This window comes from Streptomyces sp. NBC_00503, from assembly GCF_036346895.1.
Taxonomy (GTDB): domain Bacteria; phylum Actinomycetota; class Actinomycetes; order Streptomycetales; family Streptomycetaceae; genus Streptomyces.
The window spans coordinates 1,706,388-1,761,878 of sequence record NZ_CP107855.1 but is presented as its reverse complement, the minus strand read 5'-3'; the positions used below and the strand labels follow the sequence as shown (position 1 = coordinate 1,761,878).

Sequence of the window (55,491 nt, the reverse complement as noted above, 5' to 3'; positions counted from 1 at the left end):
GCCACGCGCGGGACTCGTAGCAGAGGAAGGGCCGGCCGTCGTGGCTGAAGGTGATCTCCTGCTCGTACCGGAAGCCGTGCTCCAGGGTGGGGTACTCGCCGCTTCCCTGGCCGTGCCAGCGTCCGATGAGGCCCAGTACCGGCTGGAGCTGCGGGTGCGGCTCCGGGCCCTCGCCGAGGACGTGGCTGTCGGGGTAGGGGTTGTCCTGCGCCGGTTCGAGCACGGTGCGTTCTCCTGTTCGTGGGTCCCCCGGAAAGGGTGGCTCTCGGTCGACGGGGGCCTTCGTCCGCGGCCCCATTGTCGTCGCCGTGCGCCCCGGACCGGCGCGCGCCCCGCGCCGGAGGTCCGAGGGGACCGTCCCCGCGGTCCGGGCTACAGGTACAGCCCGGCCTCGGAGTCGTGGCCCTGGGCCGGCAGCAGGGCCGAGGGCCCCGTCGTGCCGCGGCGCAGCGCGTAGAGCTCCGCCAGCGTCGCGCCCTCGCGGGAGATGCCCTCGTCGGTGCCGAGCCAGTCCACCGCCTCGCGGTGCGTCAGGCGCCCGACCTCGATCCGGGCCAGGCAGCGGCCCGGGCGGACCACCGCCGGGTGGAGGCGCTCCAGGTCCTCGTTGGTGGTCACGCCCACCAGTACGTTGCGGCCCTGGCCGAGCAGACCGTCCGTCAGGTTGAGCAGCCGCGACAGCGCCTGCCCGGCGGTGTGCCGGGCCTCGCCGCGGATCAGCTCGTCGCAGTCCTCCAGGAGCAGCAGCCGCCAGCGGCCCTTCGCCGTGCCCTCGTCCTCGCCGATCGCGATGTCCATCAGGTAGCCGACGTCGTTGAACAGCCGTTCCGGGTCCAGTACGCAGTCCACTTGGCACCAGTCGCGCCAGGACCGCGCGAGCGTGCGCAGGGCCGAGGTCTTGCCCGTGCCGGGCGGGCCGTGCAGCAGGAGCAGCCGGCCCGCGATGTCGTCGGGGGTGACCTTCATCAGCCGGTCCATCGCGGAGGCCACCGGGGCGGTGTAGTTGGGCCGCACCTCGGGCCAGGTGCCGGCCGCGATCTGCCGGGTCGTGCGGTAGGGGCCGCGGCGCGGGGAGACGTACCAGAATCCCATCGTGACGTTCTCGGGCTGCGGTTCGGGCTCGTCCTGCGCACCCGCCGTGGCCTCTTCGAGCACCCCGGCGGCGAGTTCGTCGCTGACCGCGGTCACCGTGACGTCCGCGCCCCGGCTCCAGCGGGAGACGAGCATGGTCCATCCCTCGCCCTCGGCGAGCGTGGCGCTGCGGTCGGTGTCGCGCGCCGAGCGCAACACGGTTGCCTTGGGCGGCAGCAGGGTCGCGCCCACCTTCACCCGCTCGATCGACACGCTGTGCGAGAAGGGCTGCTCGCCGGACGCGAAGCGGCCGAGGAACAGCGCGTCGACGACGTCCGACGGGGAGTCGCTGTCGTCGACGTTGAGCCGGATCGGCAGCGCGTCTTGCGGGTTGGCTGGCATGGCGCCCATGATCCGGCACGAACTGCCCCCGTGCACCCGTGTTTCGCCGGATCGAGTGGCGGAGTTCCCTCTTCAAACGCCATGCGGGTGAAGATTCGGACCGTATGTCTGCCCCGAATATTCTTGGCATGAACACTTCCAGAAGTACCTCGGTTCCTTGTACCACGGACTCAGGAGTAACCCCCCCCACAAGGAGCCGCATACATGAGCATGAAAATGCCGCGCTTCGCTGCTTTGACTTCCGCCCTCTTACTTGCCGCGGGCGCCGCCCTGTTCGGGGCGGGCCAGGCCTCCGCCGCCGCCGACTTCGGCTACGTCGCCCTCGGCGACTCGTACTCCTCCGGCGTCGGCGCCGGCAACTACGACAGTTCCAGCGGCGACTGCAAGCGCACCACCCGCGCCTACCCCGCGCTCTGGGCCGCCGCCCACTCCCCGCAGACCTTCTCCTTCGCCGCCTGCTCGGGTGCCCGTACCGGGGACGTGCTGAACAACCAGCTCGGACCGCTGAACTCCGGCACCGACCTGGTCAGCATCACCATCGGCGGCAACGACGCCGGATTCTCCGACGTCATGACGACCTGTGTGCTCCAGTCCGAGTCCACCTGCGTCAGCCGGGTCAACCAGGCCAAGGCCTACGTCGACTCCACCCTCCCCGGCCAGCTCGACCAGGTCTACAACGCCATCCACAGCCGGTCCCCGGGCGCCCACGTGGTCGTCCTCGGCTATCCCCGGTTCTACAAGCTGAACGGCACCTGCGTGGCCGGACTGACCGAGGGCGAGCGTTCGGCCATCAACGGCGCGTCCGACTACCTCAACGCCGCCATCGCCAAACGCGCCGCGAACCACGGCTTCACCTTCGCCTCGGTCTCCGGAGCCTTCACCGGCCACGAGATCTGCTCCGGCAGCGAGTGGCTGCACAGCCTCAACTGGCTGAACATCGGTGAGTCGTACCACCCCACGGCCGCCGGACAGTCCAGCGGCTACCTGCCCGTCTTCACCAGCGCGGCCTGACGGGCCGGCCGTGCATCCCCGAAGAGGGGACGCACGGTCACGGGCTGACGGTCGGACCCGGATTCGGTGACGGGGAGCCGCTCGGTCCGGAGGTTCCAGGGGAGGAGGTCCCGGCGCTCGGGGTCTCCTCCTCGCACGTCACCGAGAACTCCAGCCAGGCGGAAGCCGCCTCCGGAGCGGCCGCCCCCGGGGTCCGGATCTCCAGCCGCACGGCATCCCGGTAGGCCGTGTCCTCCTGGTACGTGAGCTCCGTGTGGTCCAGGCGCAGGCTCGCCGGGCCGCCCGCCGGGTAGTTGACGGACTGCCAGCCGGGACCGGTGGTCTCCCCGCTCCGGGTGGCCCAGCGGTACTCCAGCACGGCCGGGGTGCGGTCCACCGCGACGGTGGCGCTGAAGGCGGGCGCACCGGTGGCGGGCGGCGGGCAGGCGCCGCGGTAGCTGTCCCGGACCGCCTGGACGGCCGACACGGTGAAATTCGGCGCGGCGGAGGCCGAGGGGGACCCGGAGGGGGAGGGGCTCGGCGTCGGGCTCGGGGAAGGAGTCGCAGAGGGGCTCGGGGAGGGCGAACCGCTCTGCGAGGCGGTCGGCGCACCCGTCGGGCCGCCCCCGTCGCCGCCGGTGCCCCCGCGGTCCCTCAGCAGCAGCCAGCCCAGCATGGCCAGCGCCACCAGCATCAGCACGATCCCGCCGGTCAGGACCGCCCCGGCCCGCCCCTGCCGGGCCGGCGGCGGGACCGTGCTCCCGGGCACCGGCGCGGGAGCCGGCCCGGGCATCGGCATCGGAGCGGGCATCGGCGGGGTGTGGCGGCCGTACCGGTGCGCTGCGACGGAGGTCGGGGAGTCCGGTCCCGTCCACCCGGGCCCCGGTCCCGCGGCCGGCCCCGACACCGGCCCGCCGGAGGCCCGTACGGTCCCTCCGGCGCCGATGATCCGCAGCATCCGGGCAGCCTCCGCAGCGGGCAGCCGCCCGGCGGGATCCTTGACCAGGAGTCCCTCCAGTACGGGCGTCAGCGCCCCGGCCGCCCGCGGCGGCGGGAACTCCTCGTCCACCACGGCCCGCAGCGTGGCCAGCGGGGTGTCCCTGCGGAACGGCGAGACGCCCTCGACGGCGGTGTACAGCATCACCCCGAGCGCCCACAGATCCGACTCGGGACCTGGCTCCTGCCCCAACGCCCGCTCCGGCGCCAGGAATTCGGGGGACCCGACCACCTCGCCCGTCATGGTGATGGCGCTGGATCCCTCCAGGCTCGCGATCCCGAAGTCCCCGAGCACCACCCGGCCGTCGTTGGCGATCAGCACGTTGCCCGGCTTCACGTCCCGGTGCAGCACCCCGGCCTCGTGCGCCGAGCGCAGCGCGGCCAGCACCTGTTCGCCGATGTGCGCGGTCCGCTGCGGGGGGAGCGGCCCGTCCGCCTCCAGCACCTCCGCGAGCGAGAGGCCCCGTACGATCTCCATCACGATCCAGGGCCGGCCGTCCTCGGTGGCCACGTCGTAGACGGTGACGACCCCGCGGTGCGAGACGCGGGCCGCGGCCCAGGCCTCCCGTTCCAGGCGCCGGTACATCCGGCCCACCTCGGCGGGGTCCATTCCGGCGGGCGCGCGCACCTCCTTGACGGCGACCTCGCGGCCCAGCACCTCGTCCCGGGCCCGCCACACCATCCCCATTCCACCGCGCCCGAGCGGGCCCAGCAGGCGGTACCGCCCGGCGATGACGCGCTCGACGCTCCCGCCCTCGTTCGACGCGGACTCAGTCACCGCAATCCTCATCATTCACGCGCGTCCACAGATGCGTTACCGGACGATCACTCCAAGTTAGCGCAGTGGGCGCGGCGTGACCCCTGCCGTGACAGGAGTCGGGCGCTCTATGCGGAGAGTGACTGTCGACTCCGCTGAGTAGTCGTCAACTCCCGGTCACCGCACGGGCAATTCACACCACCGGGATACCCGCGCGCGACGTGGGGGCGGTAGGGTTACCCTGCCCGGTGGGCCGGGTGCCCTCGTACGGGTGGGGAGAGACATGGAACAGATAGCAATGCGCAGCAGGCCGCCTCGCGTGCCTGCCATCACGTGCGGAAGCGGTGCGACCAGCTCGCGCCTCGACCGCCACCTTGCCGTGCTGGGCGGTCCCGCCGTCCCGCACCGGGAGACCGCCGAGGCGACGCTGCTCATGCGGGAGCTCACCTCGCGCGACCACACGCACCGGCTGCGGAGCCGCAGCGCGCGCGTTTCGCTCTTCGCGCCGCTGAGGCGGCTGCGTCGCACGCTCTTCGGCAGCCGCCGTTCGTAACCGTCCGCACCGTCAGCAGTCCCGTCCCGGCAGCGAAACCGCTCCGTCCCCGGCCTGATCGGCAGTCCGATCGACCCTGCCCAGTCAGCGAACCACACCGTCCCGGCGCAATGCCGTGATCTGTTCGCCCGTCATCCCCAGGGCGTGCAGCAGGGATTCGGTGTGTTCGCCGAGCGCGGGCACCGCACCCATGTGCGGTGCCGCGCCGCCGGGCAGCCCGATCGGCGGCAGCAGGGCCCGCAGCGGACCCGCAGGCGAGCCCACCTCCCGCCAGCGGTCCCGGGCCGCCAGCTGGGGGTGCGCGGCCAGCTGTGCCACCGAGTTCAGCCGCGCGCAGGCGATGCCCGCCGCCTCCAGCCGGCCGATCGCCTCGTCCGCGCCGAGCCGGGCCAGCGCCTCGGCCACCACCGCGTCGGTCTTCTCCCGGTTCGCGGTCCGCGCCGCGTTCGTCGCGTATCCCGGATCCTCGCCCAACTCCGGCTGCTCCAGCACCTGTTCCGCGAGCCGCCGCCACTCCCGGTCGTTCTGCACCGACAGCAGCACCCGGTCCCCGTCCGCCGTCGGGTAGGCGTCGTAGGGCGCGATCACGGCGTGCGCGAGGCCCGTCCGCACCGGCTGCTGCCCGCCGTGCATCGTGTGGTGCAGCGGATGCCCCATCCACTCGGCGAGCGCGTCCAGCATCGACACCTCCACCCGGCCCCCGCGCCCGGTCACCCCGCGCCGCAACAGGGCCGCGAGCACCCCTGAGAAGGCGTACATGGCGGCCGCGATGTCCGCCGCCGGGATGCCGGCCTTGACGGGCCGCTCCGGGGTGCCGGTCACCGAGACCAGCCCCGCCTCGCACTGGACGAGCATGTCGTAGGCGCGCTTGTGGGCGTACGGGCCCTCGGGTCCGTATCCCGAGACGTCCACGGCGACCAGCCGCGGGTAACGCCCGCACAGCGCCGCCGAGTCGAGCCCGAGCCGGGCGGCTGCGCCCTGGGCGAGGTTCTGCACGAACACGTCGGCGCCGTCCAGCAGTCCGTGCAGCACCTCGCGGCCGCGCGGATCCTTCAGGTCGAGCGCGATCGACTCCTTGCCCCGGTTGGCCCACACGAAGTGCGAGGCGAGGCCGTGTGCGGCGGTGTCGTAGCCGCGCGCGAAATCACCGCCGTCGGGCCGCTCCACCTTGATGACCCGGGCGCCCAGGTCGGCGAGCTGGCGGGTGGCGAAGGGGGCCGAGATCGCCTGCTCGACGGAGACGACGGTGATGCCGTCGAGGGGGAGCGGGTCGGTGGCGAGGGTGCCGTCGCCGGTGTCGTCGCGGGTGTCGGGAGTCATGGACCCCTCCCTACCGGTTCGGACCGGGACCTGTCACCACACGGCGGGTAGATATCCCACACTGCGGGGGATTTGTCTGCGTATGGTATGGCGCGTCTTCGTCCCTCGCCTCGTCCCTCGCCCCGTCCATCGCTTTGTTCGAAGGGTTGCCCATGAGACGTTCGACCGCACCGAATCCGCGTTCCGCCGTCCGGCGGGTGGCGGTCGTGGTGATGGCGCTGCTGGCCGGTCTGGTGCTGGGGGCGGCCCCGGCGACGGCTGCGGGCCTCGCCCCGCAGCCGCTGGGCATCTCCGTCTCCAACACCGACGCCAACGTGACGAGCACCGGCTCCGACTGCACGAGCGGCCCCCTCACGGAGACCCGCCGCGTCACCGGCAGCCAGTCGGTCCCGGCGGGAGCCTTCTCCTCGCTCCCGAGCCAACTGGCCTTCGACCTGCCGGTCCTGCTCGGCTCCACCCAGGCGGCGCTGCGCGGCTCCGACGGCCGGGTCACCCTCACCAACGCCCGCGGCAGCCTGACGCTGGCCCTGAGCAGCGGAAGCTGCGCCTCGCCGAGCATGACCAGCAACGGGACGAACGTCAGCGGGACCGGCACCTGGACCGTCGTCGCCGACACCGCGGCGGGCAACTCCTACCGCCAGGCCACCGGCTCGGGCACCTTCAGCATCACCGCGGGAATCACCGTAGGCGGCGGCAGGGCGTGGACCCTGCAGCTCCTCGGCACCGCCGACGTCCTGCAGCCCACGCTCGCCGTGACCCACCGGGCCTTCTGGGGCGGCCCGTTCAACTACCTCTCGCGGACGCTGAGCGTCGAGTACCGGATCCGCAACACGGGACCGGGTGACGCCTTCGGCGTGGTCCTGACCGACGCGCCGCCGACCGCCCCCGGGATCACCCGGATCGGCACCGTGCCCCAGACGGTGGGCGCCGTGCCCGCCGGTACCGAGAAGGCCGTCGTGGTCCGCTACCGGGTGTGCGGCATCGCCGCCATCGGCTGCCGCTTCACCGCCGACGTCCAGCTCCACGTGGCCGACGCACTCGACGCGGGCGGCACCGTATCCGTCCAGCGGACCGTCCAGGTGCCGGTGTCCCCGGTCCCGTAGTCCTTTCAGCCTCGCCGGCGTTTGAGGCGCGGGGTCCGGGGCGGAGCCCCGGGGAACGGTGGAAGGGCGGGTAGGGGACTTGCCCCGCAGGGCAGCCACCAAGGGCCCGCCGACTCCGGGCTCCGGGCTCCGGCCTCCGGGCTCAGCGCTCAGAGCAGCGCGAACTGGCCGCCGGGCCCCTCCTCCTGGTGGTCCAGGACCGAAGCCGGGCGCCGGGCCCAGCGCGGCGGCGGCAGGATCCCGGCCGCGCGCAGCCCGGCGGCCTCCAGCGGCGGCCCGGCCTCGAACGCGGCCCGCTCCGGTGCCAGATCGGCCAGCAGCGCCAGGGTGGTCACCAGGGCCAGCAGCTCCGAGGTCCAGCCCTGCGGCCACTGGGCCGGACCCAGCGCCTCCAGCCCGTCGGCCTCCGGGTCCCGGTGGGCGAGCCGGGCCGCGAACCAGGACTCCAGGACCCGGACGCCCTGGACCTCGTACTCCCAGGCCCCGGCCGGGACGGGCGAGAGGGTCCCGCCGCCGATGTCCAGGGTCTCGGTCTCCGGGTCGTACGAGAGCTCGCGCGGCCACGCGGGCAGCGCGGAGCGGACGTAGGGCCGGCGTCCGCCGGGCAGTCGGGGCGGCTCGCCCCCGCGGGCCCCGCGCAGCTGGACGGAGAGCAGCCGGTGGCCCAGCTCCAGCCCGGCCCGCCAGCACGCGGGATCGGCGGTGAGCGGGACCTCGTACCCCCCGGGTCCCGGGCGGCCCGCGGCGAGGATCCAGCAGAGCACGTCCTCGGGGGTGACCCAGGTGCCGTAGTGCTCGCCCAGCAGCGGCAGCAGGCCGGGGGCGAGATTGGGCTCGGCGCCGCCCGGCCTGCGGTGCAGCGGCCGGATCCGGCCGAGCCGCCCGGCCGGTAGGTGCGCGCTGACCAGGGGCGGCCCGGCGGTCTGCGGGGGCTCCATGACGAACAGCTGGTGCTCGTCCAGGACCCGCCACAGCTCCGGGCGGGCCAGGTCGATGAACCGCTGGTCGGGCAGCAGCCACTGCTCGTCGAAGGGCTCGCGCAGGACCCGTACGGGCTCCGGGCAGGGGCCGGGCACGTCCGTGAAGCGGGCGGTCGAGCCCGCGCGCTGGCCCGGCAGCGCGGCGGCCCCGGCACCCGGGGTCCGGGCCCGCGTCGGGCGGAACAGCCGCTCCCGCTCGGCCCCGGCGGCGCCCGCCAGGGCGGCCCAGCGGGCCCGCAGGGTCGCCGGGTCGGGTGCCGCCACCCAGGCCCGGCCCAGGCGCAGGGAACCCACGGCCCAGGGCATCAGATCGTCCAGCAGCGGGACCTGTGGAAGTGGTGCGTCAGCGCTCACCCGGCCGATGGTAGCGACGCCGCTCCGTGGCCGGGCCGCGCCCAGGCCGGAGAGTTAGGCTCCTTGTGTAGGGAATCCGAGGCACTCCGGGAGACCCGGGAGGCGGTCATGAGCCAGTACGACGAGTACTCGACCCCGTCGCAGGCGGAGGGGGAGCGGCTCGACGAGGACATGGACGAACAGCAGAAGAAGCAGCGCCACGCCCAGACGATGCGGACCACGCCTTCGCAGGCGGAGGGCGAGCGGGGCACGGAGGGCGAGGAGAAGTAGCCCGTATCCCGGCCGACCGGCCGTACGGTCCTACGGCGGCCGGTCGGTCAGCGGCCGGTCGGTGCGCGTCGACCGTCGGTCGGTGCGCGTCGACCGTCGGTCAGTGTGCGTCGACCGTCACGGTGAAGGAGAAGCGGTCGCCGCGGTAGCGGATGCGCGCCACGTCGACCACCCGGCCGCCCTTGTCGTACGTCACGCCCGTGTAGTGCAGGATCGGGCTCAGCAGGGGCACCTGGAGCAGCTCGGCGGTGACCGGGTCCGCGAGCCGCGCCTCGACGGTGTCCGTGATCCGGCTGATCTCGACCTTGGCGATGTCGCGCAGCACCTTCGTCATCGGCCAGCGCTCCAGGTCCGCGAGGTCGATCGCCTCCGCCAGCTCCGGACGGACCGCGTTCTCCGCCCAGTTGGTGGGCTCGCCGCTCTCGCTGTCGTGGCGCAGCCTGCGGTACGTGACCACCTCCGGCGTGTCCGGGAAGTGCTCCAGCAGTTCCCCGGACACCGCCGTCCGCGCATGGCCGAGAATCGTTGTACGGTCGCCCGACTGCTGCGCCACGATCGCGTCCACCGACCCCAGCAGCCGGACCGGGGCGCCGCGCATCGCCGCCGGCTCGATGAAGGTCCCGCGCCGCCGGTGGCGGCTGATGAGGCCCTCGGTCTCCAGCTCCTTGAGGGCCTGCCGCATGGTCAGCACGCTCACCCCGTAGTGCTCGGCGAGCCGCTCCTCGGTGGGCAGGCGCAGCGAGGCGTCCGCGGTGCGCCCGAGTATCGAGGCGCGCAGCGACTGGGAGACCTGGTACCAGAGCGGCAGCTTCCGGTTCAGTACCAGCGAGTCGGGGGCGAAGGCGGTCACGGGTGGTTCTCCGTACGACGGGGTCTGTACGACGGGGTCCGGCGGGGGTGCGGCGGGTTCTGATGTTAGGCGCGGAAGTGGCGCTGGAGACCCTCCCAGACATTGTCGTATCCGCTCTGGAGGTGATCCGCCCCGGCGGCCTGGGCGGTGGCGGTGATCGGCCAGCGGGTCTCGAACATGAAGGCCAGGCCGTCGTCGATCTTCTGCGGCTTCAGCTCGGCGGCGCTCGCCCGGTCGAAGGTCTCCCGGTCCGGGCCGTGCGCGGACATCATGTTGTGGAGCGAGCCGCCGCCGGGGACGAAACCTTCCGCCTTGGCGTCGTAGGCCCCCTCGATCAGGCCCATGTACTCGCTCATCACGTTCCGGTGGAAGTACGGCGGGCGGAAGGTGTCCTCGCCGACCAGCCAGCGCGGGGCGAAGACCACGAAGTCCACGCCCGCCAGGCCCGGGGTATCGGAGGGCGAGGTCAGCACGGTGAAGATCGACGGGTCGGGGTGGTCGTAGCTGATGGAGCCGAGGACGTTGAAACTGCGCAGGTCGTAGACGTACGGGACGTGCGTGCCGTGCCAGGCGACCACGTCGAGCGGCGAGTGGTCGTAGGTCGCCGTCCAGAGGTTGCCGCAGAACTTGTTGATCACCTCGGTCGGGCGTTCGTGGTCCTCGTACGCCGCTACGGGCGCCCGGAAATCACGCGCGGCGGCCAGCCCGTTGGCGCCGATCGGGCCCAGGTCGGGCAGCTCGAAGGGGCGGCCGTAGTTCTCGCAGACGTAGCCGCGGGCGGTCTCGTCCTGGAGCTCCACGCGGAAGCGGACCCCGCGCGGGATCAGGGCCATCTCGCCGGGACGGGCGCTCAGCAGCCCGAACTCGGTGCGCAGCAGCAGCCCGCCGCGCTCGGGGACGATCAGCAACTCGCCGTCGGAGTCGCTGAACACCCGGTCGGTCATGGGGGAGTTGGCGGAGTAGAGGTGAATGGCCATGCCGGTGCGCTGGGCGGCGTCGCCGTTGCCGCCCAGCGTCCAGAGGCCGGCCACGAAGTCCGTGCCGGGGGCCGGGTCGGGCAACGGGTTCCAGCGCAGCCGGTTGGGGTCCGCCGGAGCCTCGGTGAAGGGCCCGGTGCGCAGGGAGCCGTTCCCGGTCCGGGTGAAGGGCGGATGCGCGGCCGAGGGGCGGATCCGGTAGAGCCAGGAGCGGCGGTTGTGGGACCGGGGCTCGGTGAACGCACTGCCGCTGAGCTGCTCGGCGTACAGGCCGAGGGGGGAGCGCTGCGGCGAATTCCGGCCGATCGGAAGCGCTCCGGTCACGGCCTCCGAGCTGTGCTCGTTGCCGAAGCCGGTGAGGTAGGACAACCCCTCGGCCGTCTTCCCGGCCAGTCCCGTGCCGCCACCACTGCTACCGCCGTCGCCGCTCATTGCCCGCTCCCGATCTACCGAAGGAATCCTATGTCTGACAGTAGGATTCCCACGCCGACACGTCAACGGGATCATTCCGGCCTGCGGCCCCGGCCTGCGGCCCCGGCCTGCGGCCCCGGCCTGCGGCCCCGGCCTGCGGCCCCGGCCTGCGGCCCCGGCCTGCGGCCCCGGCCTGCGGCTGATCGCTTCCTGCTGCTGGCTGCCCTGCCTGTGGCCTGGTGGGTGCGACTCGTCAGCCGCTGCGTGAGGTTTGGTGGCAGTCGACCGTCGCCTGCGGCTTGCCGGCCGCTGCCTGAGGCGGGCCTCGCCGGCTTGGCCTCGCCGACCCTGCGCGTGGCCTGCCGGTAGCTGTCAGCGACTTTTGGCCACGGGCTGCCGGTCGGGGCCCGCGGCCCCGGCTCGCCAGTCGCCGCCTGCCAGTCGCTGCCCGAACCGCGCTGCCCGCGCCGTGCAGTCCACGGCCCCGCCGCCCGCGCCCCGCCGCCCGCGCCCCGCTGAAGTCAGGCCGCGACCCGTCGTCGTCCTGGAGTGGCGGCCCGCTCCTTGCCCGGCTCCTCATCATCCCCTCCCGGCGGAACATCCCGGTATGGGGCGACCCGTCCTCGTCCGAACGGGGGCCGTCGGATATCGAGTTGGTCAGGTCGGGGCCGATTGACGCGCGAGGGGATCCGAAAAGGTGAACATTCCTCTACTCTCACGCGCATGTCGTGGACCCGCAGGTTTCCTGCCGTGCCGGCGGCTCTCCTCGCCGCCCTCCTAGCCTTCCTGTCCCTCCTCGTCGCCGCGCCCGTCGCCCGCGCGCACGAGGAACGCCCCGTCGAGCTCCCCGACGGAACCGGCTCCGTACCCCAGTACCGGGCCGGTGAGCCCGACCTGATCGTCTGCAAGACGGACCGGCCCGCCTTCGAGCGCCGGATATCCGCCTATCCGGACGACCTCAAGCAGCGCAACCTCGCCCTCTACGAACGCTGCGAGAAGAACGGCTACCGGGACCTCCAGGCCGCCGTCGACGCCGTGGACCGGCCGGGCATGAACATCGCGATCCTCCCCGGCCTCTACGAGGAGGAGCCCTCGCTCCCCAAGCCCACCGGGGAGTGCGCCTCGCTCAAGGCCCCCAACTCCTCGCTCGGCTACCAGATCCTGAGCTACGAGCAGCAGGCGGCCTGCCGCCACAACCAGAACCTCGTCGCCATCCTCGGCAAGACCAACCTCCAGATCGAGGGCACCGGAGCCTCCCGGCAGGACGTGGTCATCGACGCCAAGTACCAGAAGCTGAACGCGATCCGCGCCGACAAGTCCAACGGCATCTACTTCCGCAACTTCACCGCGCAGCGCACCACCTTCAACTCGCTGTACGTGCTGGCGGGCGACGGCTTCGTCATCGACGACGTCCTGACCCGCTGGAACGACGAGTACGGCTTCCTGACCTTCGCCAGCGACCACGGCCTGTACAAGAACTGCGAGTCCTACGGGAACGGCGACTCCGGCATCTACCCGGGCAGCGCCTCCAACATCAACGACGGCCGCGGCTACGACGTCCCCCGCTACTCCATCGAGATCACCGGCTGCCACAGCCACCACAACATGGTCGGCTACTCCGGCACCGCGGGCGACTCGGTGTGGGTGCACGACAACGAGTTCGACCAGAACATGGGCGGCGCCTCGATGGACAGCGCCTTCCCCGGTCACCCCGGACTCCCGCAGAACCACGCCCACTTCGAGCGCAACCTGATCCACGACAACAACGCCGACTACTACCACTACGTCGCCGACGGCACCTGCGCCAAACCGCCGATCGAGCGCGGCTACGAGCAGGGCGTGGTCTGCCCGCAGATCTCCATGCCCCCCGGCACCGGCATCATCACCGCCGGCGGCAACTGGAACCTCTACGAGAACAACTGGGTCTACGGGCACCAGCGCGCGGGCTTCTTCCTCACGGCCGTGCCCGCCTTCATCCGGGGCGAGGAGAAGCTGTCCAAGCAGGCGGACACCTCCCACCACAACCGCTACGCCGGCAACATCCTCGGCAAGGACAAGTCCGGAGCCTCCCGCCCCAACGGCATGGACGTGTGGTGGGACGGCCAGGGGCGCGGCAACTGCTGGCAGCAGGGCCCGGACGGCTCCACCCCGGGCACGCTCCCGGAGTGCGGCGGGACCCGGGGCGCGGTCTCCGGCGGCTCGGCCCGGCTGGCCGGCGAACCGGTGAAGCTGGCCCAGCTCCTCGTCTGCGCGGACTACAACGTGCAGGCGCGCAAACTCCCCGCCGGCTGCGACTGGTACGGAGCCCGGGGCCTCCAGCGGGTGGAGACCCAGATCGCCCTCGCCGTGGCGGTGGTCCTGCTCCTGGTCGGCGGCCTCCTGTGGTGGCGCCGTCTGCGCGCCTCCCGGCTGGCCACCACGGCCACCCTGCTCGGCCTCGCCGGCCTGGTCCTGGACGTGGCGGGCTCCACCATGGGGCTGGTCGCCGGCCCGGTGCCCGCCCTGGCGCTGCTCTGCCTCGGCCTGTGGTGGACCGGCGTCGGCCTCGCCCTGCGCCCCGCCCGGCCCTGGCTGGCGCGCCTGACCCTGCTCCTGGGCGCGCTCACCCTCCTCGACGCCTTCGACAAGGCCGTCCTGATGATCCCCTGGATCCCCCTCAGCCCCGCCTGGATACGAGGCCTCGTCGCGGTGGTGTGGGTTCTCTGGGCCGTCATCGCCTCCGCCCGGCCGGGCGGCACCCCGGTTCGCCCCGAGGGCCCGGGCGGCGACCCGGCGGGCGACCGTGTCCCGGTCCCGGCCGGACCGGCCCCGGCGCTGAGTGCGCAGGCCGAGGCTGCGGCCCCGGCCGACCCGGAGCCCGGCGCGGCCGCGGGGGAGCAGCGGTGACCGGCACCCCGGACGACCACCCCGACATCCGGTTCCGGTGCGACGGCTGCGCCACGCCGCCGCGCCGGAACCGGCGGGCGGGCCGCACCGCCGCACTGCTGGCGCTGGCCGTGCTCCTGGCCGGCGGCGCGGTGGCGGGCTGTGGTGGGCGGGCCACCACCCACCACAAGCCCGGCACCAGCCACGAGCAGGCCTCCGGCAGCGTGGGCACGCTGCTCACCACCGATGACGGCGCCGGCCACCGGCTTCGCGAGGTCCCGGCCGAGGGCGCGCCGGAGGTCCAGCTCACCGCCCGGCCGGACTCCGAGGACGGCTGGAACCTCCAGCTGACGGTGAAGAACTTCCGCTTCACCCCCGACAGCGTCGGCGGCGCCGCCCTCCCGGGTGCCGGGCATGCGCACCTGGAGCTGGACGGCCACAAACTGGCCCGCCTGTACGGCCCTTGGTTCCACCTGCCCGCGGCGCAGGTCCCCGAGGGCGCGCACACCCTGACCGTCCGCCTCTACGCGGACGACCACACCGCCTGGGCCGTCGCCGGCAAGCCGGTCGAGGGCACCCTCCAGCTCACCGCGGCCCCGGGTCAGACCGGGCACAGCCACCCCCCGGCCTCGCCTTCGGCCCCGCCCTCACCCTCACCCGCACCCGTGTCTCCGTCCCCGGAGGCGCAGGCACAGGCCGACCGCCCGGTCGTGATCACCATCCGGGACGGCAAGGTCACCCCCGCCCCGGGCCGCGTCGAGGTGAAGCGCGGCGAACGCGTTGCCCTGCGCGTCACCAGCGACCGCGCGGACACCCTGCACGTCCACGGCTTCGACAAGGAGCTCGCCCTGCCGGCAGGCCAGGAGGCCACCCTGATCCTGACGGCCGACCGCACGGGCCTCTTCGAGGTCGAGACCCACGCGTCCGACCTCGTCCTGACCCAACTCCTCGTGCGATGACCGCCCTCCGCCCCGCACCACGACACACATCCACCCCGGATGTGTTCCCCGGAACTCCCGCCCGCCTCCCGGCGTGCGGCCCGGCGCGTGGCCCAGCGGTCAGCCCGGCGTGCGGCCCAGCGGTCGGCCCGGCGGGCGCCCCGGTCCCGGTCCCGGTGGCCCGGTGGTGACCCCGCTCGTGGCAGCGGTGGCCGAGGTGGCCGCCGCGGCCCCGGTCCGGTCCGCAGGGCTCCCGCTCGCGTCCCGGCCCGTGCCGGGGAACCTTCCGCACATGCCGTCCGGCGGCGGCTACGGCCAGGGCGTGGTCCTTCACCCGGCCGACCCGCTCACCGTGCTCGCGCACGGCATCGGCTCCCAGCACGATCTGCCCATCTCTCCCTTCTACGCGTTCGCCGGCGCCTTCACCGCGCTCTTCGTCTCCTTCCTCGCACTCGCTCTCCTCTGGTCGGCCTCCCGCTTCCGAGGCGACCGCTCCGGCATGGCCCTGCCCGCCCGGCTCCAGCGGGTGGCCGACGCGCCAGCCACCCGTGGCGCCTTGCGAGGCCTCGGCCTCGCGGGTGCGCTCGCTGTCCTCCTCCACCTCCTCCTCGGTCCCGACGACCCCGCCCGCAACCCCGCTCCCGGCGCCGTCTACGTCCTCCTCTGGGTCGGTCTCGTCCCCGCATCCCTCCTCTTCGGTCCCGTCTGGCGCCTCCTCAGCCCGCTCCGCGCCCTGCACCGGCTGCTCTCCCGGCTGTGGCAGCCGGCGCCCCGCCCCCTTCCCGCCCGGCTGGGGCAATGGCCCGCCGCCGCCGGGCTGTTCGCCTTCACCTGGCTCGAGCTGGTCTCTCCCGATCCCGCCTCCACCACCACCCTCCTGATAGCCCTGACCGGCTACGCCGCCGTCCAGCTCCTGCTCGCCGCCCGCTTCGGCGAGCGCTGGTTCGCCGACGGGGACGCCTTCGAGGTGTACTCGGCCCTCCTGGCCGGGCTCTCCCCCCTCGGCCGTCGCAGCGACGGCCGCCTGGTTCTCCGTAACCCCTTCCATGGACTCGACGCGACGCCCGAGCGGCCCGGACTCGTCGCCACCGTCTGCGTCCTGCTCGGATCCACCGCCTACGACGGCTTCTCCGACAGCCCCTCGTGGATCAACGCGATCCAGACCTCCCCCCTCGGCCGCACCCCCGCGGCCTCGCTCGGACTCCTCGGGTCCGTCACCCTCGTCGCCGCCCTCTACTGCCTCTGCGCGGCGGTCACCCGCCTCGTCTGCGGTCCGCACCCCGGCCCGCTGACCGCCTTCGCCCACTCACTCGTACCGATCGCGCTCGGCTATCTCGTCGCCCACTACTTCTCCCTCCTGGTAACCGAAGGACCACGCACAGTCATCGTTGCACTCGGCACTGACAGCGCCCCGGAACCCTTGCCACCACTGGGTCCGGGCGCTCTCGCCGCCCTCCAGGTCATCGCCGTCGTCACCGGCCACGTGCTCGGTGTGATCGCCGCGCACGACCGTTCTGTACGCCTCTTCCCACCCGCGAAAGCCGTGGCCGGACAGCTGCCGCTGCTCGCGCTGATGATCACGTACACGGTCGGCGGCCTCAGCCTGCTCCTGAACTGAAGGCTCCCGACCGACACCGCCGCCGAGCCGGACATCCAGGAGCGGCATGATGGACCCCGTGCCCCCAGCCCACTCCCTGCGCCGGACGCCGATCCAGCAGCGCAGCGCCGACCGGCTCGCCCGGATCCTCGACGCCTGCGCCGAACTCCTCGACGAGACCGGTTACGAGAACCTCAGCACCCGGGCCGTCGCCCTGCGCGCCGGCGTGCCCATCGGCTCGGTCTACCGGTTCTTCGGCAACAAGCGGGCCATGGCCATCGCGCTCGCCCACCGCAACCTCGACCGCTACGCCGACGGCATCGAGGAACGGCTCGCCCAGCTCCCCGCCACGGCCTGGCGGCCGGTCGTGGACGCGGTGCTGGACGAGTACCTCGTCATGAAGCGCAGCGTTCCCGGCTTCGCCCTCGTGGACTTCGGGATCCCGGCGCCGCCGTCCGAGGGTCCGGCCTCCGACCCCAACCACCAGGTCGCCGTCCGCCTCACCGAACTCCTCGGCGCCCACCTGGGCCTCACCCCGGACCCCGTCCTGCAGCGGGCCGTCCTGGTCGCGGTCGAAGCCACCGACGCCCTGATCCAACTGGCCTTCCGCAACGATCCGGACGGAGACCCCGACATCGTCGCCGAAACCCGCGCGATGATGCACGCATACCTGGCCCGGGTCCTGGACTGACGGCGCCTTCGCCGACCGCCCCCCCGGCTGCCCGTCCGTCGGCCCGGCCGCCCCCGCCCTCCCGCGCCGTTCCGATGGTGTGGACCCCTCCCCACCGTCCCTACCGGTCGGTATGCTCGGTGCCCGCCCGCGTGCCGAACGGCCCGCGCACCCGTGCCGCAGCCTGCCGCCCCTGGGAGGGCCCATGCCCCGCACCGCCCTGCGCATCTGCCCCCTCTGCGAAGCCACTTGCGGCCTCACCCTCACCATCGAGGGCGCCACCGTCACCGGCGCCCGCGGTGACCGGGAGGACGTGTTCAGCCGCGGTTTCATCTGCCCCAAGGGCGCCGCGTTCGGGGCCCTCGACGCTGACCCCGACCGGCTGAGGGGCCCCCTGGTCCGGCGCGACGGCCAACTCCGGGAGGCCACCTGGGAGGAGGCCTACGAGACGATCGCGGCGGCCGTCCCCGCGCTGGTCCGGGAGTACGGGGCCCAGTCCGTCGGGGTCGTCCTCGGCAACCCGAACGTCCACACCATGGCGGGCCACCTCTACCCGCCGCTGCTCCTCAAGGCCCTCGGCACCCGGAACCTCTTCACCGCCAGCACCCTCGACCAGATGCCCAAGCACGTCTCCAGCGGGCTGCTCTTCGGCGACCCCTTCGCCATCCCGGTCCCCGACCTCGACCGCACCGACTTCCTGCTGCTCCTCGGGGCCAACCCGGTCGAGTCCAACGGCTCCCTGTGCACCGCCCCCGACTTCCCCGGCCGGCTCAAGGCGCTGCGCGCCCGCGGCGGGACCCTGGTCGTCGTCGACCCGCGCCGCACCCGCACCGCCAAGCTCGCCGACCGCCACCTCGCGCCGCGGCCCGGCAGCGACGCGCTGCTGCTCGCCGCACTCGCCCACACCCTGCTCGCCGAGAAGACGGCCGAGCCCGGCGCGCTCGCGGAACACGTCCTGGGACTCGGGGAACTCGCCGAGGCGCTCGTTGGTTTCACTCCTGAGGCCGTCGCCCCCGCCTGCGACCTCCCGGCCGAAGAGATCCGCGACCTCGCCCGCGCTCTCGCGGCCGCGCCGACCGCCGCCGTCTACGGGCGGATCGGCAGCAGTACCGTGGAGTACGGCACGCTGGCCAGCTGGCTGGTCGACGTGCTGAACATCCTGACCGGGAACCTCGACCGGCCGGGCGGCGCCCTGTTCCCGCTCTCCGCGACCGACCGCGCACCCCGGCCGGCCGCTCCCGGCAAGGGCTTCGGCCTCGGCCGCTGGCACAGTCGGGTCAGCGGCCACCCCGAGGCCAAGGCCGAGTTCCCCATGGCCGCGCTGGCGGAGGAGATCGAGACCCTGGGGGAGGGGCGCATCCGCGCCCTCGTCTCCATCGCCGCGAACCCCGTACTGTCCGCCCCCGACGGCCGGCGCCTCGACGCGGCCCTGGCCGGGCTCGACTTCATGATCAGCATCGACCCGTACCTCAACGAGACCTCACGCCACGCGCACGTGGTCCTGCCTCCGCCGCCGCCCGCGCAGAGCGCCCACTTCGACTTCGCCTTCAACGCCTTCGCCATCCGCAACCAGGTCCGTTACTCGCCGCCCGCCATCCCGCTGGAGGAAGGGCGGATGGACGAGTGCGAGATCCACGCACGCCTGGTCCTGGCCGTCTCCGGCATGCACGGGGCCGCCCCGGCGGCCGTGGACGACCTGGCGGTCCAAAGCGCCCTCGCCCGGGAGGTCGCCGACCCGCACTCGCCGCTGCACGGTGAGGACCCCGCGCGCCTCGCCGGACTCCTGGCGGGCGACAGCGGCCCCGAGCGCCGCCTCGACCTGATGCTCCGACTCGGCCCGTACGGCGACCGCTTCGACGCCGGCCCCGGCCTCGGGCTGGAGCGGCTGCGGGCGCGGCCGCACGGGATCGATCTGGGGCCGCTGCGGCCCCGGCTTCCCGGGCTGCTCAAGACGCGCAGCGGTCGGATCGAGCTGTTGCCGGAGCCGATCGCGGCCGAGCTTCCCAGGCTGCGCGCGGCGCTCGCCGACCGCCCCGCCACCCTGGTGCTCGTGGGCCGCCGCCATCTGCGGTCCAACAACAGCTGGTTGCACAACGTCCCGGCCCTCACCGGAGGTTCCAACCGCTGCACCCTCCAGGTCCACCCGGACGACGCGCAACGCCTCGGCCTCGCCGACGGCGGCCGGGCCCGGATCGCCGCGGACGGCGGCAGCCTCGAGGTCCCCGTCGAGGTCACCGACTCGATCCGCGCCGGGGTCGTGAGCCTCCCGCACGGGTGGGGCCACGACCGTTCCGGGACCCGCCTCTCGGTGGCCTCGGCCACCCCCGGAGTCAACGTCAACCAGCTCCTCGACGGCACCCGGCTCGACCCGCTCTCCGGGACGGCCGTGCTCAACGGTTTCCCCGTCGAACTGACACCCATCCCCTGAGCTGGGGTTTTGCTCGTATTGCTCACGCGTGGACGTCTTGTTGGGCCCCGGAGGAGGCACCTAGGTTCCCCCCATGCTGACCTTCCTCGGCTTCGCCATGATCGCGACTTTCCTCGTGCTGATCATGCTGAAGAAAATGTCGCCCATCGCGGCGCTCGTCCTCATCCCCGCGCTCTTCTGCGTGTTCGCCGGACAGGGCGCGCAGCTCGGCGGCTACGTCATCGACGGAGTCGGCAAGCTCGCGCCGACCGCCGCCATGCTGATGTTCGCCATCGTCTACTTCGGCGTCATGATCGACGTCGGCCTCTTCGATCCGATCGTGCGCGGCATCCTGCGCTTCTGCAGGGCCGACCCGATGCGCGTCGTGGTCGGCACGGCGGTCCTCGCCGCGATCGTCTCGCTCGACGGGGACGGGTCGACCACCTTCATGATCACCGTCTCCGCGATGTACCCGCTCTACAAGCGGCTCGGCATGAGCCTGGTGGTGATGACCGGAGTCGCGGCCACCGCCAACGGGGTCATGAACACCCTGCCCTGGGGCGGCCCCACGGCCCGCGCCGCCACCGCCCTCAAGCTCGACGCCGCCGACATCTTCGTGCCGATGATCCCCGCGCTCGCGGCGGGCCTGGTCTTCGTCTTCGTTCTCGCCTACGTCCTCGGCATCAAGGAGCGCCGCCGCCTCGGCCTGCTGTCGCTCCCCGGCGCCGCGCCGCAGCAGGCCGAGAAGCAGGCCGAGAAGTCCGCCCCGCAGCCGGCCGAGGAGCTCCTGGTCGCCGCCGCCGGTACGGGGCAGGCCGCCGGAGGTACCCGTACGCCGGTCGAGCCGTCCACCCCGCCCACCGCCGTCGGCACCGCCGCCGGCACCGCGTCCGGCACCCCGTCCGCCTCCGCCTCCGCCTCCACCTCCGCCTCCGACACCGCCTCCGCCGCGGGATCCGTTACCGCCCCCGACGAGGGCGGTTTCCAGGGCCTCGACCCGCACCGCGCGACCCTGCGCCCCCGCCTCTACTGGTTCAACGCGGGCCTCACCGTCGCCCTGCTCACCGCCATGATCATGGAGCTGCTCCCCATCCCGGTGCTCTTCCTGCTCGGTGCGGCCCTCGCCCTCACCGTCAACTACCCCCACATGCCGGACCAGAAGGCCCGTATCGCCGCCCACGCCGACAACGTCCTGAACGTCGCGGGCATGGTCTTCGCCGCCGCCGTCTTCACCGGTGTCCTCACCGGCACCGGCATGGTCAAGCACATGGCCGACTGGCTCGTCGGTGCCATCCCCGAGGGCATGGGCCCGCACATGGCCCTGGTCACCGGCCTGCTCAGCCTCCCGCTCACCTACTTCATGTCCAACGACGGCTTCTACTTCGGCGTCCTGCCCGTCCTCGCCGAGGCCGGCGCCGCGCACGGGGTGTCCCCGCTCGAAATCGCCCGCGCCTCCCTGGTCGGCCAGGCCCTGCACATGTCGAGCCCGCTGGTTCCGGCCGTATACGTCCTCGTCGGCATGGCCAAGGTGGAGTTCGGCGACCACACCCGTTTCACCGTGAAATGGGCGGCTCTGACCTCCCTGGTGGTCCTGGGGGCAGGGATGCTTTTCGGCATCATCTGACCCCGTCCGCCCCTGGCGCCCACAAAACTACCGGCGCTAGTTTGTAGGGTGTTGGCGACGTCTACAGGTCCACGTGCTCGCGCGTGCTCGGGAGGAATGCCATGAAGGCCCACGACGGGATGTACATAGGCGGCGAGTGGCGGGCCGCCGTAGGCCGCGACCGCATCGAGGTCCTCAACCCGGCGGACGAGCAGGTCATCGCCTCGGTCCCGGCGGGCACGGCCGAGGACGTGGACGAGGCGGTACGTGCGGCACGTGCGGCCTTCCCGTCCTGGGCGGCCACGGCTCCGGCCGAGCGGGCGGCCCTGATCGGAGCCCTGCGCGACGTGCTGGTCTCCCGCAAGGGCGAGTTGGCCGAGACCATCACCGCCGAGCTCGGCTCCCCGCTGGGCTTCTCGGAGATGGTCCACGTCGGGGCGCCGGTCGCGGTGGCCTCCTCGTTCGCCGAGCTCGGGGCCTCGTACGCCTTCGAGGAGCGGCTCGGGAACTCGACCGTGCTGCTGGAGCCGGTCGGTGTGGTCGGCGCGATCACGCCCTGGAACTACCCGCTGCACCAGATCGTTGCCAAGGTGGCACCCGCTCTCGCCGCCGGCTGCACCCTCGTCCTCAAGCCGGCCGAGGACACCCCGCTGACCGCACAGCTCTTCGCCGAAGCCGTGCACGAGGCGGGGATCCCGGCCGGGGTCTTCAACCTGGTGACCGGCACCGGCCCGGTCGCCGGTCAGGCCCTGGCCGCGCACGAGGGAGTCGACCTCGTCTCCTTCACCGGATCCACCGCCGTCGGCAGGCAGATCGGTGCCACGGCCGGCGCCGCCGTCAAGCGGGTCGCCCTCGAACTGGGCGGCAAATCGGCCAACGTCATCCTGCCCGGAGCCGACCTGGCCAAGGCCGTCGCGACCGGCGTGGGCCACGTCATGAACAACTCCGGCCAGAGCTGCAACGCGCTCACCCGCATGCTCGTCCACCGGGACCAGTACGAGGAGGCCGTCTCCCTCGCGGCCGCCGCCGTCGCCAAGTACCCCTCCGGCGACCCCCGCGACCCGGGCACCCGCCTGGGCCCGGTGATCAACGCCAAGCAGCGCGACCGGGTGCGCGGGTTCATCGCCAAGGGGGTGGAGGAAGGCGCACGCCTCGTCGCGGGCGGGCCCGAGGCGCCGCACGGACAGGGGTACTTCATCGCCCCGACCGTGTTCGCCGACGTCACGCCGGAGATGACCATCGCCCAGGAGGAGATCTTCGGCCCGGTGCTGTCGATCCTCTCCTACGAGGACCAGGACGAGGCCCTGGCCATCGCGAACGGCACCGTGTACGGGCTGGGCGGAGCCGTCTGGGCGGCGGACGAGGAGACGGCGGTGGCCTTCGCCCGCCGGATGGACACCGGCCAGGTGGACATCAACGGCGGCCGCTTCAACCCGCTCGCGCCCTTCGGCGGGTACAAGCAGTCGGGCGTGGGCCGCGAGCTGGGCCCGCACGGCCTCGCCGAGTACCTCCAGACCAAGTCCCTGCAGTTCTAGTCCCTGCAGTTCTCACCGCCTCAGTCCCGGCCCCCGCAATCACGGAGACATCGATCATGGTCCGCGCCGCCATCCTGCCCGCCGTCGGAGCACCGCTGGAGATCCGGGACATCGTGCTGCCCGATCCAGGGCCCGGGCAGGTCCGGGTGCGGCTCGCTGCGGCCGGGGTCTGTCACTCAGACCTCTCGCTCACCAACGGCACCATGCGGGTACCCGTACCCGCCGTCCTCGGCCACGAGGGCGCGGGCACGGTGCTCGCCGTCGGCGAAGGGGTCACCCATGTCGTGCCCGGCGACGGGGTCGTCCTCAACTGGGCCCCGTCCTGCGGGGAGTGCCACCACTGCTCGATCGGCGAGGTCTGGCTCTGCGTCAAGGCCCTCGCCGGGGTCGGGGCGGTCTACGCCCACGACGCCCGGGGGACCGAGCTGCACCCCGGGCTGAACGTGGCCGCCTTCGCCGAGGAGACGGTGGTCGCGGCCAACTGCGTACTGCCCGCCCCGGCCGGGATCCCGCTCACCGAGGCGGCCCTGCTCGGGTGCGCCGTCCTCACCGGATACGGAGCCGTCCACCACAGTGCCCAGGTCCGCCCCGGCGAATCGGTGGCCGTCTTCGGAGTCGGCGGGGTGGGACTCGCCGCGCTCCAGGCGGCCCGGATCGCCATGGCGGGCCCGATCGTGGCCGTGGACGTCTCCCCGGCCAAGGAGGAACTGGCGCGGGCGGCCGGGGCCACGGAGTTCGTGCTCGCCTCCGACACCACCGCCAAGCAGATCCGGTCCCTGACCGGCGGGCACGGCGCGGACGTCGCCATCGAGTGCGTGGGCCGTGCCGAGACCATCCGCGGCGCCTGGGAGTCCACCCGCCGTGGCGGCCGTACGACGGTCGTCGGCATCGGCGGCAAGGAGCAGCAGGTCTCCTTCCACGCGCTGGAGATCTTCCACTTCGCCCGCACCCTCACCGGCTGCGTCTACGGCAACAGCGACCCCGCCCGCGACCTCCCGGTGATCGCCGCCCACGTCCGGGCCGGCCGGCTCGACCTCGGCGCCATGGTCACCGACCGCATCACCCTCGACGGGATCCCGGCCGCCTTCGACGCGATGCTGGCGGGCAAGGGCGGCCGGTCGCTGATCGTCTTCTGACACCGGGCGCCCGCCGCCTCCGCTGGCGGTCCGGCCCGGACCTCATCGCTCCCGGGCCGGCCCGCGCGCCGGAGCTACGGGGTCTGCGCCAAGGCCGCGTACTGGAGGGCCAGGCCGTCCAGCAGGGCGGCCAGGCCCGTTTCGAAGGCGCCCTCGTCCACTTCCTGCTGCCGTTTCGCCAGCAGGTGGGCCTGGCCCAGGTGCGGGTAGTCCGCCGGGTCGTACGCCGTGCGGTCGTCCACGAAACCCCGGGCGAACGAGGCCACCGCCGAGCCCAGGATGAAGTACCGCATCAGTGCGCCGATCCGGGTCGCCTGCGCCGGGGGCCAGCCCGCGGCGGTCATGGAGCCGAAGACGGCGTCGGCCACCCGCAGCCCGGCCGGCCGGCGCCCCGGGCCGCGCGCCAGCACCGGGACGATGTTCGGATGGTCGGACAGGGCAGCCCGGTACGAGTGCGCCCAGTCGTGCAGCGCGACCTGCCATTCCCGTCCGTCCCCGGGCTCGAACATCGACAAGTCGACCCGAGCGCTCACCGCGTCCGCGACCGCGTCCAGGATCTCGTCCTTGGTGCGGAAGTGGTTGTAGAGGGAAGGGCCGCTGACCCCCAGCGCCGCCGCCAGCCGCCGCGTGGAGACGGCCTCCAGGCCCTCCGCGTCCACCAGCGCACCCGCCGCCTCGACGATGCGGTCTCTGCTGAGGAGGGGCTTGCGCGGTCTGGCCATGCGCCACATAGTAGGGCCTGCCCGCCATAAACTACCGGTGCTAGTTAACCTCCCGGTTGACCCCGCGCCGACGCTGCGACCTCGCAGTCCGACCGGAGGTGCCCGGTGAATCTGGAACTCAGCGCGGAGCAGTCCGCCGTCCGCGATCTCGCCCGCGCGTTCACCGAGCGGGAGATCGCCCCGTACGCCGCCGCGTGGGACCGCGCGGAGAGCGTGGACCGGGCCGTCGTCAAGAAGCTCGGCTCCGTCGGCTTCCTCGGCCTGACCGTCCCCGAGGAGTACGGCGGCTCCGGCGGCGACCACCTCTCCTACGTCCTGGTCACCGAGGAACTCGGCCGCGGCGACTCCGCCGTCCGCGGCATCGTCTCCGTCTCCCTCGGCCTGGTCGCCAAGACCATCGCCTCCTGGGGGAGCGAGGAGCAGAAGCGGGCCTGGCTGCCCCGGCTGTGCGCCGGCGAGGCGCTCGGCTGCTTCGGCCTCACCGAGCCCGGCACCGGCTCCGACGCGGCCGCCCTCACCACCCGCGCCACGCGCGAAGGGGACTCGTACCTCATCAGCGGCAGCAAGATGTTCATCACCAACGGCACCTGGGCCGACGTGGTGCTGCTCTTCGCCCGGACCGACGACGAGCCCGGCCACCGCGGCATCTCCGCCTTCCTCGTCCCCGCCGACAGCCCGGGCCTGACCCGCCGCGAGATCCACGGCAAGCTCGGACTGCGCGGCCAGGCCACCGCCGAACTCGCCCTCGACGGGGTCCGGGTGCCCGCCTCCGCGATGCTGGGCCCCGAGGGCAAGGGCTTCTCCGTGGCCATGTCGGCCCTCGCCAAGGGCCGGATGTCAGTGGCCGCAGGCTGCGTAGGCATCGCCCAGGCCGCGCTGGACGCGGCCGTCTCCTACGCCGCCCAGCGCGAGCAGTTCGGCAAGCCCATCGCCCACCACCAGCTGGTCCAGGAGCTGATCGCCGACATCTCCGTCGACGTGGACGCGGCCCGGCTGCTGACCTGGAGGGTCGCCGACCTGATCGACCGGGGGCAGCCCTTCGCCACCGAGTCCTCCACGGCCAAGCTCTTCGCCTCCGAGGCCGCCGTCCGCGCCGCGAGCAACGCCCTCCAGGTGCACGGCGGTTACGGCTACATCGACGAGTACCCCGCAGGCAAACTACTGCGCGACGCCCGCGTGATGACCCTGTACGAGGGCACCAGCCAGATCCAGAAGCTGCTGATCGGCCGCGCCCGCACGGGAGTTTCGGCGTTCTGACCCCGGAGCCGTGCCGGGATGAGTACGTGCGTGAGTACGCGTGCGGATGTGACGCGGGCCGCACCGGGCCAGGCTGGAGCCATGAACGAGACACCGGTTAAGCAGCAGAGCACGGGGGCTTACTACGGTCAGGCCGTCGCCTCCTTCGGAATCGCCATCGCCGCCGTCGGCCTGGGGATCTACAACATGAACGCCGACGGCTGGGTGCGCGCCTTCCTCGGCATCGCGGTCCTGTACCTGACCACCTCCGCCTTCACCCTCGCCAAGGTCGTCCGTGACCGGCAGGAGGTCACGCAGATCGTCAGCCGCGTCGACCAGGCCCGGATGGAGAAGATGATGGCGGAGTACGACCCCTTCGCCCCGAAGTAGCACCGGCCCGGGGCCGGAGGCCGAGAGACGGCCTAAGCGCTTGCTCACCCTCCGGTAAGCTGTCCCTTCCCTCCCCATCGGGGCGAGGGCACTACAGGCAGCGCGAAGAGGGTGAGACGGCGATGGACGGCGTGCAGGAGACGGTCGACGGCTACCGGCCGTGGTCGGAGGTCACCCCCGACGCCGCGCGGCGGCTGCTCGTCGCCGCCGTCGAGGCCTTCGCGGAGCGCGGGTACCACGCCACCACCACCCGCGACATCGCGGGGCGGGCCGGCATGAGCCCGGCCGCGCTCTACATCCACTACAAGACCAAGGAAGAGCTGCTCCACCGGATCAGCCGGATCGGCCACGACAAGGCCCTGGAGATCCTGGACACCGCCGCCTCCGGGCCGGGGACCGCCGCCGAGCGACTCGACGTGGCCGTACGGGCCTTCGTGCGCTGGCACGCGGCCCATCACACCACTGCGCGCGTGGTCCAGTACGAGCTCGATGCTCTCGGTCCGGAGCACCGCTCCGAAATCGTGGCACTGCGCCGGCGGAGCGACGCCGCGATCCGCCGCATCCTCTCCGACGGGGTCGCCGCGGGGGAGTTCGACGTCCCCGACGTCCCCGGCACCACCCTCGCCGTGCTCTCGCTCTGCATCGACGTCGCCCGCTGGTTCAGCACGGAGGGCCGCCGCACGCCCGACGAGGTCGGCGCGCTCTACTCCGGCCTCGTGCTCCGCATGGTGGCGGCCCGGCCGGGGGCCCCCGGGGCCCCCGCGGCTCGGACGGCTCAGAAGTAGTAGCGGGAGACCGACTCCGCCACGCACACCGGCTTGTCGGCGCCCTCGCGCTCGACCGTGACGGTCGCCGCCACCTGTACGCCGCCGCCCGCCTCCACGACCTCCGTGATCAGCGCGGTCGCGCGCAGTCGCGAGCCGACGGGTACCGGCGCCGGGAAACGGACCTTGTTCACCCCGTAGTTGATGCCCATCTTCATGCCCTCGACCCGCATGATCTGCGGCACCAGGCTCGGCAGCAGCGACAGCGTGAGGTACCCGTGCGCGATGGTGGAGCCGAAGGGTCCGTCCGCCGCCCGCACCGGGTCCACATGGATCCACTGGTGGTCGCCGGTGGCGTCCGCGAAGAGGTCGATCCGCTTCTGGTCCACCTCCAGCCAGCCGCTGGGGCCGAGCGGCTCGCCGATCCCGGCGGTCAGCTCCTCGGCGGACGTGAAGATCCTCGGTTCGGACATACCCGTACCTCTCCCTGACGAATAAGCGCTTGCTCAGCAGCTCAGCATGCTGGGGCCGTATGTATCTGTCAACGACGGGTCCACCGATCGATGTCGGTCCGGCCGACTACCCTCGGCGGTGTGCCGCAGATTCCCGAAAAAGTCCACGAACTCACCGTCGGCCAGCTGTCCGCCCGCAGCGGCGCGGCCGTCTCCGCACTGCACTTCTACGAGACCAAGGGCCTGATCACCAGCCGCCGCACGGCCGGGAACCAGCGCCGCTACACCCGGGACGCCCTGCGCCGCGTGGCCTTCGTGCGCGCCGCCCAGCGCGTGGGCATCCCCCTCGCCAGCATCCGCGACGCGCTCGCCCGGCTCCCCGAAGGCCGCACCCCCAACCGCGAGGACTGGGCCCGCCTCTCCGAGAGCTGGCGCACCGAGCTCGACCACCGCATCAGCCAACTCAGCCGCCTGCGCGACCATTTGACCGACTGCATCGGCTGCGGCTGCCTCTCCCTGGAGAACTGCGCCCTGTCCAACCCGGACGACGTCTTCGGCGAACGCCTCACCGGCTCCCGGCTCTAGGCCGTCTCTTTCGGATCTTGCCGGGTCCGCGCCGCCGCCGCGACCAGCTCCGCATTCGACCGCGCCGCCCGGCCGTCCGGCAGGTGCAGCACATCGCCTACGCCGGTCCGCGCGCCCGTACCGCAGCGCGCGGCCAGCCGCAGCACGGGCCAGGAGGCCGCCTCCCGCCCGAACAGCAGCACCGGCACGGGCGGCAGCCGTCGCAGCAGTTCCAGGGTCGCGCCCGGGTCGGCGAAGGCCGGCTCGGCGCAGAGCCGGACCCGCGCGCGGTCCCGTACCGGCCAGGCCAGGAACCGGGCCAGCGGCTCCGGCGGCCCGCCCACCGCGACCTCCGCGTCGACCGCGACCCCGCGCTCCAGCAGGGCCTCGGCCAGCTCCCGGGCCCCCGGCTCCGCGAAACGCACCACCGCCCGGTCCGGCAGCACCGTCCACGACCGCACCCGCTCCAGCCGCCCCACCGGATCGGGCTCGGCGGCGACACTGGCGAGCACGCAGAGCGGCACACCGGCCGAAGGGCGCAGGCCGTCGGACCCGCCCCCGCTCCCGCCCCCGGACCCCGACCCGATCCCCGCGTCCCGCAGGGCCTCCAGTAGCGGTCCCACCACCCGGGGGGAGAGGCTCTCCCGGCCGCACGGGGTGCGCGGGTGCACCAGTACCTCCCCGGCCCCCGCGGCCACCGCCCCCAGCGCCGATTCCACCAGGTCACCGGGGGACACCGGCACGGCCGCCCCGTCGGCGGCCCCCCGGGAGCCGTTCAGCGACACCAGCAGCGGAGGCCGCGACCACTCGGGACCCGGCCCCTGCCCCGCGGGTCTCACGCCGCGCCCGCCAGGCCGGGGCCGGCCGGAGCCGAGGCGGCCAGGGCGGAGTCCGCCAGGGCCGGTCTGGGAACCACGATTCCGCAGCCCGCGCACACCGGGCCGTCCCATCCCCACGCCGTGGCGCCGGACGCCGCCCGCACCGGCCAGTGCAGTTCCCGGGCCCCGCACACCGGGCAGACCGTGCCCGGCTCCGACTCCAGCGCCACCACCAGCCGCCGCAGCACCTCGCCCAGCGCCCCCTGCGGCCGGACCCCCGGATCGGCGCACCGCACCACCGCGTCCCCGCTCCCGCCCCAGGCCCACTCCGGCCGCCGCTGCCCGTCGTGCTTCTCCCGACGGCGCCGCTCCGCGAACTGGCGCTCGTACTCCAGCCAGACCGCCCGCGCCTCCTCCAATTCCTCCAGCGCCGCCACCAGCCGCAGCGGGTCGGCCGCCCGGTCCTCGGGGCCGATCCCGTGCCGGTCGCACAGGTGCCACCAGGTCGCGCGGTGCCCGTAGGGGGCGAACCGCTCCAGGCAGCGGCGCAGCGAATGGCGCCGCAGGGCACGGTCGTTGCGCGCATCGCGCACCTGATGGGCCAGACTCCGGAAACCCGCCATCACACCTTCACCTCCGCCGAGCGCCCAGCATCGAGCGCCGAGCGCGGCGCCCGCCGAGCACCGCGCCGTTTTGCCCAACATGCCCGGCCCGGCGTGGGCGCATGCGGGGGCGGTCGAGGCGTGCGGGTGGCACATGGCCGGAACTCAGCGCCCCATGCGCCCCGCGACGACCACCAGCCGGGCCAGCTCCTCGTGGCAGATGTCGCTGTGCGCCCCCGAAGGGGCCCCGCCGCTGCGCACCACGGAACCGGCGTCGACGCTGACGCAGCCCGCCGCCGGGAGGCCGCCGCGCAGGGCGGCGTCGAGGGTCAGCCGGAGTGCGCCCGGCACCGCCTGGACCCCGTCGTGCCCGATGGCGCCCCACCGCTCGTCGAATCCCATGAGACCGGCCGAATCGCCCGCCATCCGGGAGGCCAGCGGGTAGAACACCTTGAGGGCCGAGTCGTACGGGGAGTGGCAGGCGGCCACCGGGCCGTCGACCCGGCCCTGGAGTCCGCGCAGGGCGCCGCCGCGGTCCCGGTCGTGGGGCAGGCTCTCGGCGAACGCGTAGTGGGAGAAGGCTCCTTGGAGGAGCGTCAGGGACTTCACGTTGCGCGCCCCGGCCGGCAGCGCGCGCAGGGCGAAGGACACCACCCGGCCGCCGAAGCTGTGGCCGATGAGGTGGATCCGCAAGGCCGGGCGGCGGCGGGCCAGTTCCGCCAGCACCGGGCCGAGGCCGTGCTCGCCGACCACCCCGGCCCGTGCCTTCATCTGGTAGTACGTGGCCTGGCGCAGCACCTCCTTGGCGCCGTTCCACAGCGTCCGCATCCCGCCTCCGACCGAGAAGGCCTCGCCCGTGCGGCCGCCGGGGAACTCCCCGGGGAGCGTGGCGCCCGCCTCGACCAGGGCCTCGGTGAAGCTGCGGCACACCTGGATCACGTCCTCGGTGAGGAAGGCGGGGACCTCGCGGGGGGTGAAGGCCGCCGCCAGGTCGTCGCCCGCGCCCACCCCGTCCACCCCGGCCAGCTCCCGGACCAGCGCCCCGAACTCGGCGAACGCGCCCTCCTCCGCCGGCCGTTCCTCCAGCAGTTCGCAGATCCGGTCCAGCTCGGCGGCCCGGCCGGGCCAGAACGCGCCGAGCGCCTGCCGGGTGGCCGGCCCCAGGGCCGCCCCGTGGCCCGGCTCCGCGAGCACGCCCGACGCACTGGGCCGTGCGTCGAAGTCGGGGATCGGCTCGTCCGCGAACCGGATCGAGGGCCACACGACCCCCACGTACCCCAGCCGCACCCCGTTCCCCACCAGATCCGCGAAGGGAGCGTAGAACCGGTCGAAGAGCCGGATCGCGGTGGACCGTTCGGAGTTCCATCCGTGGGCGAAGACCAGCAGGTCCGTGGCCTCGATCCCGAAGAGCGCCTCCCGGGCGCCCGCGGCCGCGTCGCCCTCGGAGTCGAAGGTCAGCTCCAGGTACGGGCGGACTCCGATCCCCGCCGTCTGTGCCGCCAGTCCGCCGATGTCCACCATGACGTCCCCCTCCACGCCGGGTCCCTGTGCCTGTCCGCAGCATCCTGCGAGGACGCCCACCCGGCCAGACCTCGGGAAGCACCGGCTCACGGATAGAGGAGGTACTTCTCCCGCACCGCCGCGAATCCCGCCAGGCCCGCCGCCCAGTCGCCCGCGACCTCCTCCACCCCGGCCCCCGCGTCGATCATCCGCCGGACCCGGTCGGAGCCCGTGAGCCGGTCGATCCACTGGTCCGGCCGCCACGCGAAGCCGCTCCACGTCCGCTTCGCCGTGACGAGCAGCCCGATGCCGGCCCGTACCGGGTCGAAGGCCTCCCGGTCGTGCACGATCAGCCGGACCCCGCCGCAGACCTTCCCCGCGTGCTTGGAGAAGGACGGCGTGAAATACGCCTCCCGGAACCACACGCCCGGCAGTTCCAGCGCGTTCGCCGCCTGCGCCCAGCGCCGGTCGACGCCCTCCGCGCCGACCAGCTCGAAGGGGGTGGTGGTGCCGCGCCCCTCGGACAGGTTCGTCCCCTCGAACAGACAGGTGCCTGCGTACGCGAGGGCCGTGGCCGGGGTCGGCATGTTCGGGCTGGGCGGCACCCAGGGCAGCCCGGTCGCGTCGAAGAACGACTCCCGCCGCCACCCCGTCATCCGCACCACCCGCGGCCGGACGGCTCCCGGGCCCAGGAACTCGCCCGCGAAGAGCCCGGCCAGCTCGCCCGCCGTCATCCCGTGCGCGAGCGCGATCGGCTCCCGGCCCACGAAGCTCGCGTACGGGCGCTGCAGCACGGGTCCGGCCGCCCGCCGGGCGCCGACCGGGTTGGGGCGGTCCAGCACCACCACCGCCTTGCCGGCGAGGGCGGCCGCGCGCATGCAGTCGTAGAGGGTCCAGATGTAGGTGTAGAAGCGGGCGCCGACGTCCTGGATGTCGAAGACCACCGTGTCGATCCCGGCGGCCGTGAAGACGTCCGCGAGCTGCTGGCCGCTCTTGTCGTACGTGTCGTACACGGGCAGCCCGGTCGCCGGATCGCGCCCGGCCCCCTCCGAATCGCCCGCCTGCGCCGTACCGCGGAAGCCGTGCTCGGGGCCGAACACCGCGACCAGGTGCACGCGTTCGTCGGCGTGCAGTACGTCGACCAGGTGGCGGGCGTCCGTGGTGATCCCGGTGGGGTTGGTGACCACCCCGATCCGCTGACCGGCCAGGGCGGCGTACCCGTCGGCGGCGAGAACCTCGAAGCCGGTCCGCACCCTGTCGGGGACAGGCGCCCTCCCGGCGCCCCCGGCGACCCCCACGGCCGCAGCCGTCCCGGCGGCCCCCACGGCGCCCAGGCTTCCCGCAGCCCCGGCCAGTCCCAGCAACCCGCGTCGCGACAGCGTCATCGCGCCAAACTAGGGCGCCGACCTCTTCCGCCCCGACATACCGACTGGTTAGTCTGCCGGTGTTTCGAAGTGCGCCGGCCCCGAGGTGGCTGCCGGCGGCCGGCCATGAAGGGTGATCCGCGTGAACGCGTTCCAGGACCAGCGAGTCGTCGTCACCGGAGCGGGCGGCGGCATCGGCGCCGCCCTCGCCCACCGGTTCGCCGCCGAGGGAGCCACGGTCGTGGTCAACGACCTCGACCCCGCCAAGGCCGCCGCCGTCGCGGAGGCGATCGGCGCCCGCGCCCTCGCGGTCCCCGGCGACGCCTCAGCCGTCGTCGCCGCCGCCCGCGAAGCCCTCGGCGGCACGGTGGACGTGTACTGCGCCAACGCCGGACTCGCCTCCGGCGGCGACGCCTTCGCCGAGGAAGCCGTCTGGGAGGCGGCCTGGGACACCAACGTCATGGCCCACGTCCGCGCCGCCCGGCAGCTGCTGCCCGACTGGCTGGAGCGCGGGAGCGGCCGCTTCGTGTCCACCGTCTCGGCCGCCGGGCTGCTGACCATGATCGGAGCGGCCCCGTACAGTGTCACCAAGCACGGCGCGCTCGCCTTCGCGGAATGGCTCTCGCTGACCTACCGCCACCGCGGGCTCCAGGTCCACGCCATCTGCCCGCAGGGGGTCCGGACCGACATGCTCACCGCCGCGGGATCGGCGGGCGAGCTGGTCCTCGCGCCGACCGCGATCGAGCCGGAAGCGGTCGCGGACGCCCTGTTCGACGGCATGGAGAAGGGCCGGTTCTTGATCCTCCCGCACCCCGAGGTCGCGGACTTCTACGCGGCCCGCGCCACCGATCCGGAGCGCTGGCTCGGCTCCATGAACCACCTCCAGCGCAAATGGGAGGCCCGATGACCCAGGACGCCCCGGAATCCCCGCGGACGACCCCGCCCTCCCGCTACGCCGCCAAGCCCTGGCTCGCCCGGCTCACCCCGGTCCAGCGGGCCCCCGTCGCACCCCTGCCCAGCGTGCTGCACGCCTTCCGCGCGGCCGTCGCCCGCGCCCCCGGGCGCACCGCGCTCGCCTACTTCGACGGCCGGCTCGACTACGCCGAGGCCGACGCGCTCTCCGACTCCCTCGCCGGGTACCTCGCCGCGCAGGGCATCGGCCGCGGGGACCGGGTCGCGGTCATGCTCCAGAACACCCCGCACTTCGTGCTCGCCGTCCTGGCCGCCTGGAAGGCCGGCGCGGTCGTGGTCCCGCTCAACCCGATGTACAAGTCCGGCGAGGTCGGCCACATCCTGCGCGACTCCGGGGCCGCCGCGCTGGTGTGCGACGCCCGCGCCTGGCCCGCGTACCTGCGCGAGGCCGCGTACGGCACCGGCGTCCGCCTCACCCTGACCGCGTCCGACCTGGACTTCCAGACCCGTGACGACGTACGGGTCCTCGCGCCGGGACCTCGCCCGGAGCAGGCGGCCGACGCCGCCGACCTCGCCGAGGTGGCCCGGCGCGGCCACCCCGCACCGCCGGATCCGGGTCTGACCGCCGCCGACACCGCCCTCATCAGCTACACCTCCGGCACCAGCGGCACCCCCAAGGGCGCCATGAACCCGCACGGCGCCCTCACGCACAACGCCACGCGCCAGGTCACCGGGCACCCCCTCCCCGAAGGCGCCGGCTACTTCGCCCTCGCCCCCCTCTTCCACATCACCGGCATGGTCTGCGAGCTCGCGGCCTGCTTCACCAACGCCGGCACCCTCGTCCTCGCCCACCGCTTCGACGCCGGCGTGGTCCTCGACGCCTTCCTCGAACACCGCCCCGCCTACACCGTGGGACCGGCCACCGCCTTCATGGCGCTCGCCGCCCAACCCGGAGTCACCCCCGAGCACTTCGCCTCGTTCCGGGTGATCTCCTCCGGCGGGGCCCCGCTCCCGCCCGCCCTCGTCGAACGCCTCCGCGACACCTTCGGCTTCTACCTGCGCAACGGCTACGGCCTCACCGAGTGCACCGCCCCCTGCGCCTCCGTGCCCGCGCACCTCGAAGCCCCCGTCGACCCCGTCTCCGGCACCCTCTCGGTGGGCGTGCCCGGCGCCGACACCCTCGTACGGATCCTCGACGGGAGCGGAGCCGAGGTCCCCTTCGGCGAAACCGGGGAGATCGCCGTCCGCGGTCCCCAGGTCGTCCCCGGCTACTGGGGGCTGCCCGACGACACCGCCAAGGCCTTCCCCGACGGTGAACTGCGCACCGGAGACGTCGGGTTCATGGACGCGGACGGCTGGCTCTACGTGGTCGACCGCAAGAAGGACATGATCAACGCGTCCGGTTTCAAGGTCTGGCCGCGCGAGGTGGAGGACGTGCTCTACACCCACCCCGCCGTCCGCGAGGCGGCCGTCGTCGGCATCCCCGACCCCTACCGCGGCGAGAGCGTGAAGGCCTACGTGAGCCTGCGCCCCGGGACCACGGCCGACCCGGCGGAACTGTCCGCGTACTGCGCCGCCCGCATCGCCGCGTACAAGTACCCGCGCCAAGTGGAGATCCTGCCTGTCCTTCCGAAGACGACCAGTGGCAAGATCCTGCGACGGGAACTGCGCGACCGCGGCTGAAAACAGCCGCACGCCGCACGACCGAGGGATCAGGAAAGGAAGGCGAGCGCCATGGCCGCCAAGACCACGACGGAGACCGTCGGCGCACACGAGGCCCCGGTACCGCAGCGGCTGCTGGCCGTCGCGACCAGGCTGTTCGCCGAGCGCGGCTACGACCGCACCTCGGTGCAGGAGATCGTCGAGGCGGCCGGAGTCACCAAGGGCGCGCTCTACCACTACTTCGGATCCAAGGACGATCTGCTGCACGAGGTGTACGCGCGCATGCTGCGCCTCCAGCAGCAGCGGCTCGACGCGGTGGCCGAATCCGATGCCCCCGTCGAGGAGCGGCTGCGGGCCGCCGCCGCCGACGTGGTGGTGACCACCATCGAGAACCTCGACGACGCGGCGATCTTCTTCCGGTCGATGCACCAGCTGAGCCCGGAGAAGTTCAAGCAGGTGCGGGCGGAGCGCCGGCGCTACCACGAGCGGTTCCGGGCGCTGGTCGAGGAGGGGCAGCGCTCCGGGGTCTTCTCCACCGCGACCCCGGCGGACCTGGTGGTGGACTACCACTTCGGGTCCGTCCACCACCTGTCGACCTGGTACCGCGAGGACGGCCCGCTCACCCCGCAGCAGCTGGCCGACCACCTCGCCGACCTGCTGCTGCGGGCGCTGCGCCCGTAGGGATCCCTCATATCGACGCGGTCGCCAGGGCCGGGTAGTCGTTGTACCCCTCCGCCCCCTGTACGTGCATCAGGAACTCGGGGCGGATCTCGTTGAGGGGGGCGTCCGCGCGCAGCCGCTCCACGAAGTCGGGGTTGGCGAGGAACCCCCGGCCCAGCGAGACCAGGTCGGCGCCCTCGGCCAGGAGCCGTTCGGCGACGCCCTTGCCGCCGTCGGCCGCGAACTGCTCCCGGGTGAGCATCTGGTTGGCGATCAGCGTGCCCGGCCAGGCCTTGCGGTGCTCCTGGAACCGGGCCCGCTCCCGGTCGGCGTAGAGGATGTGGAGATAGGCCGGGTCCATCTCCGCCAGGGCCGCCAGCAGCGCCGGATAGATCTCCCCGGTGTCGCCCTCCTCGATGCCGTTGACGCCGACTCCGGGCGAGATCCGTATGCCGACCCGCTCCCGGCCGATGGCCCCGGCGACGGCCCGGACCACCTCGACGGCGAACCGGATCCGGTTCTCCACCGGGCCGCCCCACTCGTCGGTCCGCAGGTTGGTGCCCTTCGCCAGGAACTGGTGGGGCAGGAACCCGTTGGCGGCGTGCACCTCCACCCCCGCGAAACCGGCCTCCACCGCATTGCGGGCCGCGGCCCGGAAGTCGGCGAGGGTGGACCGGATGTCCTCGGCCGTCATCGCGCGCGGAGCGGCGGCGTCCCGCAGCCCGCCGGGGGTGTGCAGCTGCTCGGGGAGCCGTACGGCGGACGGCGCGAGCGGTACGTGGCCACTGGTGTCGGGGTGGCCCACCCGGCCGCCGTGTTCCAGCTGGAGGAACATCGCCGCGCCGCCTCCCCGGCCGTCGGCGCCCGCCCGCACCGCGTCGGTGACCCGGCGCCAGCCGGCGATCTGGTCCGCGGTGTGGATCCCGGGGATGTTCGGGTAGGCCTGCCCCACGGCGCTGGGCGCGGTGCCCTCGGCGATGATCAGACCGGCCGAGGCGCGCTGCGCGTAGTGCACGGCCATCAGCTGCCCGGGGACTCCGTCGGCGCCCGCCCGGTTGCGGGTCAGGGGCGCCATCACCAGGCGGTTGGGGAGTTCGAGCCCGCCGAGGGTGGCGGGGGCGAAGAGGCGGGAGACGGCGGGAAGGACCTGCTGCGTGTTCGTCATGCCCGTAACCTAAAACCTGACATCAATGTCAGATTCAAGTCCGGAAACGACGGAAACGACGGAAACGACGGAGACGACGGGGGCGGCGGGGCATGCGGATCGGCGAACTGGCGGCGCGCACCGGGGTCAGCGAGCGCTCGCTGCGGTACTACGAGAAGCAGGGGCTGCTGGTCTCCGACCGGACCCCCGGCGGCCACCGCGACTACGCGGAGCGGGCGGTGGACCGGGTCATCCGGATCCAGGAGCTCTACGCGGCGGGCCTGCACAGCACGAAGATCGCGCAGATCCTGCCGTGCATGCGCGACGCGGACGGCGGGCCGAACGTACGGGCCACCCCGCTGCTCGTCGCCGAGCTGAAGACGGAACGGGACCGGATCGACCGGCTGATCGCCGATCTGATCCGGTCCCGCGAGGTACTGGACGAGGTCATCGACACGGCGGCGGGTCGCACCATCGAGCCGCTGGCCGCGGCCGTCGAAAGGCCCTAGCCGACAGCGGCCCTAGCCGAGCGGGGCCACGTCGCGCCCCCAGGTCTCCTTGGCCACCACGGCGAAGGAGATGTACCAGGCGACGCCCGCCGTGAACAGGCCGAGGAACCCGCCGGTGTGGCCGAGCGCGGTGCTCTGGGCCAGGTCGCCGAGGGCGAGGAAGAGGAAGGTCAGCGCCAGCGAGACGAACAGCACGCGGTGCGCGACGTCCAGCTTCATCGCGGCGATCGACATGTACGCGGTGAAGATGAACCAGCCCACGAGGAACCAGCCGGTCGCCACGTGCGCCTGGTCGGCGGGCAGCGTCGGGACGACGAACTTCACGTAGGCCGCGAAGGACATCCAGAACGCGCCGTACGAGACGAACGCCGTGGTCCCGAAGGTGTTGCCGCGGCGGAACTCCAGCAGGCCCGCGGCGAACTGCGCGAGGCCGCCGTAGAACAGCGCCAGCGGCAGCACGACGGCGCTGAGCGCGGCGTTCGAGATCAGGCCCGAGTTGAAGAGGCTGAGCACGAAGGTGGTGAGGGCGAACGCCGCCAGCCCGAGCGGGCCGGGGTTGGCGACCTTGACCGCCGGAGCCGCGGACGCGGGTGCGGGGGCGACGACGGCCGGGGCCGCCGGCGCCGGGGTCAGGGTGGAGCTGGGCATGACGGTGTCCACTTTCGGTTTGGGTGTATACCGAATATATCGGACCTTTCTAGTGGTCTGGACCAATCGGGGATCGGTGCAGGTCAGCGATACCGCTTGAGCTCCCGGTGCGCGAGCGAACGCTGGTGCACCTCGTCCGGGCCGTCCGCCAGGCGCAGCGTCCGCGCCGCCGCCCACAGCTCCGCCAGCGGGAAGTCCTGGCTGACCCCGCCCGCACCGTGCAGTTGCACCGCCTGGTCGAGGATGCCGACGACCGCCCGCGGAGTCGCGATCTTGATGGCCTGGATCTCGGTGTGCGCACCCCGGTTCCCGGCCGTGTCCATCAGCCAGGCCGTCTTCAGCACCAGCAGCCGCAGCTGCTCCACGGTGACCCGGGCGTCCGCGATCCAGTTCTGTACGACGCCCTGCGCGGCCAGCTCCTTGCCGAAGGCGGTACGTCCGATCGCGCGCCGGCACATCAGCTCGATGGCCCGCTCCGCCATCCCGATGAGCCGCATGCAGTGGTGGATCCGGCCCGGACCGAGCCGGGCCTGGGCGATGGCGAAGCCGCCGCCCTCCTCGCCGATCAGGTTCGCCGCCGGGACCCGGGCCCCGTCGAAGACCACCTCGGCGTGACCGCCGTGGTCGTGGTCCTCGTACCCGTACACCGTCATCGCGCGCCGGACCTCGACCCCCGGGGTGTCCCGGGGGACCAGGATCATCGACTGCTGGCGGCGCGGGTCGGACCCGTCCGGGTCGGTCTTGCCCATCACGATGAAGATCTTGCAGTCCGGGTTCATGGCGCCGGAGATGAACCACTTGCGGCCGGTGACCACGTACTCGGCGCCGTCCGCGGAGCGCTCGATCCGCGTCTCGATGTTCGTCGCGTCCGAGGAGGCCACCTCGGGCTCGGTCATCGCGAAGGCCGACCGGATCTCACCGGCCAGCAGCGGCTCCAACCACTGCTTGCGCTGCGCCTCGTTCCCGAACTGCGCCAGCAGCTCCATGTTCCCGGTGTCCGGAGCCGCGCAGTTCGTCGCCATCGGCGCCAAGTGCGGGCTGCGGCCGGTGATCTCGGCGAGCGGGGCGTACTGGAGGTTGGTCAGCCCGGCGCCGTGCTCCGAGTGGGGAAGGAACAGGTTCCACAGCCCCTGACGGCGCGCCTCGGCCTTCAGTTCACCGAACACGGCCGGGGTGTCCCAGGGCGAGGCCAGCCGTGCGCGCTGCTCGGCGGCGACGGGTTCCGCCGGGTAGACGTACTCCTCCATGAACGCGAGCAGCCGCTCGCGGAGTTCCTCGGTCCGGGCGTCGAATGCGAAATCCATCGTGGGCTCCTCAGCCTTCCTGGAGGGTGGTCAGACCGTGCTCGATGAAGACCGGGACCAGCTCGCCGATCCGGTCGAAGCCCGCGCCGACGGTCTGCCCGAGCGTGAAGCGGTAGTGGATCCCCTCGAGGATCACCGCGAGCTTGAACCAGGCGAAGGCCGTGTACCAGGCGATCTCCGAGGTGTCCCGGCCCGAACGGGCCGCGTATCGCTCGATCAGCTCGGCGGGCGCCGGATGGCCAGGGGCGCCGCTGGTCGTGCTCACCGGGGACTCGGTCAGCCCCAGGTCGGAGCTGTACATCACCAGCAGCCCGAGGTCGGTCAGCGGATCGCCGAGCGTGGACATCTCCCAGTCCAGCACCGCCCGGATCGTGTCGTCCGGACCGCCGATGAGCACGTTGTCCAGCCGGAAGTCCCCGTGCACGACGGTCGGGGCGGGGGAGTCGGGCAGGGCGCGGCCGAGCGCGCCGTGCAGTTCGTCGATCCCCGCCAGCTCACGCCCCCGGGAGGCCGCGAGCTGCTTGCCCCAGCGGCGCAGCTGGCGGTCCAGGAAGCCCTCGGGACGGCCGAAGTCGCCCAGCCCCACCGCCTCCGGGTCCACCGCGTGCAGGTCGACCAGGGTGTCCACGAGGCCCAGTACCGCCCGCCGGGTCCGCTCGGGGCCGAGCGCGGCCAGCTGGCCGGCCGTCCGGAACGGCACCCCGTCCACGAACTCCATGACGTAGAACTGCGCGCCCAGCACGGCCTCGTCCTCGCACAGCAGCAGCGGCTCCGGCACCGGCACCGCCGTGCCGTGCAGCGCCTCGATGACCCGGTGCTCGCGCCGCATGTCGTGCGCGGTGGCCAGCACGTGCCCCAGCGGCGGCCGGCGCACCACCCAGCGGGAGGTCCCGTCGCCGACCTCGTAGGTCAGGTTCGAGCGGCCGCCCTCGATCAGCCGGCCGGTCAGCGGCCCGGCCACGAGCCCCGGCCGCACCCGGTCGAGATGACCGCGCAGCTGCTCCAGATCGAGGCCTCGCGGGTGGGACGGGGAAGGTCCCGGAGCTGAGGTCATGGTGCGCACCTCCGTACGGAGTTGACGACGACGGAACGAACGCGACCCATCATGCCGACCAGTCGGTATGCCGTCCAGTGGGTGAGCCGAGGAACACCCCGCCGGTCGCCGGAAAAAGCGGGCCTGACCGGGCCCGCCGGGGAAAGCGGGCCCGCCGGCGCTCGGGCCCGCCGTGCGTCAGGCGTGGCAGAGGATCGGCGTCCCGCCGTTCATCACCGTCATGTCCCGCAGCACCGTCAGGATGTCCAGCGCCGCCCCCTCGGGTTCACCGGCCAGCTCCGCGTACGCACGGTGCAGGTTCGCCACCAGCCGCTCGCTCTCCCGCCAGGCCGCGAACTCGCCGAGATCGGCCTGCCGGGCCGCCTCCAGCGGGCTCTGCCCCTTCGCGCGGCTCTCCAGGGCCAGCTCGGCCACGTACCGCAGATAGCGCTCGGTGGCCTCGTAGGCATCGGGATCCGTCAGCGGCCCGTGCCCGGGTACGACCGTCTCCGCCCCCAGCGAGCGCAGCAGCTCCAGGGCCCGCAGGGACCCGGCCAGGGAACCCATCGCCAGGAACGGCGTGCCCTGCGCGAAGACCAGGTCCCCGGTGAACACGATCCGCTGCCGGGGCAGCCACACGACCGAGTCGCCGGTGGTGTGGGCGACGCCGGGGTGGATCACCTGGACCTCGGTCTCGCCGACGTGCAGCGTCATGCGGTCGCTGTACGTCAGGTCGGGGGCGGTGATGTCTATCGCGCCGAAGTCGGTCGCCGGCCAGATCATCTCCAGCTGGTGCCCGGCGGCGAGCTGCTCGGACCGCGCGTTGTCGTGCCCCAGGATCAGCGCCTCGGGGGCGAACACGCCGTTGCCGTAGGTGTGGTCGCCGTGGTGGTGGGTGTTGACCACCGTGCGGGGGAGGGGTGCACCGGCGGCCTCCACCGCGGCGCGCAGCGCCAGCGCCCGCCGCTCGGTGGCGGCCGTGTCGACCAGCAGGGTCCGGCCGCCTCCGGTCACGAAGCCCGCGTTGTTGAGGCACCAGCCCCCGTCGGGCTGCACGTAGGCGTACACCCCGTCCGCCGGCTGGACGAGGTACGGCTCTTCTACGGGCATCTGCGCTCTCCCCGGGTCGCTGTGACGGGCTGTCGGCATCCTGCCAGTCGCGGCGGCACGGGGGGAGGGCGGGGGTTCGGCCTGTGGACAAGGGGACCGCCGGGAGGCCGCCGGGAGTCCCCGGAGGCCGTCAGCGCCGGTCAGAGCCCGTCAGCGGCCGTCAGTGATCGTCGTAGTGTCCGTCGTGCGCGGCGTGCCGGTGTCCGTCGTGCAGGTAGTCGACGTGGTCGCCGTGCGGGACGGAAGCGTGCCCGCAGTCCGAGCCGTGCGCGTGCTCGTGCCCGCCGTGTTCGGTGTGCGTGGCCGGTTCGCATTCGTCCCAGTGGCCGGAGTGCTCGCGGTGCAGATGGCCGTCGTGCGCGTAGTCGACGTGGTCGCCGTGCTCGACCTCCGTGTGGCCGCAGTCGGGGCCGTGCGCGTGGGTGTGCTCGTCCGTGGGGTGCTCTCGGTGCAGGGTCGTCATGGCGCCGACGCTAGTGCCGAGCGGCCCGGATCGCCCGTTGTGTCCGCTGCGCGCCGGAGTGGCGCGAAAGGCGGACCATCGGGCCTTCGGCTCTTCGGTCATCCGGTTCTTCGGCTCAGATGACGACCGCCATCGCGAAGACGGCGAGCGCCACCGTGCACGCCGTCGCCGCGAGCGCCGCACCCGGACTCATCCCGGTCGGCCGGGCCGCCGCCAGCTCCCGCATCCGCCGGTGCGCCACCCCCAGAAAGGCCAGCATGACCAGCGCGATCACCGCCACCCCGGCCAGTTCCACCGGGGAGCCGTTCTTGTGCACGGCCTGGCGCAGCGCCAGTACGGCCGCCACCGCGCACGAGAGCGTCGTACGCCGCCACGCGAGCCGGGTCCGCTCCGGCTGCAGCCCCGCGTCCCGGCCGCCGGGACCGTCGCCGCCGCCCGCGTGGGCGTCCTTGCCGTCTTTGCCGTCCTTGCCGCTGAGCGCCCCGCCGCTCACCGCCCGGTGGTCCAGCCCAGCAGCACGACCACCACCATCGCCGCCGCGACCAGCCCCACCCCCAGGCTCAGCACCACCGGGAACCGGGACAGCGGCAGGTCCTCGCCGCGCCGCATCGCCCGCTCGCACTGCACCCAGTGGTTCACCGCCCGCAGCGCGCAGGCCCCGCCCACCGCGAGCAGCGCGAAGGCCATGCCGACGCGGACCCCCCAGCGCAGGTCGGGCAGGAACTGGTCGACGGCGAAACCGCCGCCGACCAGGGCCAGGGCGGTCCGGATCCAGGCCAGGAAGGTCCGCTCGTTGGCCAGCGAGAAGCGGTAGTCGGGGGTCTCGCCCTCTTCTTTCACCCGCTCCGGTGCGAACCAGAGCCGTACGTCCCTGCCGAAGTCGATCACCTGCACCAATCTACTGGCCTACGCGCCATCCGCACGGAACGCCCGCAGCCGTCGGTACGCCGCCAGGCCGTCCGCCACCCAGGGCCACGAGCCGTCCTCGACCCGCCGCGCGACCTCCTCCTCCGGGAGCCAGGTGTGCCAGGCCACCTCCGAGGCCTGCGGCCGCACCGGCAGCTCGCAGCGGACCTCGTGGACGTAGGACCACCAGGCCCCGCCCGGACCCTCGTACAGGAACTTGAACAGCGGCTCCGGCTGCGCCAGCCCCGATACCCCCAGCTCCTCCTCGGCCTCCCGCAGGGCGGCCTCGGCGTAGCTCTCGCCGGCCCCGACCACCCCGCCCACGAACATGTCGTAGTGCGAGGGGAAGACCAGCTTCGAGGCCGTGCGGCGGTGCACGAACACCCGCCCCCGTCCGTCCCTGGCCAGCACGAACACGCACCGGTGGATCAGTCCGGCCGCGTACACCTCGCCGCGCCGGGCCCGCCCCGTCACCCGGTCCTCCCGGTCGACCACGTCCAGTACCTCGTCGGCCGCGCCCATGGCTTCGTCCCCTCACTCCTGTTGACTGGTTACCGCTCCGTAGCAAAGGATCGCCCCACCATCGACGGAGGACGGGTTCCACATGACGTACGACGCAGACGTGATCGTGATCGGGGCCGGGCTCGCGGGCCTCGTGGCCACCGCCGAGCTCGTCGACGCCGGCCGCAAGGTCATCCTGCTCGACCAGGAGCCCGAACAGTCCATCGGAGGCCAGGCGCACTGGTCCTTCGGCGGCCTGTTCTTCGTCGACTCGCCCGAGCAGCGCCGCATGCGGATCAAGGACACCCGCGAGCTGGCCCTCCAGGACTGGGCCGGCACCGCCGGCTTCGACCGCGAGGAGGACGCCTGGCCGCGCCGCTGGGCCGAGGCCTACGTGGACTTCGCGGCCGGCGAGAAGCGCCCCTGGCTGCACGCCCAGGGGGTCCGCTTCTTCCCCGTGGTCGGCTGGGCGGAGCGCGGCGGCTACGACGCGAACGGCCACGGCAACTCCGTCCCCCGCTTCCACATCACCTGGGGCACCGGCCCCGGCCTGGTGGCCCCCTTCGAACGCCGGGTCCGCGCCGGGGTGGCCCGGGGCCTGGTCCAGCTGAAGTTCCGCCACCGGGTCACCGGGCTCGCGCGCACCGGCGGCACCCTCGACACCGTCACGGGCGAGATCCTGACCCCCTCCGACGCCGTACGGGGCACCGCGAGCGGACGCGGGAGCACCGGGGAGTTCTCCCTGCGCGCCCAGGCCGTGATCGTGACCAGCGGCGGCATCGGCGGCAACCACGACCTCGTGCGCAAGCAGTGGCCGGCCCGGCTCGGCACCCCGCCCGAGCGGCTGCTCTCCGGGGTCCCGGCGCACGTGGACGGCCTGATGCTGGGCATCGCGGAGGAGGCGGGCGCCAGCCACATCAACAAGGACCGGATGTGGCACTACACCGAGGGCATCGAGAACTGGAACCCGATCTGGTCCCGGCACGGCATCCGCATCCTGCCCGGCCCGTCCTCGCTCTGGCTCGACGCCACCGGCAAGCGGCTGCCCGTACCGCTCTTCCCGGGCTTCGACACCCTCGGCACGCTCGACCACATCATGAAGACCGGCCACGACCACACCTGGTTCGTCCTCAACCAGCGCATCATCGGCAGGGAGTTCGGGCTCTCGGGCTCCGAGCAGAACCCCGACCTGACGGGCAAGTCTGTCCGCGGGGTCATCGACCGCGCACGCCAGGCCGTACCCGGCCCGGTGAAGGCCTTCATGGACAACGGCGCAGACTTCGTCGTCGAGAAGGACCTCGCCGCCCTGGTCCGCGGCATGAACGCGGTGACGAAGGAAGGGCTGCTCGACGAGGAGACGGTCCGCCGGGAGATCGTCGCCCGGGACCGGGAGATCGCCAACCCCTTCACCAAGGACCTCCAGGTCACGGCGATCCACGGAGCCCGCAAGTACCTCGGCGACAAGCTGATCCGCACCGCCGCCCCGCACCGGATCCTGGACCCGGCGGCGGGCCCGCTGATCGCCGTCCGGCTCTCGATCCTGACCCGCAAGTCACTGGGCGGACTGGAGACCGACCTCTCCTCCCGGGTCCTGACGGAGACGGGCGAACCCCTGCCGGGCCTCTACGCGGCGGGCGAGGCCGCGGGCTTCGGCGGCGGAGGCGTCCACGGCTACCGGGCCCTGGAGGGCACCTTCCTCGGGGGCTGCATCTTCTCGGGCCGCGCGGCCGGCCGCGCCGCGGGCCGGGCGGTGGGCTGAGCGGTCCCCGGCCGCGCCGCGGGCCGGGCGGTGGTGTAACTCCCCGTGGAACGAGCACCATTCGGCCACTGACGCGCGACCCCCGCCCTGCGCGGGGGCGTGCGTGAGGTCCACGTGCCGAGACGCGGCGCTCCCGCGGCCGTCACCTCCAGTACAGCCGGCCGACATCGGGCGGGGTGCGCGGCCGCCTGCCGCCCGGCCCCCATCGCCAGGTCACAGGCCGTCGCGGACCCGCCCCGCGAGCCCGGCCGCTATCGCCGCGGGGCGTCGCGAACCCGGCCACGAAGAGGCGTAAGTCAGTCAACTACGCAACTTTTCGGACCAGTTGAAACGCGCCAGCCAGTGGACTGGACCTTGACGCGGAGCTGTGCGTACCGCTTTGCTGTGCGTGATCATTCGGCAACACCGCCCAACCGCCCGCGCCTTGGAGGGAAACCGCGGATGTCTCCGCCTCCGCCGCCCCTCGGCCGCGCCCGCAAGCGGGACGCCCAGCTCTTCGATCCGGCGCTCTGCGACTCCGAACTCGTCGACGTACGGACCCAGTTCACCCAGGGCCGCTGGGCCAAGGCACGCTCCCTCCTGGTGGCCACCGGCGACGACTGGGACCGCCGCGGCCACCGCCTCGTCGTCCTCGCCGAGACCCCGGCCGCCACCGCCTGGGCACGCGAATGGCTCCTCGCCGAACCGGAGAGCGCCGACGCCGTCACCCTCCTCGCCTGCGCGGCCGTCTTCACCGCCCTGCGCCGCAAGGGCACCCCCGAGGCCGCCGAGGAAGCCTGCCACCGGGCCGCCGCCCTCTTCCCGGCCGACCCCACCCCCTGGCTCGGCCTGCTGCTCCTGAGCCGGGCCTTCGGCACCGAAGAGGAGTTCAGCCGCCACTTCGACCAGGTGCGGGCCCGCCACCGCGAACACCACCACGCCCACCACCTGATGGTCTCCCTGCTGGCCGAGCGCACCCCCGGCTCCGGCCACGACCCGCTCCACGAGGTCTACGACTTCGCCGCCTGGGCCGCCGAGGAATCCCCGGCCGACTCCCCGCTCGCCGTCCTCCCCGTCATCGCCCACGCCGAGCGCTACCGGGTCCTCGCCGCCGTCCACGGGCACACCCCCGACGGGATCGCCGCTCACTGGTCCGGCCGCCGCGCCCGCCAGGTGCTGCGCTCCGCCTTCGACTGGTGGCTGGAGTGGGAGCGCGAGGACCACCCCCGCAACCGCGTGGACCTCAACTTCCTGGCCCACGCCAAACTCTGCGAGGGTCGCCCCGCCGAAGCCGCGGCCCTCTTCCACCGCATCGGCAGCCACGCCACCCGCGCCCCGTGGTCCTACCCCGACCTCGACCCGCACAAGGCCTTCCTCGCCGCCCGCAGCGCCGCGCTGGGCACCTGAACCTCCGCCCGGGCCGCCCGCGGCCGCAGTCCAGCTCGCCCCGCTCGTCCCCGCCCCGCAAGACTTCCCCGCCGAAAGGACCACCCGCCATGCCGACGGGCAGATCCACCACGCTCACCGACCCGGCCGAGATCAGCACGTACAAGGGCCAGGACCGCGCCCTGCGCGCCGACCGCCTCGGCACCGCGGGCCTGCTGCTCTCCGTACTCGCCGCGAGCGCCCCCCTGATGGTGGTGGCGGGTGTCATGCCCACCACCTTCGGGGTCATGGGCATCGTCGGACAGCCCCTGCTGTTCGTCATCCTCGGCGTCGTCCTCGCGCTCTTCAGCATCGGCTACGCCGAGATGAGCCGGCACGTCCACAACGCCGGCGCCTTCTACGCCTACATCGCGCGCGGGCTCGGCCCCACCGCCGGCGCCGGCGCCTCGCTCGTCGCCCTCGTCGCGTACAGCGCCATGCAGGTCGGCGTCTACGGCATCCTCGGCTTCGAGGTCTCCAGCCTCTTCGCCACCTACCTCGACATCACACTCGCCTGGTGGATACCGGCCCTGGCCGCCGTAGCCCTCACCGGCGCCCTCGGCTGGCTCAAGATCGACCTCAACGCCAAGGTGCTGGGCGTCCTCCTGCTCATCGAGGTCGTCCTCGTCGTCGTCTTCGACGCCGCGGCCCTCGGCAAGCCCGGCCCCGACGGCCTCTCGCTGCACGCCTTCGACCCCGCGACCCTCAGCGGCGCCGGCCTCGGCACCGCCCTGTGCTTCTGCATCGCCGCCTTCGTGGGCTTCGAGCAGTCCCCGGTCTACGCCGAGGAGACCAGCAAGCCGCACATCGTCGTCTCCCGCGTGATGTTCCTCGCCGTCGGCTTCGTCGCCCTCTTCTTCGCGCTCAGCGCCTGGGCCCTCACCGTCGCCACCGGCCCCGGCGAGGTGGTCAAGGCCTCCGCCGAAGCCGGCCCCGGCCTGCTCTTCCAGCTCACCGAGAGCCGCCTGGGCACCGCCTTCACCGACGCCCTGCACGTCCTGTTCGTGACCGGCATGTTCGCGGCGATGCTGAGCTTCCACAACGTCGTCGCCCGCTACGCCTTCGCCATGGGCCGCGAGGGCCTGCTGCCGGCCTCCTTCGGCCGCACCAACGCCGGTACCGGCGCCCCCGCCACCGGCTCGCTCCTGCAGACGGTGATCTCCGTGGTCGTCGTCCTCGCCTTCGCGTTCACCGATGACCTGCCCGCCGGCGACCCCACCACGCCCGTCCTGCACCTGTTCACCTGGATGGGCAGCGTCGGCGCCCTCGGCGTGACCCTGCTGATGGCCGCGGCCTCCTTCGCCGTCATCGCCTTCTTCGTCCGCCGGGGCACCGCGGGCGCCCAGGTCTGGCGGCTCGTCGCGGCGGGCCTGGCCGGCATCGCGCTGCTCGCCATCGCCGTCTACACCGTCAGGGACTTCGGCGTCCTGGTCGCCGCCGAGGAGGGCTCCGCGCTGAGCTGGGTGCTGCCCGGCATCATCGGCGCCGCGGCCGTGGTGGGCCTGGCGTACGGCCTGTTCCTGCGCTCCTCGCGCCCCGAGGTGCACGCCCGCATCGGCCTGGGCAACGAGGCCTTCCGCCTCGACCAGGCGGCCGAGGCCATCCCGGGCGACTGACCGCGCCCGACCCGGGCCGACCGCGCCCGATCGGGACCGGACACGAGGAGAGGGGCCCCGCCACGGCGGGGCCCCTCTCCTCGCATCCGCCCGCGGTCAGGCCTTCTTGACCACGCTGGACTTGAGCTGCATCGCGCCGAAGCCGTCGATCCTGCAGTCGATGTCGTGTCCGTCGACCCCGTCGATGAGCCGGATGTTACGGACCTTCGTGCCGGCCTTGATCCCCGAGGGGCTGCCCTTGACCTTGAGCGCCTTGGCCACGGTCACGGTGTCCCCGTCGCTGAGCACATTGCCCACGGAGTCCTTCACGACCCGCTCCCCGGAGCCCGCCGAGGCCTGCGCGTCCTCTTCGGCGGGCACCCACTCGTGACCGCACTCGGGGCACACCACGAGCGCGTTCATCTCGTAGGTGTACTCGCAGGAACATTTGGGACAAGGAGGAAGATTCTCATTCACTTCCCCAGAATATCCCCACCGGACCTTCGCCCGTCCCGTGCCCCACAAACGCAGAAAACCCCACGTGAAGTGGGGTTTCCCGTTGGTGTCCGAGGGGGGACTTGAACCCCCACGCCCGATAAAGGGCACTAGCACCTCAAGCTAGCGCGTCTGCCATTCCGCCACCCGGACAAGGTGTCTGTCTCGCGTCCCTCGCGGGCCGTTCCGACGTGGAAAACATTACCAAACATTCCGGGGTCCTCGATCACACCCCCCGACGGCCGGGTCCGGCCTTGGGCGCAGCGGCCCGGAGCGGGAGGATGGGAGGCAGTTCGGTACCGATCAGTGGTCAGTGGGAGGAAGCAGCGTGAGCGAGTCGAGCGCGGGCAGGACCGTATCCGGCGAGGACGAGGTCGTCGACCTCTGCCGGGACCTCATCCGGATCGACACCAGCAACTACGGGGACCACTCCGGCCCCGGCGAGCGCAAGGCGGCCGAATGGGTCGCCGAGCAGCTCGCCGAAGTCGGGCTGGAACCGCAGATCTTCGAATCGCACAAGGGGCGCGCCTCGACCGTGGCGCGCATCGAGGGCGAGGACCCCTCGCGTCCGGCGCTGCTGATCCACGGGCACACCGACGTGGTCCCCGCCAACGCGGCCGACTGGACCTATGACCCCTTCGCCGGCGAGATCGCCGACGGCTGCGTGTGGGGCCGCGGCGCGGTCGACATGAAGGACATGGACGCGATGACGCTGGCCGTCGTGCGCGACCGCATGCGCAGCGGCCGCAAGCCCCCGCGCGACATCGTGCTGGCCTTCCTCGCCGACGAGGAGGCGGGCGGCACCTACGGCGCCCGGCACCTCGTCGACAAGCACCCCGGGCTCTTCGAGGGGGTCACCGAGGCGATCGGCGAGGTCGGCGGCTTCTCCTTCACCGTGAACGAGAACCTGCGGCTGTACCTGGTGGAGACGGCCCAGAAGGGCATGCACTGGATGCGGCTCACCGTCGAGGGCACCGCCGGCCACGGGTCGATGACCAACAACGACAACGCCATCACGGAGCTGTGCGAGGCCGTGGGGCGCCTGGGCCGCCACACCTGGCCGGTACGGGTCACCAAGACCGTGCGCCACTTCCTGGACGAGCTCTCGGACGCGCTGGGCACCCCGCTCGACCCGGACGACATGGAGGCCACGCTCGCCAAGCTCGGCGGCATCGCCAAGATGGTCGGCGCGACCCTGCGCAACTCGGCCGCCCCGACCATGCTCGGCGCCGGCTACAAGGTCAACGTCATCCCGGGCCAGGCCACCGCCCACGTGGACGGCCGCTTCCTGCCGGGCTACGAGGAGGAGTTCTTCACCGACCTCGACCGGATCCTGGGCCCGCGCGTGAAGCGGGAGGACGTCCACGCGGACAAGGCGCTGGAGACGGGCTTCGACGGCAAGCTCGTGGACGCCATGCAGACCGCCCTCAAGGCCCATGACCCGATCGCGCGCGCGGTCCCGTACATGCTCTCCGGCGGTACGGACGCCAAGTCCTTCGACGACCTCGGCATCCGCTGCTTCGGCTTCGCGCCGCTGCAGCTGCCGCCGGAGCTGGACTTCGCCGGGATGTTCCACGGTGTGGACGAGCGCGTGCCGGTGGAGGGCCTCAAGTTCGGCGTGCGCGTGCTCGACCGGTTCATCGACGAGTCCTGACGAGTTCTGACGAGTCCTGAGGGTTCCCCGGGGGACCGGGAGGAATCGGGAGGTAGCTAACGCCGGAGAATCGGGAAGGTGTGCGGATTCCACTGAGAAGAGTGAATGCGCTCATACGCTCGTAGCCCTGGTGATCCCTCCTCGTTACAGGTGGTGCGGTCCGCGGCTGGGACCGCGCTTGCCTACTAGGAGGAACAATGTTCAAGAAGGTTGCCGCCGCTGCGGCTGTCACCGGTGGTCTGGTTCTCGCGGGTGCGGGTCTGGCTGTCGCCGACGCGGGTGCGCAGGGTGCGGCCATCGGCTCCCCCGGTGTCCTGTCCGGCAACGTCGTCCAGGTTCCGATCCACGTTCCCGTGAACGTCTGCGGCAACACGGTCTCCGTGATCGGTCTGCTGAACCCGGCTTTCGGCAACACCTGCGTCAACGCCTGAAGTTTCTGAAGTTCTGGCCCCGGAGCGCATTCCAGCGCTCCGGGGCCGCCGGGCTTTACGGCCCGACATCGATCTTCCGGCGCACCAGGCGGGGGAGCCTGTGCGGCCAGTGCGCCGGCCGAGCGTGCGCGCGCGTGCGCGTGCACCACGCACACCAGGGGACGAAGTACAGATGCGACGACAGGTACAGGTCACCGGCAGGAAGACCTTGATCACCATGGCGGCCGCGGGGGGTCTGCTCGCGATCGGCGGGGGATACGCACACGCGGACTCCGCGGCCTCCGGCCACACCGCACACTCACCGGGCCTGCTGTCCGGGAACACCGTTCAGGCACCCGTGGACGCACCGGTGAACGCCTGCGGGAACACGGTGACGGTGGTGGGGGCCCTGAACCCGGCCTTCGGCAACCGCTGCGCGAACGTCTCGGGCCGACCGGGCCACCCGCAGCACCCGGAGCACCCGGGCAACCCCGACGAGCCGTGCGACGAGGGCGACCACCCGGGAGACCAGGGGAACCCGGGCGGGCCGGGCGATCACGGCACCCCGGGCGACCACGGGAACCCGGGCGACCACGGCACACCCGGCGACCACGGGAACCCGGGTACCCCCGGCGATCACGGGAACCCGGGCACCCCGGGCGATCACGGCACTCCGGGCGACCACGGGAATCCGGGCGGGCCGGGTGACCACGGGAACCCGGGCGGGCCGGGTGACCACGGGAACCCGGGCACCCCCGGCGACCATGGCAGCCCAGGGGACCACGGGAACCCCGGCGGCCCCGGTACGCCGGGCAATCCGGGCGGGAACCCGGGGAACCCCGGTACTCCCGGCACCGGGCAGCCCGGAACGCCCACCGGCCCGGGCACAGGCACTGGCCCCGGCGCCGGCTCCGTGACCCCGGTCACCTACCCCGCCCAGGGAACCGGCACCGGTACGGGTTCGACCCCGGCCGGGGGACTGGCCGAGACCGGCGCCGGTGACGCCCTCACCGTCGGAGTGCCCCTGGCCGCGGGCATGCTGCTGGCCGGCGCCGTGCTCTACCGCCGGGCGCGCAAGGCCGCCTGACGGCTGTTCACCCGGAATCCCTCCGCATCGCGGGTGCCCGCCGGCCACGGCCGGGAGGCGCCCGCGAAGCGGATCCGGGTCACCAGGTCGCGCGGACCTGACGGATGATCCGGCGGCGCAGCCGGACACGGCGACTGCCGTCCCGGAGCAGCGTCAGCCGGTCGAGCTCCCAATGCCCGTACTCGGCATGATCGGTCAACAGGCGGGTCGTTTCCTGGCGCGGAACCCCTCGGGGCACGTACAGGTCGACAAATTCGTATTCCGGCATCGCATCTATTGTGCGTGCAGAGCCCTGCTACGGATAGCGTCTGCACTATGTCTGATGCCGCTCTGCCCACTGTTGCCGAGGTACGCGCCGCCGCCGAGGCGGTCAAGGCCGCGCTCGACCGTCACCTCGCCGCGGTCGAGAGCAGGACCGGGGACGATGACCCGGACGTCTACACGGCGTTCAACGAACTCGCCGCCGCCGCCGAGGAGTACGACGAACTCCTCTACGACCGCTACGACGAGGTCACCCCCTTCGAGATCCCCACTCCCGAGGACGGGCTCCCGTACACCGGGCCCGCCGAGCCCGCCGCCTTCAGCGTGCTCATCCGCCGCGACTACGCCGTCGTCGAACCGGCCCGCCTGATCGCCCAGGCCGAGCGGGTCGTCGCGCACGACCGCGAAGCCGAACTCGACCGGGACGGCGGTACCGCCGACGCGATCGGGGTGCTCTTCGGCGAGTACGAGCCGGACGAGATCGCCTCCCGTGCCAAGGACTTCGGTCTGGAGGAGGGGGACTCCACGCTCTGGATCGCCGCCTCGGAGGAGGTCACGGAACCGGGGGAGTGGCTGAGCACGCCCTTCACGCACATCGATCCGCAGGACGTGATGCACCGCTTCGACGTCAGCTCGGTCTTCGACGAGGAGCAGGACGGCGAGTACCTAGACGAGGACGCCGAGGACGCCGAGGACGCCCAGGACGAGGCGGCCCAGCCGGGCCTCGCCCCGGCCTGACCGGACCCCGCGCACGGCGAAACGCCGCGGCCCCCGTCCCACCCGGGACGGGGGCCGCGGCGCGTCTCCTACTCGGGCTGCGCCTGAGCCGCCGCGGCGAGCGCCCGGAGCAGGGCCGTCAGCCGGGTCGTACGGGGCTTCGCGAGCACCTCCGCGACGGCGCGGGGCAGGGCCTGGTCCACCCCGTGCACCACCGACAGGTGGCGTCCGGCGCGCCCGAACGCCGTGTACACCCACTCCCGGGACAGGGCCTGCGCCGCGTCCCCGGGCAGTACGACGACCACGGCCGGCCAGCGCGAACCCACGGCCTGGTGCGCCGTCACGGCCCAGCCGTGCCGCACCTGGGACTCCACCCGCTCCTTCGGTACGAGGATCCGCGCGCCCGCGGCTGCCTCCAGATGCAGCCCCTGCGCGTCGGCCGACACCACCCGGGCCGGCAGCGCCCGCCCGGCGGAGGGCACGTGGACCACGCGGTCCCCCGGATCGAAGCCGCCGAACCGGCCGGGACCGGGGTTCAGCCGCTCCTTGAGGGCGGCGTTGAGCGCCCGGGTACCTGCCGAGCCGCCGTGGCCCGGGGTGATGACCTGGACGGCGTCCGCCGGGATCCCGAAGGCGCGCGGCACCGACTCGGAGACCAGCTGCACGGTGCGGTGCACGGCCTCCCCGGCGTCGCGCACCGGAACGATGACGACCTCCTTGCCGGGGGCGTCCACCTGGTTCAGCTCCCCGATCCCGACCCCCGAGACCAGCTCGCCGATCGGGCCGGGATCCGGGACGCGGGAGACGAACTGCGGGAAGGCGCGGGCCGCGAGCACATCGGCGAAGACCCGGCCGGGGCCGGCGCTGCCGAGCACCCCCGGATCGCCGGACAGCACCAGGCGGGCGCCGTCGGGCACGGACTCCACCAGCGCCGCCGCCGTCTCCACGTCCAGCTGCGGGGCGTCCAGCACGATGAGCAGGTCCAGCGCGAACTGCCCGTCAGCATTCCGGCCGGGGCCCTCGGCCCCGGCCAGCAGACCGGCCACCGTGACGGCGCCCTCGGCGCCCTGTCCACCTTCGGCGGCCGGGGCGTGCGCCGCCAGCCAGGCCCGCAGACCGGCCTCCCGGGCGGCCGCGAGCAGGGCGAAGGGCTCGGCGCGGGCGGCCTCGCCGCCGGTGTGGGTGACCAGCCCGTGCGCGGCGACCGCGCGGATCAGCTCGGCGCCGGGGCCGTTGCCTCCGGCGGCCTTGTCCCAGTCGGCGGGGTCCGTGAAGGTGTTGGCGAGCCGCGCCAGGCCCTCGGCGAGGCTCTCCTCGGCCATGGCGGAGCCTTCCAGGCCCACGAGGATCCGTACGGGCTGCTCCTCGTCCTCGGCGACGGGCGGGCCGACCGGCTCCTCGAAGGTGAGGACGGCTCCGTCCCCGACGGCCGCCTCCAGCGCCTCGGCCGGGTCGGGCACGCCGTACTGGGCGAGGGCGGACTCCAGGGTGGGTGCGTCGAGCACCGTGTGCCCCTTGGCGGCGGCCTGGCCGAGCAGCCAGCCCACCAGGGCGGCGGCCCGCCGCTCGTCCCCGGGACCGGTCTCGTCGGGGCCGAGGAGGGCGCGGGCGAACCCGTCGGCCTGGGTCGGGCGGACCCCGGCGACGGCGAGGAGCCGCCAGGGGGATTCGGCGAGCTGACCGGCAGCGTCGGCGCCGAGCGCGAGGGCCGCCTGCGGGGCCAGGGACTCGGGGGCCCCGCCGCGGGCGAGGAGGGCGCGGAGCGCCTGCACGGCGTCGGGGGAGGGCTCCCGCGGGGGCGTGGGCGTCGGCGTGGGGGCGGGTGCGGGTGCGCGCTCCGGCGCGGGCGCGGTGGCCTCCGGCGGGGCCGGTGCGTGTGCCTGTGCCGGTGCGTGTGCCTCCGCCTGGGCCGGGCGGCGGAGCGGGGCGGGGGGCCGGGCGCCGCTCTCCACGGCCCGTACGGCGGCCAGGAGATCGGCGGCCGTCCCGCTGAGCTTCGCCCCGGCCTCGATGGGGGCCTCGCGCTCGGCCTTGCGCCGGGCGATGCGCTCCCGCTCGATCTTCTGGGCGGCCAGTTCCGCCGCCGCTTCGCTCAGCGCGGGCTTGGCCTCGGCGGCCTCGGTGGCCTCCCCGGTGGTGGTCTCGGCGTCGGCCTGCGCCGGGTCGGCTCCGTCCGCCGCGCCTTCGACGGGCCCGTCGGGGTCGGTGGCCCCTGCGGGGCTTTCCCCTACCCGCCCTTCCACCGTTCCCTGGGGCTCCGCCCCGGACCCGTCCCCACTCCCGGCTTCGCCGGAGTCCGGCTCGGGGGCGGTCGCCCCGGCAGGCTCGGCGTCCTGCGACTCCCCGTCCCCGCTCCCGGCTTCGCCGGAAGGCGACGCCTCCGGGCCGCTGTCACCGGCTTCGCCGGACGCAGCGCCGAGCGCCTCCGAGGCCTCGGCGTCACCGGCTTCGCCGGACCCGGCGGTGGTGTTCGTGGGTGCGGGCGGCTCGGCCTCGGCTTCGTCGGCCTCGGGCGTGGCGTCCGTCTGCAGGGTCGTGTCGGCCTCGGCTTCGCCCGACTCGGAGGCCTCGTCACCACCGGCCTCGGTGCGGTCGGCTTCGCCGGACCCGCCGGCCTCGGTGCGGTCGGCTTCGCCGGACCCGCCGGCCTCGGTGCGGTCGGCTTCGCCGGACCCGCCGGCCTCGGTGCGGTCGGCTTCGCCGGACCCGCCGGCCTCGGTGCGGTCGGCTTCGCCGGACCCGCCGGCCTCGGTGCGGTCGGCTTCGCCGGACCCGCCGGCCTCGGAGCTGTCGGCTTCGCCGGACCCCGGGGTCTCGGTGTCACCGGCCTCGGCGCCAACGGCTTCCGCGGCAGCGGTGTCGGCGGGGCCGGCCTCGGGGCCGGGGGTGGCCGGGGTTTCCGCGGCGGCGGTTTCGCTCACAAGGTGCTCCAGTCCTGATCGGGATAGCGGTGGACAGGCGCCGAGACGTCGTCCAGGGCTCGGCGGATCTCCTCCGGAAGACTAAGCGTCTCCACCGACAGGGCCGCCCCGAGCTGCGCCGATGTCCGCGCGCCGACGA

53 protein-coding genes and 1 tRNA gene (2 of these 54 running past the window's edge) are annotated in these 55,491 nt (G+C 73.3%); 27 read left to right on the top strand and 27 right to left on the bottom strand.

The window, feature by feature from the left end:
• Together OG490_RS08250 and OG490_RS08245 are read right to left on the bottom strand one after the other, a co-directional pair.
• Positions 1-223: the 5' portion of an FABP family protein gene (locus OG490_RS08250; protein WP_330295622.1), read on the bottom strand. Its footprint begins 320 nt before the window's first position; 223 of the gene's 543 nt are visible here — the first part of the coding sequence; it begins with the start codon at positions 221-223; its stop codon lies off the left edge, out of view.
• A 149-nt stretch (positions 224-372) separates the two neighbouring features.
• On the bottom strand, positions 373-1,473 hold the full coding sequence (locus tag OG490_RS08245) for a DUF5925 domain-containing protein (protein WP_330295621.1): 1,101 nt from the start codon (positions 1,471-1,473) through the stop codon (positions 373-375).
• Between the two features lie 210 nt (positions 1,474-1,683).
• On the opposite strand from OG490_RS08245, the gene OG490_RS08240 reads away from it, so the two are divergent.
• The gene (locus tag OG490_RS08240; RefSeq protein ID WP_330300831.1) at positions 1,684-2,484 is read left to right on the top strand and encodes an SGNH/GDSL hydrolase family protein; all 801 of its coding nucleotides are present in this window, start codon (positions 1,684-1,686) and stop codon (positions 2,482-2,484) included.
• A gap of 37 nt (positions 2,485-2,521) precedes the next feature.
• Here the strand turns inward: OG490_RS08240 and OG490_RS08235 are convergent, their stop codons facing one another.
• The gene (locus OG490_RS08235; protein WP_443065935.1) at positions 2,522-4,249 is read right to left on the bottom strand and encodes a serine/threonine-protein kinase; all 1,728 of its coding nucleotides are present in this window, start codon (positions 4,247-4,249) and stop codon (positions 2,522-2,524) included.
• Positions 4,250-4,499: 250 nt separating this feature from the next.
• Between OG490_RS08235 and OG490_RS08230 the strand changes: the two genes are divergently transcribed.
• The gene (locus tag OG490_RS08230) at positions 4,500-4,769 is read left to right on the top strand and encodes a hypothetical protein (RefSeq protein WP_030720225.1); all 270 of its coding nucleotides are present in this window, start codon (positions 4,500-4,502) and stop codon (positions 4,767-4,769) included.
• 84 nt (positions 4,770-4,853) lie between these two features.
• On the opposite strand, the gene OG490_RS08225 is transcribed toward OG490_RS08230, so the two are convergent.
• Positions 4,854-6,089, bottom strand: coding sequence for a CaiB/BaiF CoA transferase family protein (locus tag OG490_RS08225; protein WP_330295620.1), 1,236 nt, complete (start codon positions 6,087-6,089; stop codon positions 4,854-4,856).
• Positions 6,090-6,241: 152 nt separating this feature from the next.
• Between OG490_RS08225 and OG490_RS08220 the strand changes: the two genes are divergently transcribed.
• The gene (locus OG490_RS08220) at positions 6,242-7,192 is read left to right on the top strand and encodes a hypothetical protein (RefSeq protein ID WP_330295619.1); all 951 of its coding nucleotides are present in this window, start codon (positions 6,242-6,244) and stop codon (positions 7,190-7,192) included.
• A 149-nt stretch (positions 7,193-7,341) separates the two neighbouring features.
• Here the strand turns inward: OG490_RS08220 and OG490_RS08215 are convergent, their stop codons facing one another.
• A complete protein-coding gene (locus OG490_RS08215) occupies positions 7,342-8,478 on the bottom strand; it encodes a type ISP restriction/modification enzyme (protein WP_330300829.1) in 1,137 nt (378 codons plus the stop codon).
• 156 nt (positions 8,479-8,634) lie between these two features.
• On the opposite strand from OG490_RS08215, the gene OG490_RS08210 reads away from it, so the two are divergent.
• Positions 8,635-8,796, top strand: a complete 162-nt coding sequence (locus OG490_RS08210; RefSeq protein WP_330295618.1) for a hypothetical protein — start codon at positions 8,635-8,637, stop codon at positions 8,794-8,796.
• 100 nt (positions 8,797-8,896) lie between these two features.
• Here the strand turns inward: OG490_RS08210 and OG490_RS08205 are convergent, their stop codons facing one another.
• Entirely contained in the window at positions 8,897-9,646 is a 750-nt protein-coding gene (locus tag OG490_RS08205; RefSeq protein WP_330295617.1) for a GntR family transcriptional regulator, read from the bottom strand.
• Between the two features lie 65 nt (positions 9,647-9,711).
• Positions 9,712-11,055, bottom strand: a complete 1,344-nt coding sequence (gene hmgA, locus OG490_RS08200) for a homogentisate 1,2-dioxygenase (protein ID WP_330295616.1) — start codon at positions 11,053-11,055, stop codon at positions 9,712-9,714.
• A 702-nt stretch (positions 11,056-11,757) separates the two neighbouring features.
• Here hmgA and OG490_RS08195 point away from each other — a divergent pair.
• From OG490_RS08195 to OG490_RS08160, 8 genes are all read left to right on the top strand, one after another.
• Entirely contained in the window at positions 11,758-13,920 is a 2,163-nt protein-coding gene (locus OG490_RS08195) for a right-handed parallel beta-helix repeat-containing protein (protein WP_330295615.1), read from the top strand.
• A gap of 95 nt (positions 13,921-14,015) precedes the next feature.
• On the top strand, positions 14,016-14,858 hold the full coding sequence (locus OG490_RS08190; protein ID WP_330300828.1) for a cupredoxin domain-containing protein: 843 nt from the start codon (positions 14,016-14,018) through the stop codon (positions 14,856-14,858).
• Between the two features lie 271 nt (positions 14,859-15,129).
• Positions 15,130-16,455 (top strand): hypothetical protein, encoded by a 1,326-nt coding sequence (locus OG490_RS08185; RefSeq protein WP_330300827.1) that lies wholly within the window; start codon positions 15,130-15,132, stop codon positions 16,453-16,455.
• 49 nt (positions 16,456-16,504) lie between these two features.
• On the top strand, positions 16,505-17,125 hold the full coding sequence (locus OG490_RS08180; RefSeq protein ID WP_330300826.1) for a TetR/AcrR family transcriptional regulator: 621 nt from the start codon (positions 16,505-16,507) through the stop codon (positions 17,123-17,125).
• A 184-nt stretch (positions 17,126-17,309) separates the two neighbouring features.
• Positions 17,310-19,532, top strand: coding sequence for a molybdopterin oxidoreductase family protein (locus OG490_RS08175; protein ID WP_330295614.1), 2,223 nt, complete (start codon positions 17,310-17,312; stop codon positions 19,530-19,532).
• 73 nt (positions 19,533-19,605) lie between these two features.
• Complete coding sequence (locus OG490_RS08170; protein WP_330295613.1) at positions 19,606-21,135, top strand: CitMHS family transporter; 1,530 nt, start codon at positions 19,606-19,608, stop codon at positions 21,133-21,135.
• A 101-nt stretch (positions 21,136-21,236) separates the two neighbouring features.
• Positions 21,237-22,649 (top strand): aldehyde dehydrogenase family protein, encoded by a 1,413-nt coding sequence (locus OG490_RS08165; RefSeq protein ID WP_330295612.1) that lies wholly within the window; start codon positions 21,237-21,239, stop codon positions 22,647-22,649.
• Positions 22,650-22,705: 56 nt separating this feature from the next.
• Positions 22,706-23,785, top strand: coding sequence for a Zn-dependent alcohol dehydrogenase (locus tag OG490_RS08160; RefSeq protein ID WP_330295611.1), 1,080 nt, complete (start codon positions 22,706-22,708; stop codon positions 23,783-23,785).
• A gap of 74 nt (positions 23,786-23,859) precedes the next feature.
• Here the strand turns inward: OG490_RS08160 and OG490_RS08155 are convergent, their stop codons facing one another.
• Positions 23,860-24,507, bottom strand: coding sequence for a TetR/AcrR family transcriptional regulator (locus OG490_RS08155; protein WP_330295610.1), 648 nt, complete (start codon positions 24,505-24,507; stop codon positions 23,860-23,862).
• 105 nt (positions 24,508-24,612) lie between these two features.
• Between OG490_RS08155 and OG490_RS08150 the strand changes: the two genes are divergently transcribed.
• The 3 genes from OG490_RS08150 to OG490_RS08140 all read left to right on the top strand — a co-directional run bounded on the left by OG490_RS08150 (position 24,613) and on the right by OG490_RS08140 (position 26,918).
• On the top strand, positions 24,613-25,764 hold the full coding sequence (locus OG490_RS08150) for an acyl-CoA dehydrogenase family protein (protein ID WP_330295609.1): 1,152 nt from the start codon (positions 24,613-24,615) through the stop codon (positions 25,762-25,764).
• Positions 25,765-25,845: 81 nt separating this feature from the next.
• The gene (locus OG490_RS08145; RefSeq protein WP_330295608.1) at positions 25,846-26,133 is read left to right on the top strand and encodes a YiaA/YiaB family inner membrane protein; all 288 of its coding nucleotides are present in this window, start codon (positions 25,846-25,848) and stop codon (positions 26,131-26,133) included.
• A gap of 122 nt (positions 26,134-26,255) precedes the next feature.
• Complete coding sequence (locus OG490_RS08140; protein ID WP_330295607.1) at positions 26,256-26,918, top strand: TetR/AcrR family transcriptional regulator; 663 nt, start codon at positions 26,256-26,258, stop codon at positions 26,916-26,918.
• Here OG490_RS08140 and OG490_RS08135 read toward each other — a convergent pair.
• Entirely contained in the window at positions 26,909-27,370 is a 462-nt protein-coding gene (locus OG490_RS08135; protein WP_330295606.1) for a MaoC family dehydratase, read from the bottom strand. The two genes, OG490_RS08140 and OG490_RS08135, sit on opposite strands and share 10 nt — an antisense overlap.
• Positions 27,371-27,490: 120 nt before the next feature.
• On the opposite strand from OG490_RS08135, the gene soxR reads away from it, so the two are divergent.
• Positions 27,491-27,934 carry a redox-sensitive transcriptional activator SoxR gene (soxR, locus tag OG490_RS08130; RefSeq protein WP_330295605.1) on the top strand — a complete coding sequence of 148 codons (444 nt, stop codon included), beginning with the start codon at positions 27,491-27,493 and terminating at the stop codon, positions 27,932-27,934.
• Here soxR and OG490_RS08125 read toward each other — a convergent pair.
• The 4 genes from OG490_RS08125 to OG490_RS08110 all read right to left on the bottom strand — a co-directional run bounded on the left by OG490_RS08125 (position 27,931) and on the right by OG490_RS08110 (position 32,218).
• Positions 27,931-28,752, bottom strand: coding sequence for a 3-keto-5-aminohexanoate cleavage protein (locus OG490_RS08125; RefSeq protein WP_330295604.1), 822 nt, complete (start codon positions 28,750-28,752; stop codon positions 27,931-27,933). The two genes, soxR and OG490_RS08125, sit on opposite strands and share 4 nt — an antisense overlap.
• The gene (locus OG490_RS08120) at positions 28,749-29,354 is read right to left on the bottom strand and encodes a hypothetical protein (protein WP_330295603.1); all 606 of its coding nucleotides are present in this window, start codon (positions 29,352-29,354) and stop codon (positions 28,749-28,751) included. The genes OG490_RS08125 and OG490_RS08120 overlap by 4 nt, the downstream gene beginning before the upstream one ends.
• 144 nt (positions 29,355-29,498) lie before the next feature.
• Complete coding sequence (locus OG490_RS08115; protein WP_330295602.1) at positions 29,499-30,869, bottom strand: serine-threonine protein kinase; 1,371 nt, start codon at positions 30,867-30,869, stop codon at positions 29,499-29,501.
• 71 nt (positions 30,870-30,940) lie between these two features.
• Positions 30,941-32,218 carry an exo-beta-N-acetylmuramidase NamZ family protein gene (locus OG490_RS08110; protein WP_330295601.1) on the bottom strand — a complete coding sequence of 426 codons (1,278 nt, stop codon included), beginning with the start codon at positions 32,216-32,218 and terminating at the stop codon, positions 30,941-30,943.
• Positions 32,219-32,330: 112 nt separating this feature from the next.
• Between OG490_RS08110 and OG490_RS08105 the strand changes: the two genes are divergently transcribed.
• The 3 genes from OG490_RS08105 to OG490_RS08095 are packed head-to-tail and all read left to right on the top strand — an operon-like array spanning position 32,331 to position 35,452.
• Positions 32,331-33,104 (top strand): SDR family oxidoreductase, encoded by a 774-nt coding sequence (locus OG490_RS08105; RefSeq protein ID WP_443065768.1) that lies wholly within the window; start codon positions 32,331-32,333, stop codon positions 33,102-33,104.
• On the top strand, positions 33,101-34,792 hold the full coding sequence (locus OG490_RS08100) for a class I adenylate-forming enzyme family protein (RefSeq protein ID WP_330295600.1): 1,692 nt from the start codon (positions 33,101-33,103) through the stop codon (positions 34,790-34,792). The genes OG490_RS08105 and OG490_RS08100 overlap by 4 nt, the downstream gene beginning before the upstream one ends.
• Positions 34,793-34,843: 51 nt before the next feature.
• Positions 34,844-35,452 (top strand): TetR/AcrR family transcriptional regulator, encoded by a 609-nt coding sequence (locus OG490_RS08095; RefSeq protein ID WP_330295599.1) that lies wholly within the window; start codon positions 34,844-34,846, stop codon positions 35,450-35,452.
• A 7-nt stretch (positions 35,453-35,459) separates the two neighbouring features.
• Here the strand turns inward: OG490_RS08095 and OG490_RS08090 are convergent, their stop codons facing one another.
• Positions 35,460-36,596, bottom strand: a complete 1,137-nt coding sequence (locus tag OG490_RS08090; protein ID WP_330295598.1) for an alkene reductase — start codon at positions 36,594-36,596, stop codon at positions 35,460-35,462.
• A 92-nt stretch (positions 36,597-36,688) separates the two neighbouring features.
• Here OG490_RS08090 and OG490_RS08085 point away from each other — a divergent pair, with 92 nt between their 5' ends.
• Positions 36,689-37,084, top strand: coding sequence for a MerR family transcriptional regulator (locus OG490_RS08085; RefSeq protein ID WP_330295597.1), 396 nt, complete (start codon positions 36,689-36,691; stop codon positions 37,082-37,084).
• A gap of 12 nt (positions 37,085-37,096) precedes the next feature.
• Here the strand turns inward: OG490_RS08085 and OG490_RS08080 are convergent, their stop codons facing one another.
• The 8 genes from OG490_RS08080 to OG490_RS08045 all read right to left on the bottom strand — a co-directional run bounded on the left by OG490_RS08080 (position 37,097) and on the right by OG490_RS08045 (position 43,070).
• Positions 37,097-37,732, bottom strand: a complete 636-nt coding sequence (locus OG490_RS08080; protein ID WP_330295596.1) for an acetate uptake transporter — start codon at positions 37,730-37,732, stop codon at positions 37,097-37,099.
• 83 nt (positions 37,733-37,815) lie between these two features.
• Positions 37,816-39,036: an acyl-CoA dehydrogenase family protein gene (locus OG490_RS08075; RefSeq protein ID WP_330295595.1), complete on the bottom strand. Its 1,221-nt coding sequence runs from the start codon at positions 39,034-39,036 to the stop codon at positions 37,816-37,818.
• A gap of 10 nt (positions 39,037-39,046) precedes the next feature.
• Positions 39,047-40,090, bottom strand: coding sequence for a phosphotransferase family protein (locus OG490_RS08070; protein WP_330295594.1), 1,044 nt, complete (start codon positions 40,088-40,090; stop codon positions 39,047-39,049).
• Positions 40,091-40,267: 177 nt separating this feature from the next.
• Complete coding sequence (locus tag OG490_RS08065; RefSeq protein WP_330295593.1) at positions 40,268-41,179, bottom strand: MBL fold metallo-hydrolase; 912 nt, start codon at positions 41,177-41,179, stop codon at positions 40,268-40,270.
• 160 nt (positions 41,180-41,339) lie between these two features.
• The gene (locus OG490_RS08060; RefSeq protein ID WP_330295592.1) at positions 41,340-41,642 is read right to left on the bottom strand and encodes a hypothetical protein; all 303 of its coding nucleotides are present in this window, start codon (positions 41,640-41,642) and stop codon (positions 41,340-41,342) included.
• Between the two features lie 115 nt (positions 41,643-41,757).
• A complete protein-coding gene (locus tag OG490_RS08055) occupies positions 41,758-42,042 on the bottom strand; it encodes a DUF202 domain-containing protein (protein WP_330300824.1) in 285 nt (94 codons plus the stop codon).
• An 89-nt stretch (positions 42,043-42,131) separates the two neighbouring features.
• Complete coding sequence (locus OG490_RS08050) at positions 42,132-42,530, bottom strand: YidH family protein (RefSeq protein ID WP_330295591.1); 399 nt, start codon at positions 42,528-42,530, stop codon at positions 42,132-42,134.
• A gap of 18 nt (positions 42,531-42,548) precedes the next feature.
• A complete protein-coding gene (locus OG490_RS08045; protein ID WP_330295590.1) occupies positions 42,549-43,070 on the bottom strand; it encodes an NUDIX domain-containing protein in 522 nt (173 codons plus the stop codon).
• 82 nt (positions 43,071-43,152) lie between these two features.
• Between OG490_RS08045 and OG490_RS08040 the strand changes: the two genes are divergently transcribed.
• The 3 genes from OG490_RS08040 to OG490_RS08030 all read left to right on the top strand — a co-directional run bounded on the left by OG490_RS08040 (position 43,153) and on the right by OG490_RS08030 (position 47,828).
• Positions 43,153-44,808 carry an FAD-binding dehydrogenase gene (locus OG490_RS08040; protein ID WP_330295589.1) on the top strand — a complete coding sequence of 552 codons (1,656 nt, stop codon included), beginning with the start codon at positions 43,153-43,155 and terminating at the stop codon, positions 44,806-44,808.
• A gap of 441 nt (positions 44,809-45,249) precedes the next feature.
• Positions 45,250-46,194 carry a hypothetical protein gene (locus OG490_RS08035; protein WP_330295588.1) on the top strand — a complete coding sequence of 315 codons (945 nt, stop codon included), beginning with the start codon at positions 45,250-45,252 and terminating at the stop codon, positions 46,192-46,194.
• 89 nt (positions 46,195-46,283) lie between these two features.
• Positions 46,284-47,828, top strand: coding sequence for an APC family permease (locus OG490_RS08030; protein ID WP_330295587.1), 1,545 nt, complete (start codon positions 46,284-46,286; stop codon positions 47,826-47,828).
• A 96-nt stretch (positions 47,829-47,924) separates the two neighbouring features.
• On the opposite strand, the gene OG490_RS08025 is transcribed toward OG490_RS08030, so the two are convergent.
• Both OG490_RS08025 and OG490_RS08020 read right to left on the bottom strand, forming a co-directional pair.
• Positions 47,925-48,284, bottom strand: coding sequence for a zinc ribbon domain-containing protein YjdM (locus OG490_RS08025; RefSeq protein WP_330295586.1), 360 nt, complete (start codon positions 48,282-48,284; stop codon positions 47,925-47,927).
• An 83-nt stretch (positions 48,285-48,367) separates the two neighbouring features.
• Positions 48,368-48,455, bottom strand: a tRNA-Leu gene (locus OG490_RS08020).
• A 175-nt stretch (positions 48,456-48,630) separates the two neighbouring features.
• Between OG490_RS08020 and OG490_RS08015 the strand changes: the two genes are divergently transcribed.
• The 3 genes from OG490_RS08015 to OG490_RS08005 all read left to right on the top strand — a co-directional run bounded on the left by OG490_RS08015 (position 48,631) and on the right by OG490_RS08005 (position 51,453).
• Entirely contained in the window at positions 48,631-49,956 is a 1,326-nt protein-coding gene (locus tag OG490_RS08015; RefSeq protein WP_330295585.1) for a M20/M25/M40 family metallo-hydrolase, read from the top strand.
• 197 nt (positions 49,957-50,153) lie between these two features.
• A complete protein-coding gene (gene chpH, locus OG490_RS08010) occupies positions 50,154-50,387 on the top strand; it encodes a chaplin ChpH (RefSeq protein WP_330295584.1) in 234 nt (77 codons plus the stop codon).
• Between the two features lie 172 nt (positions 50,388-50,559).
• Complete coding sequence (locus OG490_RS08005; RefSeq protein WP_330295583.1) at positions 50,560-51,453, top strand: chaplin family protein; 894 nt, start codon at positions 50,560-50,562, stop codon at positions 51,451-51,453.
• A gap of 79 nt (positions 51,454-51,532) precedes the next feature.
• Here the strand turns inward: OG490_RS08005 and OG490_RS08000 are convergent, their stop codons facing one another.
• Entirely contained in the window at positions 51,533-51,721 is a 189-nt protein-coding gene (locus OG490_RS08000; RefSeq protein ID WP_112452273.1) for a DUF5703 family protein, read from the bottom strand.
• 47 nt (positions 51,722-51,768) lie between these two features.
• Here OG490_RS08000 and OG490_RS07995 point away from each other — a divergent pair, with 47 nt between their 5' ends.
• Positions 51,769-52,452 carry a hypothetical protein gene (locus OG490_RS07995; RefSeq protein ID WP_330295582.1) on the top strand — a complete coding sequence of 228 codons (684 nt, stop codon included), beginning with the start codon at positions 51,769-51,771 and terminating at the stop codon, positions 52,450-52,452.
• 68 nt (positions 52,453-52,520) lie between these two features.
• On the opposite strand, the gene OG490_RS07990 is transcribed toward OG490_RS07995, so the two are convergent.
• On the bottom strand, positions 52,521-54,962 hold the full coding sequence (locus tag OG490_RS07990) for an ATP-binding domain-containing protein (protein ID WP_330300823.1): 2,442 nt from the start codon (positions 54,960-54,962) through the stop codon (positions 52,521-52,523).
• Positions 54,963-55,348: 386 nt separating this feature from the next.
• A protein-coding gene (locus OG490_RS07985) for an aldo/keto reductase (RefSeq protein ID WP_330295581.1) crosses the window boundary here: on the bottom strand, positions 55,349-55,491 show its end. Its footprint extends 850 nt past the window's final position; 143 of the gene's 993 nt are visible here — the last part of the coding sequence; its start codon lies off the right edge, out of view; its stop codon occupies positions 55,349-55,351.

Excerpts from the sequence above, each read along its gene's own strand:
- OG490_RS08245 (WP_330295621.1), bottom strand. The coding sequence starts at position 1,473 with ATGCCAGCCAACCCGCAAGACGCGCTGCCGATCCGGCTCAACGTCGAC.
- OG490_RS08240 (WP_330300831.1), top strand. The coding sequence starts at position 1,684 with ATGAAAATGCCGCGCTTCGCTGCTTTGACTTCCGCCCTCTTACTTGCC.
- OG490_RS08235 (WP_443065935.1), bottom strand. The coding sequence starts at position 4,249 with ATGAGGATTGCGGTGACTGAGTCCGCGTCGAACGAGGGCGGGAGCGTC.
- OG490_RS08230 (WP_030720225.1), top strand. The coding sequence starts at position 4,500 with ATGGAACAGATAGCAATGCGCAGCAGGCCGCCTCGCGTGCCTGCCATC.
- OG490_RS08225 (WP_330295620.1), bottom strand. The coding sequence starts at position 6,089 with ATGACTCCCGACACCCGCGACGACACCGGCGACGGCACCCTCGCCACC.
- OG490_RS08220 (WP_330295619.1), top strand. The coding sequence starts at position 6,242 with ATGAGACGTTCGACCGCACCGAATCCGCGTTCCGCCGTCCGGCGGGTG.
- OG490_RS08215 (WP_330300829.1), bottom strand. The coding sequence starts at position 8,478 with ATGCCCTGGGCCGTGGGTTCCCTGCGCCTGGGCCGGGCCTGGGTGGCG.
- OG490_RS08210 (WP_330295618.1), top strand. The coding sequence starts at position 8,635 with ATGAGCCAGTACGACGAGTACTCGACCCCGTCGCAGGCGGAGGGGGAG.
- hmgA (WP_330295616.1), bottom strand. The coding sequence starts at position 11,055 with ATGAGCGGCGACGGCGGTAGCAGTGGTGGCGGCACGGGACTGGCCGGG.
- OG490_RS08195 (WP_330295615.1), top strand. The coding sequence starts at position 11,758 with ATGTCGTGGACCCGCAGGTTTCCTGCCGTGCCGGCGGCTCTCCTCGCC.
- OG490_RS08185 (WP_330300827.1), top strand. The coding sequence starts at position 15,130 with ATGCCGTCCGGCGGCGGCTACGGCCAGGGCGTGGTCCTTCACCCGGCC.
- OG490_RS08180 (WP_330300826.1), top strand. The coding sequence starts at position 16,505 with ATGGACCCCGTGCCCCCAGCCCACTCCCTGCGCCGGACGCCGATCCAG.
- OG490_RS08175 (WP_330295614.1), top strand. The coding sequence starts at position 17,310 with ATGCCCCGCACCGCCCTGCGCATCTGCCCCCTCTGCGAAGCCACTTGC.
- OG490_RS08170 (WP_330295613.1), top strand. The coding sequence starts at position 19,606 with ATGCTGACCTTCCTCGGCTTCGCCATGATCGCGACTTTCCTCGTGCTG.
- OG490_RS08165 (WP_330295612.1), top strand. The coding sequence starts at position 21,237 with ATGAAGGCCCACGACGGGATGTACATAGGCGGCGAGTGGCGGGCCGCC.
- OG490_RS08160 (WP_330295611.1), top strand. The coding sequence starts at position 22,706 with ATGGTCCGCGCCGCCATCCTGCCCGCCGTCGGAGCACCGCTGGAGATC.
- OG490_RS08155 (WP_330295610.1), bottom strand. The coding sequence starts at position 24,507 with ATGGCCAGACCGCGCAAGCCCCTCCTCAGCAGAGACCGCATCGTCGAG.
- OG490_RS08145 (WP_330295608.1), top strand. The coding sequence starts at position 25,846 with ATGAACGAGACACCGGTTAAGCAGCAGAGCACGGGGGCTTACTACGGT.
- OG490_RS08140 (WP_330295607.1), top strand. The coding sequence starts at position 26,256 with ATGGACGGCGTGCAGGAGACGGTCGACGGCTACCGGCCGTGGTCGGAG.
- OG490_RS08135 (WP_330295606.1), bottom strand. The coding sequence starts at position 27,370 with ATGTCCGAACCGAGGATCTTCACGTCCGCCGAGGAGCTGACCGCCGGG.
- OG490_RS08120 (WP_330295603.1), bottom strand. The coding sequence starts at position 29,354 with ATGGCGGGTTTCCGGAGTCTGGCCCATCAGGTGCGCGATGCGCGCAAC.
- OG490_RS08110 (WP_330295601.1), bottom strand. The coding sequence starts at position 32,218 with ATGACGCTGTCGCGACGCGGGTTGCTGGGACTGGCCGGGGCTGCGGGA.
- OG490_RS08100 (WP_330295600.1), top strand. The coding sequence starts at position 33,101 with ATGACCCAGGACGCCCCGGAATCCCCGCGGACGACCCCGCCCTCCCGC.
- OG490_RS08095 (WP_330295599.1), top strand. The coding sequence starts at position 34,844 with ATGGCCGCCAAGACCACGACGGAGACCGTCGGCGCACACGAGGCCCCG.
- OG490_RS08090 (WP_330295598.1), bottom strand. The coding sequence starts at position 36,596 with ATGACGAACACGCAGCAGGTCCTTCCCGCCGTCTCCCGCCTCTTCGCC.
- OG490_RS08085 (WP_330295597.1), top strand. The coding sequence starts at position 36,689 with ATGCGGATCGGCGAACTGGCGGCGCGCACCGGGGTCAGCGAGCGCTCG.
- OG490_RS08080 (WP_330295596.1), bottom strand. The coding sequence starts at position 37,732 with ATGCCCAGCTCCACCCTGACCCCGGCGCCGGCGGCCCCGGCCGTCGTC.
- OG490_RS08075 (WP_330295595.1), bottom strand. The coding sequence starts at position 39,036 with ATGGATTTCGCATTCGACGCCCGGACCGAGGAACTCCGCGAGCGGCTG.
- OG490_RS08070 (WP_330295594.1), bottom strand. The coding sequence starts at position 40,090 with ATGACCTCAGCTCCGGGACCTTCCCCGTCCCACCCGCGAGGCCTCGAT.
- OG490_RS08065 (WP_330295593.1), bottom strand. The coding sequence starts at position 41,179 with ATGCCCGTAGAAGAGCCGTACCTCGTCCAGCCGGCGGACGGGGTGTAC.
- OG490_RS08060 (WP_330295592.1), bottom strand. The coding sequence starts at position 41,642 with ATGACGACCCTGCACCGAGAGCACCCCACGGACGAGCACACCCACGCG.
- OG490_RS08045 (WP_330295590.1), bottom strand. The coding sequence starts at position 43,070 with ATGGGCGCGGCCGACGAGGTACTGGACGTGGTCGACCGGGAGGACCGG.
- OG490_RS08040 (WP_330295589.1), top strand. The coding sequence starts at position 43,153 with ATGACGTACGACGCAGACGTGATCGTGATCGGGGCCGGGCTCGCGGGC.
- OG490_RS08035 (WP_330295588.1), top strand. The coding sequence starts at position 45,250 with ATGTCTCCGCCTCCGCCGCCCCTCGGCCGCGCCCGCAAGCGGGACGCC.
- OG490_RS08030 (WP_330295587.1), top strand. The coding sequence starts at position 46,284 with ATGCCGACGGGCAGATCCACCACGCTCACCGACCCGGCCGAGATCAGC.
- chpH (WP_330295584.1), top strand. The coding sequence starts at position 50,154 with ATGTTCAAGAAGGTTGCCGCCGCTGCGGCTGTCACCGGTGGTCTGGTT.
- OG490_RS08005 (WP_330295583.1), top strand. The coding sequence starts at position 50,560 with ATGCGACGACAGGTACAGGTCACCGGCAGGAAGACCTTGATCACCATG.
- OG490_RS08000 (WP_112452273.1), bottom strand. The coding sequence starts at position 51,721 with ATGCCGGAATACGAATTTGTCGACCTGTACGTGCCCCGAGGGGTTCCG.
- OG490_RS07995 (WP_330295582.1), top strand. The coding sequence starts at position 51,769 with ATGTCTGATGCCGCTCTGCCCACTGTTGCCGAGGTACGCGCCGCCGCC.